This window comes from Dinghuibacter sp., from assembly GCF_035492835.1.
Classification (GTDB): Bacteria; Bacteroidota; Bacteroidia; order Chitinophagales; family Chitinophagaceae; genus Dinghuibacter.
Genome location: NZ_DATJIY010000223.1, coordinates 1 through 50,795 on the forward strand (window position 1 = coordinate 1; position 50,795 = coordinate 50,795).

Below are 50,795 nucleotides of genomic sequence, written 5' to 3' on the forward strand. Positions count from 1 at the left end.
TACCAGGCGGCGGGGAGCCGGCTGGAGTGGCCGGAGCTGGGGTATACCGAAGGGTTTGGGGCCTCGTTCAAATCGCAGCTGGTGCGGCCGGGGCCGTGGCATATGTGGATGGGTGTGTGGGGAGAGACCCTGCCCTACTTCGAGAACCGCGTGGCGTTGTCCTCGTCGCTGGACGCCTGGGGGCTGCCGCTGGTTAGTATCAACTACGCTTATCACGATAACGAAGAAAAAATGCGGCGCGACGCCGAAGCCTGCGCGGTCGATATGCTGACGAAGACCGGCGCCACCGGCATACATTCCTATGGACACCTTGCGCCCGGCGGGTCGGCCGTCCATGAGATGGGGACCGCGCGGATGGGGCGCGACCCGCGGACGTCCGTGCTGAACGGGTTTAACCAGATGCACGACGTGCCGAATGTGTTTATTACCGATGGGAGCTGTATGACGTCGTCGGCGTCGCAGAATCCGTCGCTGACGTATATGGCGCTGACGGCGCGGGCTTGCGATTTTGCGGTGAAGGAGATGAAGGCGGGGCGGCTATAATAGCGTTGCTTCGATTTCGTCGAGGATCGTGGCATCGACGTCCGTGTCGAATTTGCGGGCGAACCATTTGCTAGAGCGTTTCAGATTGTCGAAGTCTTCCGCTTTCAGCGTTTTGGGGCTGGCCTTGCCTTCGGACCAGTCGATGTACAGGAGGTGGTCCTGGATTTTCCCTTTAAATGGCGAGTTATAGAGGACGGTGGAGGCGACGAACTCGTCGGCGCCCCAGACGTATTTGAAGAATTTGACTACTTCCGGGTGGGTGTCGAGGAAATCGAGCATGTACTTTGTCGCGCCGGCGGTGAGGGTGTACCATTGGGACCAGCCGGCGATTTCCCATCCCCCTATCGGGAACTTTCTTTTTGGCAGCAGCGCGTTGGCGAGCTTTTCCAGGCGGTATTTGCCGGGGATCGTCCAGTTATGGAAATTATAGCGCCAGACGTGGAGGGCGGCGTCTTTCCACCAATCGACGCCGGAGCGGGCGGTGTAGCAGGTGATATACTCGGCGTTGTCGCCGGCTTCCAGGAACTCGTGGAATCCGGCGGCGCTTCGTAACGGAAAATCCTGACCGGAAATATGATTTATGTAATCGTATGTGCCGCGTTTGAGGGCTTCGCGCAGGCTTTCGAGGCTGGCGGTGACGAGGCTGTAGCTGCCCCATTGGACGTCGATGCGCGTGTGCAGCAAATAGACGTTCGGTTGTGTCTCGAGCGCCTTGAAGGCCGCGATGTCGGCCTTGCGGTCGACGTGTATGTAACAGTCTGCGTCGGGATGCGCCAGGGCCGCGGTGAGGCGGGCGACCTGGGCGGGGTTTTTATGGGTAAGTATAACGTGGGCGATGCGCATATGTTGCTACGAAGTTAAGGATCGCGGCCTGTTTAAAAAAAGTGGTACATTCGCGAAACGGCTCTCGTTGAAAAAGTATTTCTCTTCATACTGGGTCAGGTCCGCCTTCTTTGCTATCTCACAACGCTTCTCCATTACCCTTTTCGGGGTTATCAATTTCATGATACTGGTACACGCCATGACACCCGCCCGGTACGGGGTGTGGGCCCTTTTCCTGGTGGTGACGACCTTTTTCGAGATGACCAAGAGCGGGCTGCTCAAAAACGCGCACGTCCTCTATGTGAGCGGCACCGCGGCCGATAACCCGGAGAAAACGACGATCGCCTCCTCCTCCCTGATCATCAACACCGGGATCACGATCCTGTTCATCGCCTTTATCTACCTGTGGGGAGACGGCCTGTCGCGCTGGGTGGGCGGGGGTCCGGAATTGGCCACGACGCTTCGCTGGTTTGTACCGGGGCTGGTGGTGATGGTATTTTTTTCCCACCTGGAGGCGGTTCAACAAAGTCACCTGGACTTCAAAGGCGTCTTCGCGGGGTATTTTGCACGACAACTGTCGTTCCTTATCGTGATCGCCTCGCTTAGGCTCACGCACCAGCCGATACGGCTGGAACACCTGTCGCTCTACTGGTCGGGTTGCGTTTTCATCGGAACGGTGGTGATCTATTTTTACAGCCGGCGTTACCTGTTGAACCGCTTCGACCCCACGATGGCCTGGGTCAAAAAGATCACGGGCTACGGCGGGTATATCTTTACGTCCGGGATCGTGGCCAACCTGTTTTCCAACCTCGATCAGCTCATGACCGGCGCGGTGATCAAAAGCACCGCGGACGTCGCGATGTACAACTCGGCGTCGCGGCTCAACCAGTTCATCGACACCCCGAGCTACGCCGCGGCGGACGTCATCTTCCCGAAGATATCCAAGGCCTCCGTCGAGGAGGGGGAAAACAAGGTGCTCTATCTCTACGAACGGATGGTGGCGGTGCTGATGTGCTTCACCACGCCGCTCGTCATCTTTATCATCATCTTCGCCTGGCCCATCACGACGATCATCGCGGGGAACGCCTACCAGCGGGCGGCGCTGATCCTCCAGCTCTACATGGTGGCCGGGTTCCTGCGACCCTTCCAGAACCAGTCCGCGAACCTGTTGAACTCGCTCGGCAAGGCGCGGCTGTGTTTTATCATCAACCTCATCTCCCTCGGTGTGAACCTGATCGTCAACTGGACGTGTCTCCACACCATCGGTTTCTACGGCGCCGCCACCGGCACGGTGATCACTTGTCTGCTGGGGACCACCGCCTGGTACTTCGTGATGCGCCGCCAGGTCGGCGTTGAGATGCGCTCGATCATCCGCTACATGGGAGAGTTCTACGGCGTCTTTTACCGCGAGGCGCTGGCGATCCTGCGGCGCGTGCGCGGCGGGGCGGGGGCTTAGTGCGCGGGGCGCCGGCTTAGTGCGCGGGGCGCGGGCGGACGGCGGTGGTTCGCGAGCCCGAAGGCGTTTGACGCCGTCCCCCCACCCCGGGGGTTTTCCTCTCTTATATTTTGGGCAAGCTAAAGCTTTGTAAATCGAACGAATTACTGCGCTTGCCCAAGGTATGGCTTGCCCGAATACCCCTGGGTACCCTTACCTGTAAATTGGGCAAGGTATAGCTTTAAAAACCGCCCGATTTACTGCGATTAGCCAAGATATAGCTTGCCCAAAATCTAAAGAGAGGAAAACCCCTGGGTGGGAGGCGCGGAGCAATGCCGTCATGCGGTCGGGGCGGGGGGCAAAGGCGCGGGGCAAAAGCGAGGGGCAAAGGCGGGGGGCAGAGGCGCGGGGCGCACAGCGTGGCCTTAGCGGCGCAGGAACTGCGGCGACATTTCGGTGAAATCTTCGGTCCAGCGGTCCCAGGTGAGGGACTGTTCGTAACGGCGGCGGCTGGATGCGATCAAGGCGTGGTAGCGCTCGGGGGTACCGTATATTTCGGCGATGAGGGTGGCGTAGGCGGAGCCGGGGGCGTCGTAGGGGAGACAGTATCCATTGACGCCGTCGCGGACGAGGTCGGGGATGCCGCCGGTTTGGGCGGTGATCGCGGGCATACCGTAGGCGTTGGATTCGCAGGCGACGATGAGGGAGCAGTCGGCGCGGGAGGGGAGCACGAGGAAGTGCGACGTGGACAGCAGCTCGACGAATGTGGAGTGGTCGGTCTGGAGGTTTTTATTCAAAAAAGGGATGACCTCGACGGCCGGGTGCCCGAAACCGGGCGGGGGGGTGCAGCCGCAGATGATGAGCTTGCAGGGGATGCCCATGACGTCGTGCAGGTGTACCAGCGCGTCGTAGGCGATGGCGCCGCCCTTGCGTTCCCATTCGACGGCAAGGTAGAGCATGGTGAGCACGGGCGTGTGGACCTTATCGAAGATCATGTCCGCCGTCGGGGTGTCGTCCATGTTGGCGCCAAAGGGGCGGATAAACACGCGGTCGGCGGGGAAGCCGTAATCCTTGATCGCCGAGTCGGAGGCCCAATGGGAGGTATAAAAGATAAAATCCGCCCGAGCCAGGGAGCGGCGTTCGAGCCATTCGCCGGTCAGGCGGGAGAGACGGCTCATCTTCCGGAACTCGGGATAGGCCTCCGTGTAGCAACGGAAGGTGGAATCCTGGAGGTGGACGACGGGGAGGTCGGTGCGGAGCCAGGCGCAGGCCGGGCTGGAGGCGGGCGCTACGAGGACGTCGTATTGTTTGCCGCGCATGCGGCGTTTGAGGGCGCGGGCGCCGTACCAGCTGACAAGGAGGCTGTACTTCGAATAGAATTCGCGGCCAAAAAGGACGCGGTGGAGTTTGGCGGTGGCGCGGAGGAGCTTGTCCATCCAGCGGGGATGCGGGACGGGACCCAGAAAGTCGACGTCGCCGACGTTGCGCCCGAGGGCCTGGCCGAGGTAATAGGTGATGCCGGACCAGGAGCGCTTGTCCAGCGGGTCGTTGACACAGTAATACGCGATACGTAGAGGCTTCATTGAAATCATTTTAGCCGGCGAGCTCGGGGAGCGCGGCGCTGGCGGCCTCCTGGAAGCTTTCGGCCCAGCTGTCCCAGTTGAGGCGCTCTTCGAAGCGCATCCGGCTGGTCTGGACGAGCTGCTCGTAGCGCTCCTGGTCCTTGAACAGCTCGGAGATCAGGAGGGCGTAGAGGCGTCCGTCGGCGTGGTAAGGTAGGCAATATCCGTTAACTCCGTCCTGGACGACGTCTGGAATTCCGCCGGTTTCGGTGGTGATGGCGGGGACGCCGTAGGCGTTTGCTTCGCAGGCGACGATGAGGGAGGCGTCGGCGCGGGTGGGCAGGAGCAGGAAGTGGACGGTGGACAGGAGGTCGCGGAGACGGTCGCCGTCGACGTTCCGGTTCAACACCGGGATGACTTCCATGTCGGGGTGCTCGATGCCGTCGGGGGGGGTGCAGCCGCAGACGATGAGGCGGGCGTCTTCGCCGTGTACTTCGCGTAATTCACGGAGGGCCTGGAAGGCGAGGTCGCCACCCTTCAGGGTCCAGTCGCTGGCCATGAACAGGACGGTCAGCCGCGGGTTGGCGAACTTGCGGAGGATGATGTCGGCGTCGGGGCGGCCGTCCATGTTGGCACCGGGTGGGATGATCGCGACTTTACGCGCGTCGACCTTATAGTCCTTGATGGCGGAGTCGGCGGCCCATTCGCTGGAGAAAACGGAGAGCCGGCTCCGCTTCAGCGAGCGCCGCTCGAGTATATTGCCTTCCCAGCGGGAGAGCCGGGACATCTTCTTAAACTCGGTCAGGTAGTAGTGGGTGATCAGCTGGAAGGTGGTGTCGGAGATCAGCACCACCGGGAGGTTGGTCTTTATAAAGGCCAGCTCCACGCTGGACGCGGGAGCGCAGATGATGTCGTAGGCGTTGCCGCGCATACGGCGGCGGAGCGCTCCGGCATAGTACAGGCTCATGGGAATGCTGAACTGGGCAAAGTATTCCGTCCCGAACACGGCGCGGATCAGCCGCGCGGCGCTGCGGAAAAAACGGTCGATCCACATGGGTATCTTGATGGGCCCAAGCAGGTCCACCTCTCCCACGTGCTGCTGCAACGCCTGGGCGATGTAGTAGGTGGAGCCGGACCAGGTCCGTTTGTCCCTGGGATCATTTCCCGTCAGATATGCAATCTTCAGTTTACGCAAAGCAGGTAAAGGATTAACGATTTGGAATAACTAACTGAGGGGAGCCTTTACCTTTTTTCCCACACCGTAAAAAAGCCACCGGACATTTCCACGGGGAGCCTGTCCGCCAGGGCGCAGTCCATGCGCTGGAGGAGGGGCACCCGTTTGGCCAGGAACGAGAACGGGAAAACGTCTTCTACAAAATTGGCGCTGCCAAAACGCGTGATCCGGAACTTGTGTGCCGCGGATAACGCCTCGAGGTCGCGCCTGGAAAAAAACTGAACGTGGTCCAGGTTGTCCGCGTCGGACTGGACCGTGGTACCGGAATAGCCAAACATCTTCTTGGCGCCGACGATCGTCCGCCACAGCCAGTTGTTCCGGCGACGCGCGCGGAGTACCGGCTTGGTGACGAAGCTCTCGCGGGGTCCGTGGCCGTTGGGTACCGTGACGATCAGCGTCCCGGTTTCCTTGAGGCTGGCGTAAAGGACGTCCAGCAGGCTGCCGGGGTTGTCGAGGTGCTCGAGGACCTCGCTGCAGATCACGGCGTCGTACCGGGAGCCTTCGGCGACCAGGTCTTCGGCGCTCTTGGTGATGAATTCCACGTTGGGCAGGGGGTGGATGCTGCGGGCTTTCTCGATGGTCCTTTCGCTCACGTCTATACCCGTCACCCGAAAGCCGAGCCGGCCGAGGTGGCGGCTGATGACCCCGTTGCCACAGCCTACGTCCAGGACCTGCGCACCCGCCGGGAGGTTGGCGCCCAACACCCCGGCGATGAAGTCCACGCGTTTGCGGTCGGCAATACGGTCGTACTCATACATGATTTTATCTTTTTTGGTCATTTATTGTCAAGCGTTTCCAAATACAATGATTCGATCTTCCGGGTCATGCCGGTGACGTCGAAGCCGCCTTCGATCGTGGCGCGGGCGGAGGCTCCGAGCCGGTCGCGGAGCGCGGCGTCCGTCGCCAGCGTGACGAGCGCGGCGGACAGCGCGCCAGGGTCGGCGGGCGGGACGATCATCCCGTTGGTCCCCTGGAGAATCAATTCCCGCGAGCCGTCCACGTCGGTGGCCAGGCAGGCTTTTTCCATCGCCATCGCCTCCATGAGCCCTATCGGCAACCCTTCCCACAACGACGGCAGGCAGAATATATCCATCGCGTTCAGCACATCGGGTACGTCGGTGCGGAACTTTTCAAACACAACCTTGTTCTCGATACCCAGGGCGGCGGCGCGCTGACGGGCATCTTCCTTCAGCTCCCCCTCCCCTACCAGCACGAGTACGGCGCGGGGGTTGGCCTTTAGCACGGCGGGGAAGGCTTCCACCAGGGCGACGGGCGCTTTCTGGTGGGTCATCCGGCCGACAAAGCCGACGACCAGCGCGTCGGGATGTAGGCCCCATTCGCGCCGTAGGTCGCTGAACGAGCGCCCGGGGTTGAACTGGGTCAGGCTGATACCGTTTGGAATCACGACGGATTCGAAACGGGGTATGTATTTCGACCCGGTCTGCTGGTTGCTCCCGGAGACGGAGATGGTCTTGTTGACGCCGCGGGTGATCCATTTTTCTACGAAGATCCGGGCCCGCTTTACCCACCAGGACTGGTCGTCGTGAAAGGACCAGCCGTGGACGGTATAGATGATGGGCAGCCGCAGCATGCGGGCGGCCCAAAAGATGTTGGTGTTGGCGCGGGTCCCGTGGACGTGTACGAGGTCGATCTTTTCGCGGACCATCAACCGGCGGACGGCATTCCAGGTGGACAGGTCGAAGGCGCGTTCGGACGGGATGACGTGATGGTTGACGCCCATGCGGTCGAGGGTATCCATCATCTTGCCGTGGGTGAAGGCGAGGACCACCGGCTCGAAGCGCGAATTGTCCATGTGCTCGACGAGGTTCAGGATGTGCGTCTCGCCGCCGCCCACCTTTCCCTGGCGGATGGCCTCGAGGACGCGGATCTTGCGGCCGGCCGCGGCGGCATCGGCGGTCACGGCGTTGGCGGTAAAGGCGGCGGCGGTCATGCGAGCGCGCCCTCCACCGGCGTGGTTACGGGGTTCTTCATCCAGCGCTCGTACCACAGCTGGAAGACCAGCAGGTTCCAGAGCTTCTGGTAGTTGACCTGCTCGCCGGCGAGGTACTGGCGGCTCAGCTCGGCGATGGGCGTGGCGTTGAACAGGCCGCTCTCCTTGAGCTTGCGTTCGCCGAGGTAGTCGTGCATCTTTTCGGCCAGCTCGTCCCGGAACCACACCTTCAGCGGCGCGATAAAAGGCATCTTCGGCCGGTCCATGAGACCCTTGGGGATGTATTTGTGTACGATCTGCTTGAGTAAATACTTATTCACGCCGTCGCGGATCTTCAGGTCGGCGGGGAGCTGGGCGACGAACTCGATGACGCGGTGGTCGAGCATCGGCTCGCGGCCTTCCAGACCGACGGCCATGGTGGCGCGGTCGACCTTGACGAGGTTGTTGTCCACGAGGAAGGTCTTGTAATCCACGGCGAGCATCCGGTTGAGGTTGTCGAGGTGGGGACCGGGATAGTGGCCGGCGTCGAAGTTCGTTTCGTAGGCGGAGAAAGCCGGACGGATGAACGAGCGCACCTCGTGCTCGGGAATGTAGTGGCTGATGAGGCGCAGCGCTTCCATCGGGCTGCGGGAGGCCCATATGCCCTGCATCTTCCGGTAGCGGGTGCCGAAGTTGTATTGTTTGGAGAAATAAGGGATCTGGTCGGGGTTGAACAGGCCCATCGTCCCGCTCAGCACGGTTTGCAACGGCGCGGGCATGGCGGTGTAGCGCAGGGCCTGGTTGAACTTGTTGTAGCCGCCGAATATCTCGTCGCCCCCGTCCGCGGAGAGGGACACCTTTACGTGCTTGATGGCCAGCTGCGCCACCAGCGCCGTCGGGACGACGGAATTGTCCGCGAACGGCTCGTCATAGATCTCCGGAAGGTGGTGAAAAACGCCTGCCGCGTCGGCCGCGGTGACGTACCATTCGTGGTGGTCGGTGCCGAGGTAGTCGGCGATCTTCCTGGCTTCGCGGGCTTCGTTGAAACCGGCCTCGTGGAAGCCGATGGTAAAGGTCTTGATCCGGTCGGTGCGGCCCTTCTGGAGGAGCGCGGCGACGCTGCTGGAGTCGTACCCGCCGCTCAGGAACACGCCCACGGGCACGTCCGCCACCATCCGGTAGTTGTAGGCGGAGAGCAGGAGGCGCTCGGTTTCCTCGATGGCTTCCTGGTCGGTGATCTTGAGCCGGGGCTTGTCGTAGGCCTCGGTCACGTCCCAGTAGGGGCTTTCGATCAACCGGCGCTCCCGCAGCGAAACCGTCAGGCTGTGGCCCGGACGGAGCTTCCAGGTATTCTTGAATATCGAGTACGGGGCGGGGATATAGCTGTATTGGAGGTAGAGCGCCAGCGAGTTGACGTCTATATCGCGGACGAAGGAACGGTGCTGGTGGAGCGACTTGAGCTCGCTGCCGAACAGGAAGGTGTGCCCGTCCCAATAGTAATAGAAGGGTTTTACACCGGCGCGGTCACGCGTCACCGTTACCTCGTTCTTGTCGCGGTCGAGGATGACGTAGGCGAACATGCCGATGAAACGGTGGACCACCGAAGGTCCCCAGCAGTGAAAACCCTTCAGGATGACCTCGGTGTCGGAGGTGGAGTCGAAGCTGTAACCCTTTTGCTCGAGCTCCCGGCGGATCTCCATGAAGTTGTAGACCTCGCCGTTGAAGATCATGCTCAGGTGCCTGAAGTGCATCGGCTGGTGACCGCCGGCGGACAGGTCCAGGATCGACAGGCGGCGCTGTCCGAGCCCGACGGAGGCCTGGGGTTGCTCGAGGACTTCATAGCCGGCGTCGTTGGGTCCCCGATGGGCGAGAACGTCGGTCATGCGGACCAGCGTGTCTTTGCCCGTCTGGCGTGTAAAATCGATAAAACCGGCTATACCACACATACGTTTCCAGAGTTTAAGGTTGGGAAGAGTCCTAGTGTTTAAGGTTGGACAAATCCCAGTTAGACAAATTCCAAGCGAGACCCTGCCAGAACGCCCTCAGGTGTTTGGATTCCCGTTTGGCGATATATTTAAGCGTGTTCTTCGGGACGGTGCACAGGGCGTAATAGGTGGTGAAAACGACCAGCGGCCAGCCCTTTACGTTCCGCCGCATAAACAGGATGCGGTTGCGGTTCTGGTAAAAGGTCTTGAGCGTGCTGACCTTGCCCACCGTCATCGACTCCTTGTGGTAGATCAGGCTTTTGGGCTGGTAGTATATCTGGTAGCCCTTGCGCTTGATCGACTCGCACCAGTCGAATTCCTCGTAATAGAGGAAGTAAACCTCCGGCATGAGGCCTACTTCCCTTATCACCCAGGCGGGGACCATCATTCCGCCCCCATGAGCGTAGTTGGTTACCCCCGCCTTATCGTATTGCCCGTAATCTTTCTTTTTGCAGCCGACCATGGCGTTCCGCCCGCTGAAGATGTTCACCTCTTCGTACCCGGCGAACTCGATCGTGCCGGGCGCGTCGTAGTAGTGGAACTTCGGGCTGACGGCCCCGGCGTCGGGGTAGGTGTCGAATATCTCCACCAGGCCTTCCAGGATGGTCGGCGTCAGGACGGTGTCGTTGTTGACAAAAAAGAGGTACTCCCCTTTGGCCGCCTTGATGCCGAGGTTGTTCCCCCCGGCAAAGCCGAGGTTCTTGGGGCTCATGATGAGCCGGACGTCGGGATAGGCCTTTTGCAGGGCCTCCACCGGGCTTTCACGGGAGGCGTTGTCCACTACGATCACTTCCACGTTGGGGTACGTGAGGTAGTGGATGGACTCCAGGAGGTCCACCGTGACGGCCGTCTGATTATAGTTGATGGTGATGATGCTCACCAAAGGCTTCTGTGCTGCCATATTACCGGTTCACGATGTTGTTTGAAATACTCGTACGGGTATGCAGGGTGTGGATAAACGTCTTGTTGGCGCTCCGTAGCGACAGGAGGTTGATGGCCATCCGCCCGATAGCGCCCGGGAGCCGCACCAGCGCGCGGGCCAGGTCGCGGCTGTAGTAAGCCCGCGGCAGCGCGAGGGCGAGCGTCAGCAAGTAGGTCACCCAGAGACCTAGCCCGGCATAGCCCAGCACGGGGTCCACGAAGAAAGCGCCCACGGCGACCAGCGGCAGCGCGCCCAGGAGCAGGGCCCGGGGCAGGACGACGTTGTTCAGCACCGCGAGGTTGAAGTACGACAGGTTCCCGCGGAACAGGTAGCCGCAACCCCGGATAAAGTACTTGCGCAGGTACACCCACTGGCTCGATATCCAGCGGCGGCGCTGGTTCCCAAAGGCCTCGCCGGACTCGATCTTTTCGTCGTAGACGAGGGCGTCCTCGAGATAACGGATCTTCACGCCCTTGGCGACCACCTTCAGCTGGAGGGGTTTGTCAAAACCGCCCACAGCGTCGATGGAGGTCAGGATGTCGCGGAGCATGTTGTACTCGAAGGCCATCCCCGAGCCGATCACGGCGGAGGACAACCCGAGGGCGCTGGTTCCTTTGCGGAAAATATGGTTGTTGATGGCTTCGCTACAGGCGTCGAGGAAGGCGTAGGCGGTGTCCATGTTCTTGGCCACCCGGCGTCCCTGCACGGCCCGCGCGCCGAGGTCGAAGGCGCGGTTGATCTTCTGCAGGAAATCGCTATCCACCATGTTGTCGGCGTCGCATACCAGGACGATGTCGTAGGGCTGTTTGTTGCGCGCGAAAAAGGCGTTCAGCGAGCGCGTCTTGGTGCTCTGCTTAAAGGCCACCTCCCAAACGGTAAGGGGCAGGTTGCGGAGCTGGAGCACGGTGGCCGGTTGTAAGGAGTCCGCCATCACGTGCACGTCAAAACAGATCGCCGGGTAATCCTGGTCCAGGAGGTTCTGGGCGGTCGATACGATAATGCCGTCTTCTTTATAGGCAGGCACTACGACAGCGATCCTCCGGTAAAAACCCGGCTGGGTGCTGCCCAGCGTCCAGGGGTTCCGATAACGGGAACGGCCGGCGAGGGTAAGGATCAGGAGGTAAGCCACGGAGCATCCGAAGTAGATCAGCAGGATCAGCACCGTGAGCCAAAGGGTCGTCATGGCTTAAACGTCGGCTTTTTGTATCAGGACCTTTGGCGTGTTGAGCAGTATCCTAAGATCGTAAAAGAAGTTGTGCTGGTTGGCGTAGTCGATGTCGAGGTTGATCCTTTCCTGTACGGACATGTTGGGATTCCCGCGCTTTTTGATCTGCCAGAGACCGGTCATGCCCGCGGGCGCCAGGAAGCGCTGGACGCTGTCGTCGCCGGTCAGGGTCATGGCCTCGTACAACGGCAGGGGACGGTTGCCCACCAGGGACATGTCCCCGAGCAGGACGTTGAGCAGCTGCGGCAGCTCGTCCAGGCTGGTGTTGCGAAGGAAACGGCCGAGCCGCGTGACGCGGGGGTCCTTGTCGATCTTCAGGAACATAGGCTTGCCGCTGGCGCCGGCCACATCGTACTGATTCAAATGTTTGATCTTGTCTATCTCTTTGTCCGCGCCTTGTTTCATGGTGCGGAACTTATAGAATTTGAAGATGCGGTACCCGCGGCCGGCGCGGGGGGACGCGTACAGCACGGGTCCACGGGAGTCCAGCTTGATGAGCAGGGCCACGATCGCCATGACCGGGGCCAGCAGAACCAGCGCTATGCCGGAGAGCAGGATGTCCATGGTCCGCTGGGCCACGCGACGGGGGCGGGTGAACAGTGGCGCCGCCTCTTCCCGCGTATAGTACGGCAAGGTCTGACGGAGGTGCTTGTATTTTTTCAGGACGTCGATCTTGGCGCAGAGGTCGTCTTCGTTCCCCGCACCGTCGAATACGTCGTCCACGTTGCTCAGCGCAAAGGGATCGTAGGGTGTTTCGGGCCCGTTGTCCCCGCCTTCGTCACCCGGTAACAGGACGATAAAGGGGATGCGGGCGTATTCCTTGGTCACGGAAAGGAACCCGGCGAAGTGGCTGATCAGGGACTCGTCCATGCGGATGTCGCAGAGGATCGCTTCCGGGAGGCTGCGGCCTTCCTGGTAGTATTCCAGCAGGAGGGTGTTGCGGGCCTCGTGGATGCTCGAGGCGGTAAAGCAGAGGTAACCCTTCCGGTTTAGTCCTTCGGCGCAATCGCCGGCGGCTTCACCGATCAAAAGGACGTTGCGGTCCGCGCTCTCCAGCGGGGAGACGGGGTGGGAATGCCACCGCCATTCTACCGTGTTCTTTTTGGTCTCGTAGGGGCGTAACGTTTCGATCATACCGGCGGTTAGGATTTAGAAATGGTGAACAAAGAGCCTTTGGAAAACAGAGCGGCCTTGCGGGCCTCGGTTGCCACCGGGGATTCCGCCAGGACGCCATTGGCCGTTTCCAGGAGGTGTAGGGGATCGAACGGTTTCTGCAGGATGCGGGCGACGTTTGCCGAGGGCCTGGCGTCGTCCGTGGATGGGGCGTCCGTCAGCAAAATGACGGGTATGTCGCGGTACAAACGGCTGGTGGCCAGGTGGGCGACCAGCTCGTGACCATCGATATTTTGCATATTGAGGTCGCAAAGGACCAGCCTGGGGCGTATGCCCCGGGACAGGATGTGTATGGCTTCCACCCCGTCGGAGGCGGTGAAAACCGTATACTGCTTGTCGAATATCGACTTCAGCAGTCTCAACAGTGGTTCGTTGTCGTCCACGATCAACAAGGTAGGCTTCATCATCATACGGATAGGGGGTTAGTGTTGGGATACTGCCGTATGACCTGGCCGTCGCGTAGGGAGTAGGTCCTGCTTCCGGAGGCAGGCGATGAGCGCCGTACACCTCCGGAAGAGTAAGCTGAGGACCCGTGGACTACACTTATGCGTTCAAGCATAAAAACAATATCTGATTTAAGAGGAAGCAAAAAAAGAAACCGTACTTGGACCTATTTTGGTAGGTAGTTCCAGGATACGGTTTCTAAAAGCTAAAGTATAACGGGATTTTTTCCCGCACCGGGCCATTCCCGTGAACGCTCGGAAAATCCTCGTGAACGCTGGTAAAAATGTATCTTGGGGACATGCTTCTCTGGAAAATACTCCTGTTCGGCTCTTGGTTCATCGTTGCTTATAACTACTTCGGATATGCGCTAATCGCTTTGATTATCAATAAGATGAACCGTCGGCGGGCGACCGTGGAAGGCTTTTTGGGGGATTCCGGGGCGCTGCCGGGGGTGACTTTCATTGTGGCCGCATATAACGAAGCGGCCTGTATCCGTGATAAAATCGCCAATTGCCGTTCCCTGGACTATCCCGCGGACCGGGTGGAATGGTTATTCGTGACCGACGGGTCGACGGACGAGACGCCTTCTATCGTAGGGGCCGCCGCCGGGTTCCGGCTGTTGCACGATCCCGCGCGCGGGGGAAAGTCGGCGGCGCTCAACCGGGCGGTCGCGGCGGCGAGCCACGATATTATTATATGTAGCGACGCGAATACGGTTTTGAATGTGGACGCCCTGCGGTTGATCGCCCGGCACTATGCGGACCCGAAGGTAGGGGGTGTCGCGGGGGAGAAAAAAGTCGTGTCGGTGACCGATGCGGCGGTGGGAAAGGGCGAAGGGGCATATTGGAAGTATGAGTCCGCGCTCAAGCGGATCGACTCCGGCTTCTATTCGGTCGTGGGCGCCGCCGGGGAGCTGTTTTCCTTTAGGAAAAGCCTATACGAGCCCGTCGATAAGTCCATCATATTAGACGATTTCGTCATATCCATGCGGATCGCGGCGAAGGGGTACCGTATACTATATGAACCTGGGGCGATAGCGGCGGAGACGCCCTCGTTTTCGATGGAGGATGAAAGTAAGCGGAAGGTACGGATCGCGGCGGGCGGGTTTCAGTCGGTGGCGCTGCTGAGGGGGACCATCCATATATTTAAATACCCGCGGCTCTATTATTTATATATATCCCATCGGGTGCTCCGGTGGGTGGCGAGTCCTTTTTGCCTGATAATAGCCCTGATCGCGGGGGCGGTCCTCTGGTGGAACGACCCCGACCCGGTGTATACCTGGCTCTTCGGGGCCCAGGCGGCGTTTTATGCGCTCGCGGTAATCCCCATGAAGGCGGGACGCCTGCCCAAATACTTCGTTTTTATGAATCTCTCTGTCATTCAAGGATTTGTGCGCTGGATGAGGGGCGGACAGTCCGGGGCGTGGGAAAAATCACGGCGCGCGTAATGCGCGTTCCCCCGTAAAAACACGCGTTTACGAACAAAATAACTGACTTCACCCAATTGTAAAAATTTGGTGGAAGGGGGCATCTAATTTTACCGTGCCGAATAGTATCGGCAATGGTTTTTGCTTACTTAAATCACCACAAACACAATTAGATGCCAAAGCTCTACGCCGCGTTTGTTGTCCTTCTGTCCCTCATTTGCTTGCGAATGGACGTGAATGGCCAATCCATCATTAACCCTGGCGACACCGTGAAGACGTTTCCTACGTCGGGCACGCAACCTGCGATCCCTGCTTATGGGACCGTCGCCAAGTGGTACCGGGCGCAACGCCTCAGCTGGAACACGACCGAATGGAAGTGTTACATCTACAACGGGCAGCCCTTCCGGGTCCACTTCCCTAAATCGTACAACCCGACCGCCAACGACGGGAAGGTGTACCCGGTTTTCCTCTTCCTACACGGCGTAGGCGAGGCGGGTACCGCTTATGACAACGAATATCAGCTCTACCACGGCGGGCAGATATTCCAGAACCAGATCGACAATGGCAGTTTCGACGGCTATTGCATCGTTCCGCAAAGCCAGGGTGGTTGGGGTCCGGCCAACTACACCAACATCATCCCTGTCCTCAACTACATGATCGCCAACAACAAGGTCGACTTCACGCGGATCATCGTGAACGGCCTGTCCGGTGGCGGCGCGGGTTGCTGGGAGATCGCGGACGACTACCCCCAGTATTTCGCGGGGGTTATGCCCATGTCGGCGATGTGCTCCTGCTACAGCACCTCCGCCTGGGTCAATAACATGAAGTACACGGCGTACTGGGACTTCCAGGGCGGCCAGGACGGTTCTCCCGATCCCTATACGGCCAGCCTGGTGAACCCTTACTTCTATAACGCAGGCGCTAATTACACCTATACCGAATTCATCACCCAAGGTCACGACACCTGGGACTCCGCTTGGCAGGTGCCGAGCTTTTTTCCGTTTGTCAACGCACAACACAGCAATAACCCCTGGCCTCTTTTCAACCACACGGGCTTCTGTCCCGGCGCGCCGATCAGCGTAACCATGGGGGTCGCCCCCGGGTACCAGGCGTACCGCTGGCGGTTGAACGGCGGGACGCCCAACCCGGCCTGGACCACCAACCAGATCACGGTCACCGCTGTGGGGACCTATGACTGCCAGGTGGAACTGAACGGCGTTTGGTCGCCCTGGTCCCCCACCCCGGTCACCGTCTTTGTACAGGGCGCGACGCAAACGCCCAACATCACGCTGGTCAACAAACAGTCGGTCACGATCCCCTCCACGGACCTGAACGACTCGGTGACCATGTTCCTGCCGGCGGGCGACTCGTTGTACTCCTGGTACAAGGTCGGTAACGCGGGCGTCGTCGGCTCTTCCAACACCCTGACCGTAGGCGGTCTCGGCGGCCCCGGCGACTACTACGCCACGGTGATCCCGAAATTCGGCTGTAGCGCCATCCCCTCCCCGGTCTTCCAGGTGGTCAACGCCGGCGGCCCCAACGCGCCCCTGGCGGCGACGAACCCCGTGGCCAACGGCCTGGGCTTCACCAAGACGCAACTGACCTGGGCCAGCCAGCCTAGCCAGAAGAACCCGCCCACTGCCTTCGAGATCTATCGCGCGACAAAATCGGGAGGCCCCTACATCTACCTGGGCCAGACCGGGCCAAGCGTGCTTCAGTATGTAGATTCGGCCAATGTCCTGGCGGGCAAGACCTACTACTACGTCATCCGCGCCATCGATACGACCGGCGCCGCGCCGCTCTCTCCCGAAGTGTTCGCAACGACCAGCTCGGATAAGACGGCGCCCACCGGACCGACCGGTCTGATGAGCACGATCACGACGTCGAGCACGATCGCCATCAAATGGAACAGCTCCACGGACAACGTGTCGGTGGACCACTATAACGTATATGTCAACGGCACGCTGACCAACGTCACGCACGACACCTCGTTCGTGCTGAACAGCCTCACCAGCGGCGCCTGGTATTCGATCTACGTCACGGCGGTGGACCCCTCCGGTAACGAAAGCGTGCACAGCCCGCAGCTCGTTTCCGAGGCCATCAACGGCGGTCTGATCTACAACTACTATACGTCGACCACGAACCTGACCTCCGTGCAGAACCTGGTGTCGATGACGCCGGTCGCCAGCGGCCAGGAAGCCAACGTGGGTATCGGTATCTTCCCCGGCACCACGACCAACTTCGGGTACATCTGGCACGGGTACATCACGATTCCGGTGAGCGGCACGTATAACTTCGCTACGGCATCCGACGACGCCAGCGCCCTTTGGTTCAATACCCTGACGCCCGGCACCGACGCCGCGGCTACGGTGAACAACGACTATATCCAAGGCACCACCCAGCGGAACAGCGCAGCGCTGAACCTGACGGCCGGCACCTACCCGATCTGTATCGCCTTCGTCCAACAAGGCGGCGGTTCGGCCATGTCGGTGCTGTGGAGCTCGCAGAAGCTGAATGGCAACACCACCTATGTCGCCATCCCGAACCAGTATTTCGCTGGCACGGTCACGTCGCCCGGTAGTGTTCCCAAACAACCGACCACCGTCAGGGCTACGGCCACGGCCTACAACCAGACGCAGGTTACCTGGACGGACAACAGCAACAACGAAACCGGGTTTGAAGTCTATCGCGCCACGTCCGCCAGCGGTCCCTTCGCGATCGCCGGCACCGCCCCCGCGGGCTCCACGTCCTTTACCGACGCAGGGCTGACGGGTGGTACGACCTACTTCTACAAGGTGCAAGCCATCAATAACTCCGGTGCTTCCGGCTTCGACAGCCTGTCGATGAGCGGTCTGACGTATAAGGTCTACTCCGGCGCCTTTGGCAGCCCGATGCCGAACTTCAACACGCTGACGCCCGTCGCCACCGGCAACATCAACAACGTGAACATCGCCGTCGCCGGCAGCCTGACCACCAACTTCGGTCTGTTGTTCACGGGTGTGCTGAGGGCGCCCGCCACCGGTACCTATACCTTCCAGACGTCTTCGGACGACGCCAGCGCCCTGTATATCGGCGGTTACCCGAACGGCACGAAGGTGGTCAACAACGACGCCCAGCAAGGCACGACCACCAAGACCGGGACCATCACCCTGACCAAGGGCCAGACCTACGCCTTTGCCGTGCCCTACGACCAGGGTACCGGCTCGTATGTGCTGACCGCGGCCTGGAAGACGCCCGGTTCCACCACCGCCGTAGCGATCCCCGATTCGGTCTTCGCGTACGCCGGCTGGACCTGCACCACGCCCGCCGCACCCGCGGCCCCGGCTACCCCCGTCGTAACGGCGTCGGCTACCTCCAGCTCGAAGATCACGCTGAACTGGACCGAAACGTCCCCCGTGGTCAGCGGCTACGTGCTGAACCGTTCGGCTAACGACCAAAGCCACTTCCAGCTCCTGGCCAACATCACGGGCAACCCGTCCTCTTACCTGGACAGCTCGCTCTTCGGCCACACGCAATACTACTACCAGCTCCAGGCCGTCAACGCCTCGGGCAGCTCCGCGTTCAGCGCGATCGCCGGCACCACGACGCTGGATAACTTCCCGGTCGTGACCGCCGTGCCCAGCCAAACGGCCCGCTATGGCGTCACCACCACGATCAACCTGCAGGCCACCGACCCCGACGGGGACGCGCTGACCTTCACCGGTCTGAACCTGCCGGCCTTCGCCAGCCTGCAAGACAACGGCAACGGCACCGCGGTGCTGACGCTGAACCCGACCCAGGCACAGTCCGGCTCGTATAACGGTATCGGCGCCACGGTGAGCGACGGCAAAGGCGGCTCCACCAACATCGCCTTCAACCTCACGGTCAACGGTAACTACGCACCCGTCCTGACGGCGGTGTCGCCCGTACAGGTGAACACCAACGCAACGGTGAAGATACCGCTGACGGCTACCGACCAGAACGGCGACAACCTGACCTTTACGGTCAGCGGCGTACCGGGCAACAACAGCCTGGTCCTTGGCCCCAACGGCTCCGACACCCTCGTGGTAACGCCCGGTCTGGCAACCACCGGCACGTATACGGTCACCGTCACCGTCAACGACGGCAACGGCGGTATCACCACGACGACGTTCCCGCTGACGGTGAGCTTCGTGACCCCGACCAAGGTGGTCTACATCCGCGCCAACGACGGCGACCCCGTCGGCGCCCCGTGGAACAACTTCACGTCGCAGATCACGAGCAACCTGCTCGACATCAACGGAGTCAACACCGGTTGGACCTTCAACCTGAACACCGGCTGGTGGGGTGGTTCCGCCCTCGGGCCCACCACGGGTAACAACAGCGGCGTCTACCCCGACAACGTCATGAAGGACTTCTGGTTCTTCGCGTATGCCGGCGGCCCCGCCACCGTCGACCCGATCATCTCCGGCCTGGATACCACGCAGCTGTATAACATCACGCTGTTCGGCTCCTCCGTCTTCAACTGGGTACCCGACAACGGTACGACGGTCTACTCCGCCCAGGGTCAGACGCAGTCGCTCTACGTCCAGAACAATACCAAGAACACCGTCACGCTGACGAACCTCAAACCGGACGCCACCGGCTCCATCACGTTCCACATGGCCGTGACCCCCGGTACGCCCGTAGGGTATCTGAACGCCCTGGTGATCAACCAGCTCTTCGACGACGGCACCCTGCCGCTCAGCCCGCACAACCTGACGACCGCCCTCAGCGGCAGCAGCGTGGTGCTGAGCTGGTCCGATTCCGCGTACAACGAGCAAGGGTACGAAGTATGGAGGGCGACCAACGCCGCCGGTCCGTTCACCCTGCTGACGAACCAGATCCCGCCCAAGACGGTCAGCTATACGGATAGCACCGCCTTTGGTTTCACGACCTATTACTACGAGGTCCGCGCCTACAACCAGCACGGCTACTCCTACTATACCAACGTCGCCAGCGCGACGACGCCCGACAAGGTGCCGACGCTGAACCCGATCGGTAACCTGAGCCTCGGCTGGGATACCGACACGGTAATCAACATCACCACGACCAACGCCGCCGGTAACACGGTCACGCTGACGGGTTCCAACCTGCCGTCGTGGGCCGTCCTGACGGACAACGGCAACGGTACCGGCACCCTGGCGATGAACGTGCCCGACAGCACCTCCGGCAGCTTCTCGAACCTGACGATCACCATGACCGACAGGGCCGATTCGGTCCGCACGACGTCCTTCAACCTCACGGTGAAGAACCCGCTGGTGACCACGACGTATATCCACTTCTCGGACGGCATCAACAACGGCGCCGCCCCCTGGAACAACATCAACATCTGGCCCGGCAGCGGTTTCTCGCAAACCAACCTGCTCAACGACAACGGCGTCAACTCCGGTATCACGCTCACCTACCAGAGCAACTTCCAGGGCTTCAACAACTCGGGCGACATCACCGGCAACAACTCCGGTATCTTCCCCGACGGTGTGATGGGCTCCTGTCTGTTCGACGCCGGTTCGCAAACCGACTCCATCCTGCTCAGCGGTCTGACCCCCGGCGCGCGGTATACCTTCGGGGTATTCAGCAGCTCCAACTGGCAGGTCGCCGGCAATACCAACTTCACCCTCCTGGGCACGACCCAATCCGTCTTCCCGGCGTACAACACGAACAACCTGCTGCAATGGCGGAACGTGACGCCGAGGGCCAACGGTACGGTTTCCCTGGGTGTGCAGAAGGCATCCGCCGCTCAGTACTCGTTCCTGAACGACATCATCGTACAACAATACGATACCTCCAAGCTGAAGATCCTCGGGCCTTCTTACCTGCAGGCTACGCAAATCACGCGTAACTCGGTAAGCCTGCACTGGACCGACAATTCCTGGAATGAGACCAACGAAGAAGTATGGCGCGCCACCGACGGCCAGCCGTACAAGAAGATCGCTACCCTGTCGCCCAACGTGGTAACCTACAAGGACTCCGCGCTGGCTTCCAACAGCACCTACTACTACTCGGTTCGCGCGGTGAAGGGCACGCTCCCGTCCACCTATTCGAACCCTGTCAAGGCAACGACCACCTCGTACGCCGTGTACATGGAGTTCAACGAACCCGGCACCAACCTGGCGCCGCTCCCCTGGAACCCGATGAACCAGGCGCCGACCAACGGTACGGTTTGGAAGAACCTCTGGGATGACCAGGGTAACCCGACCTCCACCGGCGCGGTCATCAACGGTCTGTTCGACGTCACCAACCTGGGTACGGTCACCGGCAACAACAGCGGTGTAGTCCCCGACGCGGTCATGGTCGACAACTACCTGGTGTTCTCCGGCGGTTCCGCGGCCATCATCATCAACGGTCTCAATATCAACGGCCTCTATGACGTGACGTTCTTCAACAGCTTCTTCCAGTCCGACGTGGTCACCCGGTTTATGGTGAACGGCCAGCCGGTCATCCTGGATGCTTCGCTGAATACGTCCGCCACGATCACGGCCTATGGTATCAAACCCGATGCCTTCGGTCAGATCACGGTCACCATCCAACCCAACCTGCAAACGACGGCCTACGCCACGTTGAACGCGATCATCCTGAGAGGGTACTCGCCGGACAACAACCCCGTACCCGCCACGCCGGTTACGACCAGCCAGGTGGTCACGCAGACCCAATCGGTCAGCCACTCCACCCAGGACGCCTCGGTTACGCCCAGCGTACTGGCCGGCGGGGACACGGTGATCGCCGCCTACCCGAACCCCTTCAAGACGAGCTTCACCCTCCAGGTGCCGGCCGTCAGCGAAGACAAGGCCCTGGTAGAGATGTACTCGACTGATGGTCAACAGGTTTACGCCAACGAGTTCAAGAACCTCGTGGCCGGGACCAACTACCTCACGATCCAGCCCGCCTTCTCCCTGAACACGGGCGTGTACATCGTGAAGGTCCGGACCAAGGAAGGAAATATGACTAAGACGATTAAAGTGCTGAAACAGTAACTTTAGGTTACTGTCTCTAATAGGATCGATCGCCGGTCCGCTGAAAGGCAGACCGGCGATCTTTTTTTTAAAACCTTGTACTACTATGGATTTTGCGTATCTATTACGGGTCCTGCTGAAACGGAAGTGGATCATCATCGGCGCCACCCTCCTGGCCGCGGTTGTCGCTTACTTCGCGACCAAGGGTGAAAAGAAGCTGTATCGTTCCAATACCCAGTTCTCCACCGGCTATACCACGTCCGACGTGGCGACCATCGGTTCGGAAAACGTCAACTTCATGGAAGCGGACACGAAGTTCAACAACGTGATCGTGACCGCGGGATCTCCCACAGTGGTAAGTCTGCTCGGCTATAAGCTGCTACTCCACGACCTCGCCAGCCCCCGGCCCTTCCGCCGCCTGAGCGAAACCGATATGCAAAATCCCCTGGTCAAGAGCGTCGACATGGAAAAAGCCACACAGGTCCTGGAGACCAAGTGGGAAACCATGAGCCTGCTGACCAGCTACCTGCCCGACGAGAAGAAGCTCCTCGAGCTCCTGAACCTCTATCATTACGATTATAACTCCCTCGCCAAATACCTCTCGATCAACCGTCTCCAGCACACCGACTATATCGAGATCGACTACTACTCCGAAAACCCGGAGCTATCGGCCTATACGGTCAACCAACTTTTCCAGGAATTTATCCGGTACTACCAGAGCATCAAAAGCGAGCGCTCCTCCGAGTCGATCGACACGCTCCGCAGCCTGGTCGAACGGAAAAAGGCGGACCTGGACGCCAAGAACGACGCCCTCCGCAGGGCCGGCCTCACCGACGTGGGCGCCGAAAGCTCGGCCAAGTTCGACATGATCTCCAACATGCAGACGAACCTGGAAACCGAAAAAGCCAAGCGCAACCAGATCACCTACAAGCTGCAGTCGATCAACAACCGCATCTCCAACATGGGTAACGCCCAGGGCGGCACCCTCGAGGGCGACGACCCCAATTATAACGCCGCGCTGGTTCAAGCCAAGCAAAAACGGGACGACGCCTTCCGCGCCTACCAGGCCAGCGGCAACAACGACCAGGACCTCTACGCCGCCTATATCAAGGCGCGTGATGCCTATAACAATTTATACTCCTCTTCACAGGGCCCCGCCCACCAGGTAGCCACCACGGGTCCCACCCGCAGCGACCTGGAAAACGACAAAAGCGACCTCCAGGTCCAGCTGCAGGCGGAAAACGCGACCATCAACTCCGCGCAGCACACGATCGATTCGCTCAAGCAAAGCGTGATCGCGTCTTCGTCCAAGAGCGCCGAAGTGGAAAGCATGCTCAAGGACCAGGACCTGGCCAACAAGGAATACCTGGACGCCAAGACCCGCTACAACAACGCGATGGACGCGAACAGCTCCGCCGTGAACAATTTCCGGCAGATCCTCCTGGGTCAGCCCGCGATATACCCCGAACCGAGCAAGCGCATCATCTATGTCGCGGCGGCCGGTCTGGGCGCGTTCTTCGTTACCGTGCTGGTCTTCGTGGGGCTGACCTACGTCGACGCCTCGGTCAAGACGCCCATCATCTTCGAAAAAACCGTTGGGCTCAAGCTGATCTCGATGATCAACCTGATGAACTTCAAACATAAGACGCTGAACGACCTGGTCACCGGCAACAAGGCGGGAACGCACTACTCGGAGGACGACCGGCACAACCGGGAAAACGTTTTCCGGGAGCTCCTCCGGAAGCTGCGTTTCGAGATCGAAAGCAGCGGTAAAAAGGTGTTCCTGTTCACCAGCACCCGGAAGGGCCAGGGCAAGACCACGATCATCCAGGCGCTGAGCTATAGCATGTCGCTGAGCAAAAAGCGCATCCTGATCCTGGATACCAACTTCTGTAACAATGACCTAACCCAGCAGCTGGGCGCCAAGCCCACCCTGGAAAAACTGGGCGGGTACGCCGGCGACGACAAGCTGCTGACCACGATCCAGGACGCCGCGAGCGACGTGATACCGGGGAGCGTGTACGCGATCGGTTGCGAGGGCGGGGACTATACGCCGTCGGAAGTGCTGCCGCGGGAAAACCTCCTCCAGCACCTCAAGACGCTGACCAAGATGTTCGACTATGTTTTCCTGGAAGGGCCGCCCCTCAACGACTTCTCGGACTCCAAGGAACTGGCGCAGCACGTAGAGGGCATCATCGCGATCTTCTCCGCGCAGCACATCATCAAGCAGATCGATAAGGACTCCATCGATTTCTTCAAGGGACTCAACGGCAAGTTCACGGGGGCGGTATTGAACATGGTGGACCTGGAAAACGTGAATGTAGTGTAGTATGAAGCAGGTTTCGTTACATCAGAAAGTCGTCGTGACCATTTCGGCGGCGATGTTCATCTATTTCTTCTTAAAAGTCGTTTTTCTTTGAGGGCCGCCGCTCATAAGCAACCGTACATGGCGTACCTGCTGATCCTGGGCCTGGCCCTGGGGCTGGGGTATGCGACCGCGCACGACTTCATGATCGGGTTCGGGGCGGGGGGCGCGGTCATTGGCGCGGTGCTCGTGGTGGCGTGTCTGGCGGACCCGTTTACGGGGCTCGTGATCAACCTTTTTTATTCGTTTACCGCGTGGCACTTTTCGCGGTGGCTGATGCACGATCAGTTCCCGGTGGGGGTGCTGAGCGACATACTGATCTTTTCGCTGCTGCTGGGGTATTTTGTCCGGCGGGTGTCGCTGAAGGCGACGTTCCAGCAGTTCAACCGGTCGGCGGCGGTGATTTGTTTCTGGATCTTCTTCGTGTATAGCGTGATGCAGATCTGCAACATCAACGCGCATTCGGTCGTGGGCTGGTTCCTGGGGCTGCGCAAGATGATCTCGATCGCGATCCTGTTCTTCGTGTCGTACGACGTGTTTAGGGACAAGGCCAAGATCAACCGCTTTGTCGACGTGGCCTTCTGGGGGCTGCTGCTGCTAGGGGTCTATGGGTGTATCCAGCAGGCGGTGGGGCTTTTCCCGTTCGAGCGGCAGTGGATCCTGGAGGACGAGATGCGGACGGCGCTCACGTTTATCAACGGGGAGTTCCGGAAGTTCTCGCTGGTGTCGGGTCCGACCGAGTTCGGGATGGTGATGGCGTGCGGGTCGGTCTTTTACCTGATCCTGTCGATGCGCGAAAAGGGCCGCAAGGCCTGGCGTTACCGGCTCGGGATCATCCCGATGCTGCTGGGGATGTCGTTTTCAGGCACCCGTACAGCGAATGTGATGGTCGTGGCTGGACTGGGTTTCTTCATCCTGCTGACGTTCAATCGCCGTGGTTCCAGGGTGCTGGCCGTTGTCGCGGCCGCGGTATTTTTGGCGCTGCTATACGTCCCGGTCTATACGAACAACACGCTGAACCGCTTCCGGACGTCGTTCCAGGGGGCGCAAGACGCCAGCTACCAGGTCCGTGAGGACAACCGGCACTATATACAGCCGTATATCTGGACGCACCCCATCGGGGGCGGGCTGTGCACCACGGGGGCGATCGGGTCGATCTACAACCCGGGGCACTACCTGGCGGGCTTCCCTACCGATGACGACTACCTGCAAAAGGCGCTGGAGATCGGGTGGATCGGGCTGACGCTTTTTTGCCTGCTGTACTTCCTTTGTCTGCGGACAGGAATCCGTGCGTTCTTTAAGGCGACGTCGGAGCGCGACAAAATGCTGGCGGCGGCGTGTACCTGTTTTATTTTCCCCTACTACGTGGCCTCCTTTACCCAAATTGCATTGGGGTCCTTAGTGGATATTGTATTATATTACCCTTTTATTTCGATCCTGATCCGGATGAACGAACCGGAATGGGCATCCGCTTCTTCTTAAACTGTCTAAGATGAGAATTTTTGTTCCAACCCTCCTTTTGCTCTGCGTGGCGCTCGCCAGCCAGGCGCAGACTTCCCTCACCGCCAGCCAGAAGATCACGGGCATGGACACGGCCGGGGTCGAGCAAAAGCTGATCCGGGTCGCGCTGACGCGCCCCAGCTATGACGCGACCTACCGGGCGATCCGGGCCGCGAATCACAACCTCAGCCTGGCCAAGAACGCCTGGCTGAACCTGCTGACGATCACGCTCAATTTCAACGACCAGGAATTCTATCACCAAAAGACCATCCCGGGTCAACAGACCTACGTATACCCCAAATACTACTTCGGGGTGACGATACCCGTGGGGGTGATATTCAGCCGCTCGAGCGAAATCCGCAACGCCCGCGAGCAGCAGGCCATCGCCAAGGACAACCGTGAAGAGGCGGAAAGGACGATCGTCGCGGACGTGAAGTCGAAATACCGCACCTACCTCAATTACCAGAACATCCTGGCGGTCGAGAACATCATGGTGAACGATCAACAGGCCGTTTTTCTGCAAGTGGAAAAGAACTTCCGCGACGGTAAGGTCACCCTCGACGAATACACCATCGCGAGCCGGAACTTCAACTCTTCCGTGCTCCAGCAGATACAGTATAAGCTCACGGCGGACCAGACCAAGGTGGAATTGGAACAGATCCTGGGGATGAGCCTGGAGGACGCTATTCATAGCAAATGAGCTCGTCGTCCGGTCACATTCGCAGCCTCGACGGCGTTCGGGGGCTCGCGATCCTTTTGGTGTTGTTGTTTCATGCGGGGCTCGTGGGGTTTGGATGGATGGGGGTGCAGCTGTTTTTTGTGCTCTCGGGGTTCCTGATCACGCGTATCCTTTGGAAGGAACGGCTTGCGGCTTCCCCGTTGGGGTATAAGTTCGGGAAGTTCTGGACGCGGCGCTCCCTGCGTATATTCCCGCTGTACTTCACGTATCTGATCGCGGTGGGGGTGCTTTTTTTGCTTACCCATTTTCCGTCGAGCTATCCGCGGTTTGCGCCGTATCTGTTTACCTATACGTATAACTATACGCGGACGTTGCCGTTTTATGACGGGCAGCCGTTGTTTTCGCAGTTGTGGTCGTTGTGCGTGGAGGAGCAGTTTTATATCGTATGGCCGTTGGTGGTGCTGGTTTGCCCTGCGAAGGTGGTTCGGGTTGTAATGGTCTTTGGTGTGCTGGCGGCCCCTTTGGTGCGGTATCTGCTCGTGCGGCATTACTCATTCGCGGGTTTGCCCCCGGTTACGGTTGGGGATGCGGTGTATAGGCATACGTTGAGTCATATGGATGCGTTTTTCCTCGGAGGGATTATTCCGGTGTTGTCGCTGCCGGCTCGCGTGCGTCGCGCTTCTGTCTGGTTTGTTTCTTTGCTGGTTGTCGCGGTGGCTTTGGGTCTTCTGACCTGGACGATGCCGTATGAGACCGTTGACGGGCAACCGTTACAGGGGTTTTATGCGCAGGGGGTGCTCGACTATGGGATGCCGGTTTGGTGTTATACGGTGATTGACCTTGTGTTTGCGTCGCTGCTGCTTTTGGTGGTTACGTCCGGTTCGCGATTTTTTTCGATGGGCTGGCTCGTGCGGATCGGGCAGGTGTCGTATGGGATCTATGTGTTTCACCTGGCGATCTGGTGGTATGTGGGGGAGCGGTTTGTGGTGACCCACCACGGAGGGATGCTGCTGCGTCTGGCGCTGTTTGTGCCCTACCTGCTAGTGGTCTGGGGGGTGGCGGAGGTCAGCTTCCGGTTCTATGAAAGTAAATTTACACGCTTAAAAGATAAATGGTTCCCGGCATGACGGCTCCTGCTTGGATTTCGAAGGGTTTTAACCTGCCGGCGCTACAACGGAGCCGGTTACACTGGGTGGATTACCTCAAGGGGATCGCGATCATCCTGGTGGTGTACCGGCACATCCTGATCGGGATGGATAGGAGCGCGGGGTTTGAGATACCGACGTACCTGTTTAACGCCAACAACATCTTCTTTTCCTTCCGGATGCCGCTGTTCTTTATCCTGTCGGGGGTCTTCCTGGCGGGGAGCCTGAAGAAGCGGGCGCCAGGGACGCTGCTCCTGCAGAAGTTCGAGAACCTGTTCTACCCTTACCTGATCTGGGCGACGATACAGATCACGCTCCAGATCGTGATGGAGCATTTCCACCTGACGAACGCGGACCGCGGGTGGCGGGACTACCTGTATATCTTTTATCAGCCCCGGAACCTGGACCAGTTCTGGTACCTGCCGGCGTTGTTCAATACCACGATGGTATACATCTTCACGAAAGCGAAGCTTCGTTTACCGATCTGGACACAATTGTTTTTAGGGGTCTTGTTGTATTTCACGTCGAAGCTGCCGGGGGCCGACCGGTATAGCATGTTGTCGGACTGGATGGAGTTCTATATCTTTTTTGCCCTGGGCGATGCGCTGCACAAGGCGTTTTTTGACGTGCGCTTTACTTCCGTATTCCGGAATCCCTGGACGCTGGTCGCGATAACGCCGGTATTCGTGCTGACGCAGGTGTATTACCTGTACTGGTTGCTGCCGACGGACCAGACGTTGCTGGAGCCGCGGATGCTCGCGTCGGCCGAGTTCCTCGGGATCTCGCTGACGGGTTGTGCGACGATGCTGTGCGTGGCGTTCCTGCTGGAGCGGTTCAACGTGGCGAACTGGCTCCGCATCTTTGGGTACCATTCGCTGTATATCTATGTGATCCACGTGATGGTGGCGGCATTTATACGGGCGATCATGGTACACGTGCTGCACGTTCACCAGGTACACGTGATGTTGTTCACGGGGATATGCTGCGGGATCACGATTCCCGTGTTGTTCTATAACTATTTTGTCCTGGACGGCCCGCTTTGGTGGTTGTTTTACTTCCGGAAATCGTCCATGTACGAGAAGGAGAAGAAATCACCGCAAACGCCACCGCCCGTCGGGGTCACGGCCGGTTAACGGCAACACCGCCCATACCGACAGCAGGATAAGGAAGGGCTCTACCGGGTACGTGTACCGCGGGAGGGCTACCAGCATCGAGTGCAGGACGGTGAGGATGACGAAGGGGATGATCATGATGGAGACGGGGTAGTACTTTCGTTGGCGCCACCAGCCCCATAGGCCGAATACGATCAGGTACAGGTTGCCCAATCCTAACAGGAGTCTCGCCCCTAAGCCCCGGCCACCGTTGGCCTCGGTGCTGTAAAAGCCCCAATACACCCAAAGGTTGTCCGCGCGTTGTTTGATGAATCGTACGGGGTGATCCTTCGCCGAGTCGACGTAGACCTTCATGGCCTGGCCCGTCGTCTGCGCCTCGGGGTGCTTGTCGCCCATGGTAAAGTCCACGTCGGTGCCGTCGGCGGAAGCGGCGAAAAGGATGTTGATGCGGCTGTTGCCGGCGGTGGAGAACTTGCCGGTTTTTATTTTGCAATAGGAGCCAAGGGCTATTAACGGGATCGCGGTCGCGACGATGAGGGCCCAGGGGATCCGTTTGCTGTGAATGATATGGATTACAAACAGGACTAAGAATATCGGCTGTATGTTGTTACGGATCATGGTGGCTATGCCAAAGAAGAGGCCGGCGGCGATCCATTGTTTCCTATAATAAAAGAAAAACGCGCCCACCAGGAAAAACCCCGCGGGCATCTCGGAGTAGACCCAGCGGACGTAGTTGATCTGGGTGGGGAAAAACGCGAGTATCGCGGCGGCAAGCACGCCGTAGGTGTATTTATTGCTGAGCCGGTGGGCGATGTCGAAGACGAACCAGAGGGTGGCCAGGGACATGAGGATGTTGAGCCAGAGGAGGGCCGGTATCAGGTATTGCGCGCCGGTTATCAGTTTTATCAGCGCGATGATGATCGGGTAGCCGTTCGGGAAGTAGTCGGTGTAGCCGCCTTGTAACAGGGTGTCGGCCTGGCTGAGGTAGCCGTAGGAGTCTACTTCGGTGTGGGGGAGGTGGGTGAAGAAGCAGAGGTAGATGCGCGCGGCCAGGGCGAGGGCCATGATGGCCCAGATGGCGCGCTTGGCGGTTTCGGGCCGTTCGAGGTTGGTCATGTTTTGGCGATTACGTCGTACAAGGTTTGCATACAATTTTCCCACGTGTGGCTTTTGGCGAAACGGATGCGGGCTTCGTCGTGGGGGTGTGTCAGGGCCTTTTCGATCAGCTTTGGATAGTCTTCGGGCGTATCGGCGAGCCAGGTGTAGTCCTGGAACAGCTCCATGGTCTTGGTGCGGGTGGCGACGACGGGTTTGCCCATCGCCAGGTATTCGTCTATCTTGAGCGGGTAGTTGCCCTTGGTGATGATGTTGATGAGCTGCGGGTTGATACAGACGTCGAAATTGGCCACGTAGCCGGGGAGCGCCTGGAGGGGGCGCCGGCCGAGGAAGTGGACGTTTTCCAGGCGGTGGAGGTCGCTGGACTCGAAGGTGGGGTCTTCGGGGCCGACGATGACGACGGACCAGTCTTTATTTTTTGCTATTTCCGCTATGATTTTGGGGTCGAGCCGGGCGGAGTCGACGGCGCCGACGTAACCGATGATGGGACGCCTCAGGCTTTTGAGGTCTTCCGGTGTCTCGTGGGGCTTGTCGGTATTGAACAGGTCGAAGTTGCAACCCTGGCCCATATAGTAGGACCTTGGGTTGTGCTCCTTACAATATTCGGCGTAGAACAGGGAATTGGCGACGGCGATGTCGGCCTTGGCGATCAGGCGGGGCTCCAGGATGGAGACGTGCTTTTTCCAATAGTCGTAGCCCTGGAGGAAGTCGCGGCAATAATAGATATAGAGCGAAGGCTTCAGGAGCGCCTTCAGGTAGTAGCCGTTGTAGATGTCGTTGTCGTTAAAGAGGATGACGTCCTTGAAGTTGACGCTTCTTATGGCCTCTTTGATGTCCTTGGCATAGCGCCGGTTGTTGATATAGTTAATCGCGTTAAAGGCCCGGTTGGAGGGCAGGCCGTTGATCGACTCGACGATGCTGGTGGGATAGTACTGCCACAGGTTTTCCCGGACCGGGCGGAGCCGTTCGCCCTGGCCCTTTATCACGTTGCAGTGCTCCTGGATGCCGGGGTTCTTTTCCTTTGAGTAAAAGGTCTTCCGATTGACAGGAAGGTTGACGTATAAGACCCGGTTGTGTTGGGCCAGGTATGTAGCAATCGTCTTACAATTGCTGCCAATTTCATAATACCAGGGCTGGAGCCCGATGATGACGATGTCCCTTCCGGTTAGTTCCATAAATTTTCGCTGGCCCAAGATACAAAAAGCCAGCGATTGCCTGGGCAAATGCGTATCTTAATAACATCATGTTTACCTTCTCGACCCGCTACCAACAAGCACTCATGGCCCTCGTCGCGCTCATGTCCGCGGCGGCTTTAATTTTCCAGGGACACCTCGTTCTCGTCCATAGTCCCCTACCGCCCGGCGTGGCCTTGTTCAATTTCCTCAGTTACTTCACCATCCTCACGAGCGCGATCGCCTCGGCGAGCCTTTGGGTGGGTTTGTTCGCGTCGACATCGGGGCAAGGGCCTGCCTCGCGGCTAAATCGATTTTTCAGGCGGCCTTCGGTGGAAACGTCGATCGCGGGGTGTCTGCTGAACACATGCCTCGTCTACCACGTCGCTTTGGCGCCCCTGATGCTTCACCACGGCGTCCACCAATGGTGGGGCGTGCTGCACGACGCGCTACCGGCGGCGTATATCCTCTACTGGTTCCTGTTCGTCCCCAAGGGTCAGCTGCACTGGGGGCTCCCGGTGATCTGGATGGCCTATCCCCTCGGCTACTGGCTGGTCACGCTGTGGCGCGGCGCGGCTACGGGATTTTACCCGTACCCCTATCTGGATGTGGTGGGCATCGGGACCACCCGGGTGCTCCTCAACCTCTTCTGTTTCATGGGTTCGCTGGCCGTGGTATTTTATACACTGGTGGCTGTGGATAAGTGGATGGGCAAGCATTTCGACAGAATTTTTCTTAGGAAATAACGGGGTAAATCGTATATTTGTAACGAGGTGGAAAACTCGCCTATACAGGGGAGCTCCCCCCAGGTCCGGCCGTTGCTGACCTGCTGTTTCAAATCCAATTTTATCCGAAGTAAAGGCAGGCTCTTCAGTGTCTTCAGATAGGACCCGGTCTGGTATCCGCTACGGCGGGCCATGTCAGGCCAAGCGCCTTAACCCATTCGGAAAAAAGCGGACCCCTGAGATAGGAACCTAACCACGATCCGTCCCACAAGATGTCAACTGAAACCGGAAGTGCACCGGCGTCCCGGCTTTGCCGCGGTTGAATGCCACAGCACGTCCATCTTATTGCCATCCCGGCGGATCGCACGACGTCCTTGGTTTCCAGGGTTGATTGTCGGGCCCCTTGCCGGGATTGTGCATTTTTAGGCGCCACAGGGCGCCTTTCGTGTTTTGGGGCGCCGCCCCGGGGGCTTGGCGCTTGGAGGTGCTTGCGGCGGCGGGGCTTCGGGGTGATCGCGGCGGCGGGGCGGTGGCGGCGGGGCCGCGGCGATTTTTTGTATCTTCAGCGCATGTCACCGCTTCCTGTTGTACGAAACCACGATGGTGTTCCTATGAAACTGTTTGCGTTATTTTATTACGCTACGCTGGTGTTTATAGCCAGCGTGTTTGTCCAGCCGGCGGCGGTTTATTTCGGGCTGGATGGCAACGTCTTTGTACGGTATGAGTTCCTGTTGGATTATATCCTGATGAGCCTGATCCTGACGGGGCCGATCGTGATGCTCCGGCGGCTGGGGACGGCACTCTGGGTGCGGCTGCTTTTTTTGCCGTTTTGCGTGGCGTCGTGGTTCCTGGTGCTGCTGTCCTTTGCACAGCTGGTGGACCTACGGTTGGTGGAGAAGGTGGGCACCGTGCCGATGCAGGTCCTGTTCTTTGGCGGATGTGTGCTCTTTGTGGGCGGGTGCTGGTGCGTGCGCGCGCCGATGGTCCGGAACCTTTTCAGGGTCCAGGGGGTGGCGATAGTCGTGGTGGTAGCGTTCTGCTTTTGGATACTATCCTTTAAAGGACTTTCGGATGGGCGGACCGGGTGGTTGCTGACGATAACGGGGCTGTGCGTGTCGGTGGCGCTGGGGGTCGCGCCGCTCCTGGTATTGTACTATAGGTATTGGAGGCGTGGGGGGGAGGAGAAGCATATCGTGGCGGCGGTGGAGGCGCTGGGGGTATGAAACCGTTTGCCGTCCTGTGCGGGGCGCAGCTGCTGCTGTTGGGGATGACGGTCCGGGCGTTGCTGCTTCCGCATGCCTGGGGGTCGGGGTATGTCCACGAGCCGTGGTTGTTGATCGTGCATTCGATACTGACGGGGGTGTGGGTGTACTCGAATCTGTATATGGTCCGGCTGCTCAGGGAACCGCGTTGGATCGTGGCGGCGCTGCAGCTCAACCTGTCGGTCTGGGCCATCAGCATCGCGGAGTGGCTGCTGACGCTCCTGTACCGGCGTTTCCACGAGATTGGCTATCTCCTGCGGTACTACCCGGCGCGGTGGATATTCTGGGTGACCCTCGGGGTCGCGATCTTTGAAACGGTGGCGTTCCTACGGGTGAGCGCGCCCGACATCCGGAGGCCGTTCAGGCAGATGGGGTGGAACTTTGCGGTATCCATCACCGTTGGGCTCATCTGGCGGCTTTTTGCCCTGGAGCATTGGCCGCACCCCAATTATTATAGTCTTATCTGGACGATACACTTGCCGGCGCTGTTGATCAGCATCCGGCTGACGTATCGTTTTTGGCGGGGGGACCTGGCCCGGACGGCGGGGTGGGAACGGGAGGTGGAGACGCTGGGGTCATGAGGACATCGCCTGTGGCAATTCGCCCTGGCGGATCGCGGCGCCGAGGGCCTGGACAAAGGCGGTGGACGCGCCCGATGATTCTTCTATCCACGTATCGCCCCGGTAACGGAGGTTGAAGACGACCTTCCCTTCGCGGAGGATATGGTAAATCGTGTCCAGGCTAAATGTTTCAGGTAAGACTTCAAAATGATAGTTGGCTCCCTGAAAAGGCATATGGATTTTCACGGCTGAGGTTTTAATAAGAGAAAGGGCCCTTTGCGGGACCCTTTCCGTGGGTGCTTGACATAGGTTAGCATAACCGGTGTAATGTATCTGTGTTTTACACTGACAATTTCATACCAAAGTTGGGGCTTTCTATGGAAGGAGGCGACAAAGACATGTTAAAAGATTGACAGCAAATATTTTACTTTTCCCTCTGGCGGATGCGCGTCGTTTCATGCTAAATCAAGCCTGGACTGGATAGCGGAAAGAATTCCACAGCGCAGGCGCTACATTTTTTCCGAGATTTAACTTAACATTGTGTTCATGTCGACGCGCTCGGATACGTTTATAAGACCAATGCTTGCCAAGGAAGTCCGCGAACCATTTTCAGACGAACACTGGATATACGAAGTTAAATGGGACGGATACCGCGCCATCGCCGAGCTCCACGGCCTCCAGGTGCGGTTGTATTCCCGGAGCGGCGCCGACTTTGCTCCCCTCTTTCCGAACCTGGTGACGGCGCTGGCGCAGTTGAACCTGGACACCGTCCTCGATGGGGAAATCATCGCGGTGGACGCCGACGGGCGCTCGTGTATCGAATACCTGGAGCAATACCCCCACCGGCCGGGTCTGGCGCTGCGGTACCAGGTGTTTGACCTGTTATATAAGGACGGTCACCGGTTGGAGGACCAGCCGCTCCTGTGGCGTAAGCAGCTGCTCCGCGATGTGATTTTGAAGGCCTCGGAGCTCATCCGGTTTAGCGAGCACGTCCGGGGCGACGGGGTCGGGTTCTTCCGCGAAGCCGTTGCGGGCGGGCTCGAGGGTGTGATGGGTAAGCGCCTGGACAGCGCCTATGCGGAGGGGCACCGCTCCCCGGACTGGCTCAAGATTAAAACCCGTCAGGAAGACGAAGCCATTATCGTTGGGTATACGCCGTCGGGGTTGGTGCTGGGGCGGTACCTGGAGCTGCGGTTGCGCTTTGCGGGGTTTGTTGCGGTGACGCCGCCGGACGAGGTGGTGGCGCTGCCGGTGGCTGAGGCGTCTTTTTCTTTGGAGGATATTCCTGCGGACGTTCGGTGGGTCTCCCCTACCCTTGTCTGTGGGATACGGTATACGGAATTGGATTCTTTTGGTCGGTTCCTGGGCGCCCGGTTTGCGGGGCTGCGGCGGGACAAGGAGCCGCATGAGGTGCGGGGGCACGACTAGACATGGGCCCGGCGCCAGCCGCGGGGCCGCGACTGTTTAGGCGCCTTGTATATCGCAGGTGCTGTCGATCCTCATCCGGACGGACTTACCGCCGGCCTCGAGGACTCCTTCGGCTTTTAACAGGGTTTGACCGTCCAGGACCATGCCGGTGCGCTCGTCGACGTGGAGCATGCCGTGCTGGCGGCCCTTTAGCGTGAGGTTGCCGGGATGGGATTCGCCCCGGAGGTCGACGCGGATCAGGTCGACGTCTGACTCGGTTTGGATATATAATATACCCGCCCGGCGTTTGGTCAGGGTAAAACGGGTGGTGATCGGGATGTGCGGATCGGCGTTCAGGGTATCGAGCCCCGTCCAGGAGTCGCCGATGGCGACGGGGTGATTGGGGAAGATGCGCCAGCTTTTTTCGAGCAGGTGCCCGACGTATTCCTGGTCTTGCCGGGGCAGGCCGGCGAGGTCCATGACACGGCCCTGGGGGTCGAGGCGGCAGTCGAGGGGGGGTGCCTTTTCGGATCGGTTCGTTTCTTTGCCGTTAGCGGCCTGCGTGTGCGTATCGAGGCCGTCTATGGATATTTGCAGGCCGTTTTGCTTTGCTTCAGAATGATAACTGAGCGCTACGTTATGCTCGCGGAAAACCTTCGCTCCTCCTTCGGTGGACATCGACCGGGTCCGTTCGGATACCAGGTAGTGATAGACCGCGCCGGGCTGGGGGTTGAAATACATCGTCAGACGGGCGTCCGGCGTACAGCTCCATAAAACCATGCCCGCGCCAAAAACGAGTATCGACCATTCTGCCTTCATGGATGATTTGTTTGTTGGGTGAATTTACGTATTCTTGGTGAGGTATGGAGGTTCGCATTCTTACGGTGGGATTCTGGATGATCGTCGTGGCGTTGTTGCTGCGGGTGACGCTGCTGGCGGGGACGTTCCTGTTTCCTTTTTTTGACCTTACCCGGTTGGGCTGGGTAGTGGTGTCGTGGATGGTCTTTGCCTATACGGCGGTGATCGGGTATGTGGCGTGGTTGTTCCGGGAGCAGCAGTGGATCGTGGTTTGTTCTTTTTTATATATCCTTACGCGGGCGTTCGATCTGCTGGTGTTGGGAGGCGTGCCGCACGATACCCTCCGGTTCGCTCTATTGGCCATCGTGGGGGATGTCCCGTGTATCGTGTCGGGAATCGCCTGGATGCGCGTGTCGCGGCAACCGATCGCGCCGTATTTCTGGACGCTGGGCGGGTTGTATGTGGGGTGGCTGGTGCTGCTGGCGGGGAACCGGGTGCTTTTCGTGGCGACGCACGCGATACAGCTGGCGTTCGTGGATGTGGGGGTGAGCTTGTTGATACCGGTGCCTACGTTGTTCCTGATTGCGCGGGCGCGGCGGTGGGTGCGGGAGGAAAGGGCGTTGGAGGAGGAGGTGTCGAAGTTGTCGTGAGTTTTCCGGGTTTTGTAAGGAAAAAACTTCTTGGAGGTTTTGTGTTGGGGCTCTAGCTTTGTTGTACGATCAAGGTACACGCTCATGGCCAAAAAATTTATCAAATTGTACGACACGTTAAAAGCCCACTTTGGGCAGGCGGATGCAGAAGCCATCGTGGATGGCATCGAGGAAATCGTAGACACCAGGAATGAGGTGCTGCGAAACGAGCTCGCGTCGAAAAGGGAATTATATGGGGTTAGAGATGAGTTGAAGAGCGAGATCGCCGATCTGCGACTGGATATGACGCGAGAATTTGCGACCGTCAGGGGTGAGATCGCTACGATTAAGGTAGGGTTGACAAAAACGATTTGGATAACGTCTCTTGTTCAATTCCTTGCTGTTGTGGGCGCGCTGTTGGCAATTATACAATCGTTGAAAAAATAATTCCACCCACGTGCAGCGAATCGCGCGAATCTTGTGAAATGCCCGCCCAGCGGGCGTTTTGCGTTTGATAACTAGCTGCTAACAAAGGAAGGCTTGCGGGGTGGCGGAGGGCGGCTTAGCTTTGTATCGACAATTACCTCTCGTTTACCACAAATAATCCGTATGACAGAAAATTTCTACGCTGAGCCTCATGAGTCCAAACTTTACCACAGCGAATCTATTCTTCTTGCTACATTTTTTGGGGGCCCTCTGGTGGGGGGTTATATGACCGCCGAAAATTTCAAATTGATGGGGGAACCGGAAAAAGCCAAGCAGACCTGGGTGTTTTCATTCATCGGTATTGCGCTGCTGGTCGCCTTCATCCAATTCGTACAGTTCTCCAAAGTTCCCTGGTTCGTATTGCCGCTGGTGTACACGGCGCTGACCTATATCCCGATGAAGTGGATGCAGGGCCGGAAAATCCAGAGCCACCTGCTGTCGGGTGGTCAGCTGTACAAGGGCGACCGGGTGTTTGTAGTCAGTTTTGTAGGGGCGGTGGCGACCTATCTGGTGCTGCTGATCGCTAACATGTTCTTCCAGGCGGTGACCACAGGTGTGGTTTCCTAAGGAGACGGCGGAGCCGGCCGCAAAGGGCGGGGACCGCGCCGCAAAATCGGTCCGCTAGGATATATGGCATCTATGTTTGGACATATGAACACCCGGCTTCCCCGCCGGGTGTTTCCTTTTTATGACAACATTTAGTTAACAACGGGGTGTTTATAAATCATTGATCTTCGGTTCAGAATTTACCTCCAAACATCATAAGCGGGGCGTGCTGTAAGGCATGACACGCATACCACTGAACTCACCATGAACACGGGTCCCACTCCACGGAGTGGGATTTTTTTTTGTGGGGTCGGGGGGAGGATCGTACATTAAATGTATGGAACGCAGCGAGCGCGGCTTTTTTTATGGCGATACCACGGAAATCATCCGGATGGACGGGATCACGCTGACGGATACGGCGTATACGCTGGACCGGGTGGGGTGGCATTTTCATAAGGACGATTATTTCACGTTTTTGCTGGAGGGAGGCGTGGTGGAGGGGAATAAGAAGGAGGTATATGAGTGCGTGGCGGGGGACCTCCTTTTCCATAACTGGCAGGATGCGCATTATAATATAGCGTCCGGGCGGCCGACGCGGGGGTTTCATGTGGAATTGCAGGACGGCTGGTATGAACGGCTGGACGTTCCCGCGGACCTGACGGAAGGGAGCATCCGGGTTTTTAGCCCGATGATAAAGAAGATGATGTACAATATCGTCAGGGAAGCTAAGCTGGCGGGGACCGGAGGGCAGCTGGGAGTCGACGCCCTGCTGGTTCGGATCCTTGGGATCCTGGGGAAGGTCAGGGCGGAACGGGATGGCGTACGGCCGGCTTGGGTGGGCCGGGTGCGGGAGATCCTGCGGGACGAGGTCTCTTTTGCGTGGACGCTGGCAGGGATGGCCCGGGAGCTGAATATCCACCCGGTGCATTTATCGCGGGAGTTTTCCAAACATTTTCATACGAACCTCGGGGACTATCTGCGGATGGTCAAGGTACAGCGGGCGATGGCGCTTTTGACGGAACGGGGGCGGTCGCTGACGGATATCGCGCTGGAGTGCGGGTTCGCGGATCAGAGTCACTTTATACGGTCGTTCAAGGGGTATCAGGGGGTGACGCCGGCGGAGTACCGGAGGTTGTTGCGGCGCGGCCGATGTTAAAATCATTCTATTTCGGGCGGCGGTGGTACCCTAGCTTAGCGCTAAATATTCGAATATGCGTTTCCTGCTCCTGCTGGCTGCCGTGCAGCTCTGGATGTCATCCGTTTCAGCCCAGGCGCCAGGCGACCTGGTGAAGACCCATGGTATCCACTCCCCTATCCACAAAGCCAATATCGGGCGGATCGTTTTTACCGACCGGGAAATTCCGCCGGCGGACCTGACGGCGGGGGACTTCCTGCGTCATTATGTACTGACCAATAAGAGCGAGCTGTTTATCACGGCTTTTATGGGGAACTCGCTGACGAATGAGCTCCACCGGATGGCCCCGGGTTGGACGGCGGATAGTCTGACGAAAAACGGGGGGTACCAGCTCGCCCTGTTTGTCGACGGTAAGCTGGTGTATAAAAGCAATATCCAGGGGGCGCCGTATCCCATCGTCAAGGATACGGAGACGGCGCTTAGCAAGCCGCTGATCCGGAACGAAGGGGGATGGTGGAGTCAATACTTCTGGCTGCGGTTTATGAATAATGGCGGGGATAGCGCGCTGACGGAGGGGGAGCACCTGCTGCGGTTGGAGATCAGGCCGTATTTACGGGAGAAAACGGTTGCGCCCGAAACGGAAGGCGCGTTGCTGGCGGCGGGGGACCTGCCGATGATGGTGTATCGAAAACCGGTGATCGATGTCTCCCGGATCACGCTGAGCGCCGTCCAGCCCTACAACGGTTTGGAGGTATCCAACAGCCCTTACGATACGAACAAGATGAAGATGTTGAGGGGCCTGATCGAAGCGGGTGTTTTTAAACAGATCAGTAGTATCGTGGTGATAAAAAACGGGAAAATCCTGGTCGAAGAATACTTCAACGGCGAAACACGGAACACCCTGCACGATCCGCGGTCGGCGGGGAAGTCGATCGCTTCGTCCGTGACGGGGATGGCGATAAGGGATGGGTATTTGAAGAGCGAGGACCAGACGCTGAAGGAGTTTTATCATTTGCAGGATTATGCGCATTACGACCCGGAGAAGGAAAATGTGCGGTTGAAGGATTTGCTGACCATGTGCTCGGCCTTTGACGGGGATGACGGCGATGGCGGCTCGCCGGGGAACGAGGACAACATGTATCCCACGGATAATTGGGTGAAGTTCACGCTGGACCTGCCCCTCAGCCAAACGCGGCCGAGGGGCCGGTGGCATTATTTCACGGCGGGGGCGATGCTGATGGGCGACATCCTGAATAAAAGCGTACAGGGCGGGTTGGATGCGTACGCGGACCTGAAGCTTTTTGCGCCGCTGGGCATCCGGGAGTACCAATGGCAGTATACGCCGAACCACGTGGCCAACACGGCGGGGGGCATCCAGCTCAAGGCGCTGGACTTTGCGAAATACGGGTTGTTGTATAAGAATGGAGGGGTGTGGAACGGTCAGCAGGTGTTGCCGGCGGCCTGGATTGCCAAAACCTTTACGAAGTACCACGCGATTCCCGGGCGGGTTAACGAATATTATGGGTATCTCTTCTGGAACAAGACCTACCACGTCGGTTTGACTGCTTATGAGACGTGGTATGCAGCGGGCAACGGGGGGAATAAGATATTTATTTTCCCATCGGCGCCGCTGGTGGTGGTGCTGACGGCGACAGCGTATGGGCAGCCGTATGCGCATACGCAGGAGGACAGGATGATGGAGGAGTATATCCTGCCGGCGGTGCTTCAATAGAAAAAGCCGCCCCTTCCCAGCCCGCTGCGCGGGGCGCGATGCGGGGAGGGAAAGGGCGGCGAAAAAAGCTAGTACAGCGTGAACTCTACGCGGCGGTTCTTCTGGCGGCCCGCGGCGGTCTTATTGGAGGCGATGGGCTGCGTCATCCCGTAGCCGGTGGCCTCGATGCGCGAGGGGTTGGCCCCGCGGGAAACCAAATAGGACTTGACGGACTCGGCGCGGTCCTTGGACAGCTGCATGTTGCGGTCGGCGGAGCCGACGTTGTCGGTGTGGCCGGCGAGCTTGAGGCTGAAGTTTTTGCGGACCAATATGTCGGCGACGCGGTCGAGCGACGGGAAGGACGAGGGGCGGATGGACGCCTTGGCGAAGTCGAATTCGAGGTTGGCGATGGCTTCGCGGACGATGCGGCGGTCTTCTTCGGTGACTTCGAAGTGTTGCTGGATGACACGGGGGGTGGTGTCGAGGGGGCAGCCGGAGCCGTCGACCTTGACGCCGGGCTTGGTGTTGGGGCATTTGTCAAAATAGTCGGAGACGCCGTCGCCGTCGGCGTCGGCTTTCATTTTATCGACTTCTTCCTGGAGGGCGGCTACCTGGGCGAGCTTGGCGCGGTTGGCGTCTTCGGCGGCCTGGGTTTCGGCCATGATGCGCTGGCGGAGCTCTTCGTTTTCGGCGCGGAGGGTGCGGTGGAGGTCATAGACGGGGTTGTCGACGAGGAGCTGGGGCTTGCTGCGCGAACCCAGGGAGAACTCCAGGCCGGCGAAGCCGTAGCTGAACCGGTCCTTGTGGAGGGGAAAGCGTTCGGTGCCGTCCAGGTTGTCGGCGTCCATAAAATACATTTTATAGCCCAGGTCTATGTTAATGCCCGGGGCGACGTTGAATTTCAAACCGGCGCCGACGGGGATGGTGAGCTCGTGGATATCACCGGAGGGTTTGCTGTGGATGGTGGTACCCGAGGCGTCGGTCATCGTGGGGTCGTATCCGGCCAAACCGGCGCCGAGCGATACCCAGGGGATGACGATGTTCCGGCGGTTGAGCCAGTTGATATTAGTAAAGGAGTAAACCGCCGACAGCGTACCCGCGTAGTGGAGCGATGTCTTAAAGGAGGCGTAGGGGCCGGTGCGCATGGTGCCGTCGGACAGGGCTTTGGAGTTGTTGCCCTCGAGCGTGCCCCCTACATAATCCAGCTGGAAACCAAGGTGGTGGGTCGCCTGGTACTTCAGGTAGGCGCCATAGCCCAGGGTGGCCATCCATTTGGTGTAGTCGTTGCTACCGCCGATGCCGGCGACGGGGGCCAGTACGCCGCCATTGATCCCGATGGACCAGGTCCGGAAGCCCGATGCGCCGGTAAGCGGGGGGACGACAGTTATGGAATGCGACGTATCCTGTGCAAATACGGATAAATTCAGCAGCACGAGTGCCGTGATAGCGGTGAGGTGTTTTTTCATAATCCTATGGTTATTAAGGTATACTCATGATAGGCTAAAACTGTGCCATTACCCGCTTAACAATTCCTTAATATTCTGGTAACATAGCCGTTAAAGTGCGCAGCGTCCTTTGCCGGAACAAATTACATCTTGTTATGAGAAAAATCCAGACGCTCACCTTCGTCTCTCTTTTCATCTCTTTATTGTCTTTCTCGCTATCCACCCAAGCTCAAAACACTCCCTTCGGTAAAGTTGACTCCCTGATCCAACCGGGCAAGTACAACGTGTGGGGGTATGCTTTCATGGACTTTTATTACAAGTCTCATGCTGATACAGCGGGTTCCTGGGGCGGCGGCGCTTACCATGGCCGCGGCGGTTCCAACCAATACACCGGCGTTCCCAACCAGCACAGCTCCTTCCAGAGCCGTCGTATCTACCTGGGCTTCGACTACACGCTGAGCAAGCACTTCCAGACCGAGTTCCTGCTCGCCGACGAAGACAACTTCAACACCGCCACCGGCAGCCCCGCCGTTCCGAACGGCGACCTGCTGGCCAACGGCAAGTCTTCCTTCTACCTGAAGCTCGCCAACGTCCGCTGGCACAACATCTGGAACGGTACGGACCTCGTCTTCGGACAACAGGCCACCCCGTCCTTCCCGCTGCTGACGGAAGTTGTCTGGGGCTATCGCTCCATCGAACGGACCGTGTCCGATATCCGTCGTACCCCCTCCTATGACTTTGGCGTGGGTCTGAACGGTATCTTCGATCCCAAAACGCGCAACTTCGGTTATGACCTGCTGGTCGCCAACGGTTCTTCCGCCAAGCCCGTTGCCTACACCAACAACTTCAAATGGTTCTACGGCGACATCTGGGCCAAGCTGCTGAACAAGCACCTGTTGCTCGACCTGTATGCCGACTACTACCGCTACAACTGGACCCCGACCTGGCACCATAGCCGCCAGATGATCAAGGGTTATGTAGCCTACACCACGCCCAAGCTGACCGTTGGCGTCGAAGGCTTTATCAACACCCTGAAGGCTGACGCCATCCAGACCCCGACCGCCGGCGCCGTCGACACGGCCAACGCCGTCGCCCAGGCCCTGTCCGTCTACGTTCGTGGCTCGATCTACAAGGACAAGCTCGGTTTCTTCGTCCGTATGGATAGCTATAATCCCAACAAGAACCTGACGTCCTCCAACGTTACCAACTACACTAAATCCGTTGGGAATACCAGCAACTATTACGAGCAAGCCAACGGCAACCAGGACAACGTACACGAAACCTTCGTTACCGCCGGTATCGACTTTACGCCGATCAAGCAGGTACACATCATGCCGAACGTATGGTATGACCACTACCATACGATGGGTAACCCCACCCCCGACAATCATGACCTTGTCTGGCGTATGACTTTCTACTACATTTACGGCAAATAATACCTAATCACGATGCGTATACGTTCCATTACCACCTTGCTTTGCTCCGGCGCGCTGTTGGCCGGGATGAGCCTGACGACCAGCTGTAACAGCGGCGGGTCCGGCTCCGGCTCCGACACCACGAATAAATCTTCGGACGACAACACGCTGCTCGGCGCGGGCAGCACATTTGTCTACCCGCTTTTCTCTAAAATGTTCGCGGAGTACAATACCCAAACCCAGCTGAAGGTGAACTACCAGTCGATCGGTTCGGGCGGCGGCATCCTGCAGCTGACCAACAAGACCGTCGACTTCGGTGACTCCGACGCTCCCCTGAACGACGAACAGGCTACCAAGATCGGCGTCCCCGTCCTGCACATCCCGATGTGCTCCGGCGCGGTAGCGATCTCCTACAACCTGCCCGACCTGAAGGACACGCTGAAGCTCACGCCCGTTGTGCTGACGCAGATCTTCGCAGGCGACATCAAGACCTGGAACGACAAGGCGATCGCCGCCGTCAACCCCGGCGTAAAGCTCCCCAACCTGCCGATCGTGGTCGCCCACCGTTCCGACGGTAGCGGTACCACGAACATCTTCACCACTTACCTGATGAAGGTCGACAGCGCGGATTGGGGCAAGATCGGCAAAGGTTCCGCCGTCAACTGGCCGGGTAGCACGATCGGCGGCAAAGGTACCGAAGGCGTAGCCGGCACGATCAAGCAAACCCCCGGCGCCATCGGGTACATCGAGCTGGCTTACGCCGTTCAAAACAAGATGGCCTTCGCCAAGCTGCAGAACAAGAGCGGGAACTACATTACGCCTTCCGTAGCCAGCACCACCGCTGCCGGGAACGTCACCATCCCCGCGGATTCCAAGGTGTCCCTGTCCAATACCGAAGCAGCCGATGGTTACCCCATCTCCGGCTTTACCTGGGCCATCATCTACAAAGAACAAAACTACAACGGCCGTTCGCTGGACCGGGCCACCAAGCTGGTTAAGCTGCTGTGGTGGAACATCCACGACGGGCAGAAGTTCGCCGAGCCCCTGACGTATGCTCCGCTCCCCGCCAACGCCGTGACCGTAGCCGAAGCCATCCTGAAATCCGCTACGTATGATGGAAAGCCTATCCTTCAATAAAGAAGCGATCGTATCTTCGCCCGAAATTACCCGTAAGAGCTGGCTGCAACGCTGGCTCTTGCGGGTAATTCCTTATGCAATGAACAACGAGAAATCAGCGACCGTGACGAAGACCAAAGCCAAGACGACGAATAGATCCTCCAAGCAAATCCGATGGGAGAACTTCTTCCGGAATGCCCTCGTCTGGATTGCCGTGGCGATGGTGGTCCTGATGCTCGGCGTGTTCGTCACCCTTTGCATCCAGTCCATCCCGTCGTTCAAGGCCCTCGGCCTCAAGTACCTCTGGGGCCGCACCTGGGACCCGGTCAACGAAGTCTATGGGGCCTGGCCGTTCCTGATCGGCACGCTCCTCACCTCTTTTACCGCGCTGATCATCAGCATACCGTTTTCGTTCGCGGTAGCCATCTTCCTCGGGGAATACTACCCGAACGGGTGGCTGTCGAACTTCCTGAGGAATGCGGTTGAACTGATCGCAGCGGTACCTTCGGTGATCTACGGGTTCTGGGGGCTGTTCGTCCTCGTCCCGATCGTCCGCAAGCTCGAGTCGGGCATCGGCGCCCCGCCGTTTGGCGTGGGTATCTTTTCGGCCTCCCTGGTGCTGGCCATCATGGTCATCCCATATGCCGCCTCGCTGTCGCGGGAACTGATCCGGCTGGTACCCTCCCACCTCAAGGAAGGCGCCTACGCGCTCGGCGCGACGCGGTACGAGGTCATCATGAAGGTGATCCTGCCGTATACCAAGTCCGGGCTGCTGGCCGGCGTCCTGCTGAGCCTCGGCCGCGCGCTGGGTGAAACGATGGCCGTGACCATGGTCATCGGGAACAGCAGCGCCATCCCGTCGGGCAAGTTCTTCCTGTTCGGCCCGGGGAACACCATGGCTTCCGTCATCGCCAACGAATTTACCGAGGCGGCCACGACGACCTACCTCAGCGCGCTCATCGAGCTGGGCCTGGTCCTCTTCCTGGTCACCGTCGTCATCAACATGATCGGTAAACGCATCATCTCCAGATTCACGAACGAATAAGCCATGAACAAGAAGCCTACATCCCCGATCAACTACCGGCTCGCCAAGAGCAGGGCTTACCAGGTACTGATCATCATCTTCGCCATGGCGATCACCATCCCCCTGTTCTTTATCATCGGCTATATCTTTGTCCAGGGTGTCCAGAAGATCAACTGGACCTTCCTCACGCACATCCCCAAACCGGTCGGCGAAAGCGGCGGCGGTATCGCCAACGCGCTCGTGGGCAGCCTGATCATCGTGGCCGTGGCCGCGGTCATCGCCATCCCGATCGGCATCATGTGCGGTATTTATCTCAGTGAAAACAAGCGCTCCAAGCTCGCTTACTGGTCTCGTCTCTCCGTGGACATCCTCCAGGGCGTCCCTTCGATCGTCATCGGTATCGTGGTCTATTTCTGGATCGTCAAGCCCGCCGGCGGGTTCTCCGCGTTCTCGGGGAGCATCGCCCTGGCGATCATGATGCTCCCGATCGTGGTCCGCTCGACCGAGGAAACGCTCAAGCTGCTCCCCGATTCGCTCAAGGAAGCGGCGCTCGCCCTGGGTATCCCCTACCACCGGGTGATCCTGAGCGTAATCGTGCCCTGCGGCATCTCGGGTATCCTCTCCGGGGTCATCCTGTCGGTGGCGCGTATCGCCGGGGAAACCGCCCCCCTGCTCTTCACCGCTTTCGGTAACCCTTATCTCAGCGGCGACATCCGCAAACCGATGCAGAGCCTGCCGTTACTGATCTTCAACTACGCCACCAGCCCATACGACGACTGGCGCGACCTGGCCTGGGGCGCCTCCCTTATCCTGCTGTTGTGGGTATTATTATTAAACATTTTTACAAAAGTGATAACCAGAAGATGGAAGATACAATTGTAAGAGCCCAGAATTTCAACGCTTACTTCGGGACCAACCACGTCGTCAAGAACGTAAACATAGACTTACCCCGGAACAACGCGATAGCCGTGATGGGCCCCTCGGGCTGCGGCAAAACGACGTTCCTGCGTTGTATCAACCGTATGCACGAGCTCATCGCCGGCGCCCACGTCGACGGTAAGATGTACCTCCACCAGGAAGACATCTACGACATGCACCCCATCTTCGTCCGGTTGAAGATCGGGATGGTGTTCCAGCGGCCCAACCCGTTCCCGAACCTGAGCATCTACGACAACGTGATCGCCGGGTACAAGCTGGTGGGGATGAAGCTCCCGAAGGCCGAACGCGACCAGAAGGTCGAGGAATCCCTCACCAAGGCCGCCCTCTGGAACGAGGTCAAGGACTCCCTCCACAAAAAAGGCACCTTCCTGTCGGGCGGCCAGCAACAGCGGCTGTGTATCGCCCGCGCGATCGCCATGGAGCCGGAAGTGATGCTCTTCGACGAACCGACCAGCGCGCTGGACCCCATTTCCACGGCGTCGATCGAAGAACTTTTCTTCGAGCTCAAAAAGAGCTATACGCTCATCATCGTCACCCACAATATGCAACAGGCGGCCCGCGTGAGCGACCGCACCGCGTTCTTCTACCTGGGGGAACTGGTGGAGTTCGACGACACCAAGCAGATGTTCACCAACCCCAAGGATTTACGGACGCAGAACTATATTACCGGCCGATTTAGCTAAATTTATACTTATGACCCAACTCGAACTAGAACTCAACGAGGTAAAGACCGAGGTCGGCAATATGTGGGCCCTCGTCACGTCCCAATTGAACAAAGCCCGGGAAGCCATCCTCCATTTCGACAAGGACCTCGCCCGCGAAGTCATGCAGCGCGAAAAGCGGGTCAACGCCTTTGAGTTGAAGATTGACCGCGATTGCGAAAATATCTTTGCCTTGTATTGCCCGGTCGCCATCGACCTCCGGTTCCTGCTGGCGGCGTTGAAGATCAACAACAACCTGGAGCGGATCGGCGACATCGCCGACGGCATCGCCCGGTATGTGATCGACGCCCCGGCGCCGTTCCCCGCGCCGCTGATGGAGGCCACGCAACTGCTCCGGATGTTCCAGGATTCCATCAACGTGATGCAGGACGCCAAGACGGCCTTCGAGACCGAAGACACGGTCCTGGCCAGGACCATCTTTGAAAAGGACGAGGTCCTCGACCGGTTCAACCTGGCGGCCAACCGGCAGATCGCCGAGGTCATCAAGAAGGACATTAACCTCACGACGGAAGCCATGTACGTGCTGTCGATCATCCGGAAGCTGGAGCGCGTGGGCGACCAGTGTACGAATATCGCGGAGGAGATTATCTTCTATATCGAGGCGAAGGTGCTGAAGCACCTGCAGCAGAAGCAATAAATTGTTAGCGCCCCGGGGTTCCCCGGGGCGTTTTTTTTGAGGGCGGCCCTTTTTTTGTTATATTGTGTTCAAATCCAATATCTACTGTCATGAAACCGTATTTCGTGGCCGCCTTGCTATCGGCCATATGCTTAACCTCCGCTTCGCTAAGCGCCATCGCGCAAAAAGATTCCACATCCGCTGTTCCAAAAACGGAAGAGGAACCGGAAGGCCGGTACCACTGGAACCCATTGGACGTCATCCCGCTGACGGATTCGATCGCCTTGTACCGGATCAATTACCATGAAAACGAGGAAGGGCTCGCCATGGTCAACCGGTCGGGGAACCTGGTCGGCCAGGAAGTCCCGCTCCCCAAGGGGATGTTCGATATCGCGTTGTTCCATGGGAAGGCGCTGGCCTTTTACACCATGGATGCCGCCAAAGGCAACCGGGAGGTGCGGTTCCGGCCGGTCAACCTGGTCACCGGGGAAGTCGGGCCGGAGCAGACGATCTTTTCGATGCATTCCCCGTTCGTCATCCACTATACCGTGGAGCGCGACGCGGCCAAGCGTTTCCTGGGGCTGCTGGTCACGATGACCGGTTACCAGAACCTCAAGGGCGAAGAGAATGCCTCCAAGGCGGTGGACATCGCGAACCTGGGGAGCATCCAGAAGGCGACGCTCATCACGCTGAACGCCGCGCTGGAGCAGGAAGAGCACGAGCTGTCCGGGGCCTATGAAGGGAAGGCCTTTATCGGGGCCGGCATGTCCCCCAAGGGCGACCTGTTCTATACGTACACCCACAACGGGGAATTGACGACCGAAAAATACACCCCCGCGGGCGAGCTGGCGGCCACGCTGAGCTGCCCCTGGCAGGTCGAGGGCTTTGCGATCGGCGGTCATGCCTGCGGCGAGGTCGACCCCGCTACCGGGAACGCGTATACGCTGCAGCTCCAGTTCGTCATGCACAAGGACATCCACCACGCCTGCGCGTACCGGTTCGACTTTGGCGCGAGCCAGGTCTATGTGGGCAAAGAAGAAACGCTCGACAAGGAATACCTCAAAAATTTCAAGCACGACGCCAGCGGGAATAAAATGCGCGGCTACCAATCCGTGTACGGTCTCGACGGCGCCGTCATGCAACCCGTGCAGATCGTCGAAACCCGGGATTTCGTGATCGTTTCGCAGGAAATCCAATACCTGATCTCCGGCCGCAGCTTCACCGACTTCAACTACGGCATCGGGTCGCTGATGATCTACGACAAACAGCTCCACTTCCTCCGCCAGGTCCTCCTGGACAAACACTCCGTCACGCCCTACAGCATGGGCCAGGGGCGGCAAATGCTCCACCTCGACGGCGATAAGATCGACATCCTGACGGTCGGCTCGTTTGGGGAAGACCGGCACTCCAACATCGGCTACTATACCCTGGACCCCGCCACCGGCGCCCTGTCGGCCCGGTTCATCGTGCGGAACCGGGAGTGCAGGGGGCTGGAGCCCATGCCCGCCACCGCTTTTTGGAGCGGCAAGGCGCCGGTCATTCCGTACTTCTGGTTCAGGCTGGCGGGATGGAATACGACGAAGGAACGCGCGCGGGTCGAGCCGGCGGTGTTTGAGTGACTTCCTTAGGGGCAGCCTTCGCCCAGGTAGTAGTCGTATTCGTAGGTGCCGTAGCCGCCGCTGGTGATGCTCCAGGATAGGGTGTTGCTGCCCGTTGCGGACGTGTGGCAGCCGCCGCCGTTGGGATAGCTCATGTAAAAGCTGCACTCGTGCGCGGGGGAATCGGACCATTTGATGCTGATCTGCGGGTTGGCGTCGGAGAGGCTTATCGTGCCGCTCGAGAAGCTCGTGGGCGCGCCCGTGACGGGGTTGGCATTCGCCAGTGTGAACACGTCGTCATAGTAGACGGTGCCGCTGGTGCCGTCGTAGACTTTTACTTCGTAGTTGAAGGAGGCGGAGGTGGCGTAGTTGTAGACGAGGACGTTGATGTTGCCGGGTTTGCGCTTGTTGGGCTTCGGCGCCGCGCCGCCCAGGAGGACGGCGAGCGCGGTCAAAAGTAAGGTAGATCTCATGTCATATGATTTTTTAGAATATACGCCGGATTCCTTACTTGTGGTATCCGTTTAAAGGCGGATTTTGGCGCCCTGGACGTCAATGGCGGCGATGGCGTCTTCCATTTTAGGGTATTTCCAGGTAAAACCGGCTGTTTCCAGCCGCGCGGGGAGGACCCAGCGGCTCTTCAGGATGAGCTCGGGTTCGGTGCCGATTATTATGGCGCCGAGTTTGAGCAGCCACGTTGGCATGGGGAGACCGGGTTTTCGCTTTCTGATGATCCGCATCTGCTGCGCGTTGGTTACGGCGTAGGGGGCGGTGCAGTTGACGACGCCGTTCTCTTGTGGGTGGTTGAGGAGCCATTCGGTAACGCGGGCGGCGTCTTCTTCGTGTATCCAGCTGACCATCTGGCGGCCGTTGCCCTGGGGGCCGCCGAGGCCGGCTTTGACGAGGTTGTGGAGGCGGGGGTAGACACCGTCGTTTTTTCCAAATACGATACCCATGCGGAGGGCAACCTGGCGGGTGCGGGGATCGGCGGCGGCGAAAAAAACGCGTTCCCATCTTTTACATATGTCGACGGAGAAGCCTTTGCCAATTTCGCCGGTGGTCTCGTCCTGGGGGCGGTCTTCGGCGTGGCGGTAGATGGTGGCGGAGGTGATGTTGATCCAGAGCTTGGGCGGGTGCGCCAGCTTTTGGATGACGCGGCCCAGGAGGGCGGTGGGTTTGGTGCGGGAGCGGAGGATGGCCTGGCGGTTCTTTTTGGTGTAGCGGCAGTTGACGTTTTTGCCGCAGCAGTTGATGAGGAGGTCGGCGTGCTCGAGGGAGGAGGTCCAGGGGCCTTCGGTGGAGGCGTCCCAAAGGGTGGCGCCGGGCGCGGCGTGGCGGCTGAGCAGGATGACCTCCTGGGCTTTGGTGGCGTAATACTCTTTTAGGACCTGGCCGAGGTAGCCGCTACCACCGGCGATGACGATCTTACGATATTGCATATAGTACGATTAAACGGTAAAGGATCCAGGTTATGGTCGGGAGGTAGTTTAGTTGTAACAGGCGCGTGCGGCGGAGGTGCTCGAGGAACATGAGCATCACCACGCATACGAACCAGGGTTTCGCGGGAAAGGGGAGTAAGAGTAATAACGCGCCAACCAGCGAGATGGTCATCATGTTCCCCAGGTAGTCCCAGTATTTGTCGGGGCGGTAGAGCGCGATGACGACGCCCTGGAAGACGATCTGGCCGCCGCAGATCAGGAATTCGCGGTAGGGACCGCCGCCGGGCATGAGCGCGGGGGCGCATCGGGTCAGGATGGCGCTGACGGTCAGCCAGGTGAACAACAGGTAAAGCACCCGGTAGCGGATATTCAGCGCCGGGCCTTCCGTTCCGGAGGGCATGATTACGCGGCGGTTGTAGGAGATGAAGAAATACGCCTTGCGCATGAGCCAGGCGAAGGGCTTGTTGTGGAAGACCGGTTTG

At 58.9% G+C, this 50,795-nt stretch carries 43 protein-coding genes; 25 read left to right on the forward strand and 18 right to left on the reverse strand.

From position 1 onward, the window contains the following. On the forward strand, positions 1 to 543 hold a 543-nt coding region (locus VL547_RS20720; protein WP_325581548.1), incomplete at its 5' end, for a GMC family oxidoreductase. On the opposite strand, the gene VL547_RS20725 is transcribed toward VL547_RS20720, so the two are convergent. Next, positions 538 to 1,386 (reverse strand): beta-1,6-N-acetylglucosaminyltransferase, encoded by an 849-nt coding sequence (locus VL547_RS20725; RefSeq protein ID WP_325581550.1) that lies wholly within the window; start codon positions 1,384 to 1,386, stop codon positions 538 to 540. The genes VL547_RS20720 and VL547_RS20725 overlap by 6 nt on opposite strands. A gap of 160 nt (positions 1,387 to 1,546) precedes the next feature. On the opposite strand from VL547_RS20725, the gene VL547_RS20730 reads away from it, so the two are divergent. Then, the gene (locus VL547_RS20730) at positions 1,547 to 2,821 is read left to right on the forward strand and encodes an oligosaccharide flippase family protein (RefSeq protein ID WP_325581552.1); all 1,275 of its coding nucleotides are present in this window, start codon (positions 1,547 to 1,549) and stop codon (positions 2,819 to 2,821) included. Between the two features lie 404 nt (positions 2,822 to 3,225). Here the strand turns inward: VL547_RS20730 and VL547_RS20735 are convergent, their stop codons facing one another. The 9 genes from VL547_RS20735 to VL547_RS20775 are packed head-to-tail and all read right to left on the reverse strand — an operon-like array spanning position 3,226 to position 13,241. Next, the gene (locus VL547_RS20735) at positions 3,226 to 4,383 is read right to left on the reverse strand and encodes a glycosyltransferase family 4 protein (RefSeq protein ID WP_325581554.1); all 1,158 of its coding nucleotides are present in this window, start codon (positions 4,381 to 4,383) and stop codon (positions 3,226 to 3,228) included. 10 nt (positions 4,384 to 4,393) lie between these two features. Then, complete coding sequence (locus VL547_RS20740) at positions 4,394 to 5,557, reverse strand: glycosyltransferase family 4 protein (RefSeq protein WP_325581556.1); 1,164 nt, start codon at positions 5,555 to 5,557, stop codon at positions 4,394 to 4,396. A gap of 47 nt (positions 5,558 to 5,604) precedes the next feature. Then, positions 5,605 to 6,375 (reverse strand): class I SAM-dependent methyltransferase, encoded by a 771-nt coding sequence (locus VL547_RS20745; RefSeq protein ID WP_325581558.1) that lies wholly within the window; start codon positions 6,373 to 6,375, stop codon positions 5,605 to 5,607. Beyond that, positions 6,372 to 7,604, reverse strand: coding sequence for a glycosyltransferase family 4 protein (locus VL547_RS20750; protein ID WP_325581560.1), 1,233 nt, complete (start codon positions 7,602 to 7,604; stop codon positions 6,372 to 6,374). The genes VL547_RS20745 and VL547_RS20750 overlap by 4 nt, the downstream gene beginning before the upstream one ends. After that, positions 7,544 to 9,472: an asparagine synthase (glutamine-hydrolyzing) gene (gene asnB / locus VL547_RS20755; protein ID WP_325581562.1), complete on the reverse strand. Its 1,929-nt coding sequence runs from the start codon at positions 9,470 to 9,472 to the stop codon at positions 7,544 to 7,546. The genes VL547_RS20750 and asnB overlap by 61 nt, the downstream gene beginning before the upstream one ends. 31 nt (positions 9,473 to 9,503) lie before the next feature. Then, complete coding sequence (locus VL547_RS20760) at positions 9,504 to 10,412, reverse strand: glycosyltransferase family 2 protein (RefSeq protein ID WP_325581564.1); 909 nt, start codon at positions 10,410 to 10,412, stop codon at positions 9,504 to 9,506. A gap of 1 nt (position 10,413) precedes the next feature. Then, entirely contained in the window at positions 10,414 to 11,616 is a 1,203-nt protein-coding gene (locus VL547_RS20765) for a glycosyltransferase family 2 protein (protein ID WP_325581566.1), read from the reverse strand. A 3-nt stretch (positions 11,617 to 11,619) separates the two neighbouring features. Beyond that, positions 11,620 to 12,792, reverse strand: coding sequence for a sugar transferase (locus tag VL547_RS20770; RefSeq protein WP_325581568.1), 1,173 nt, complete (start codon positions 12,790 to 12,792; stop codon positions 11,620 to 11,622). Between the two features lie 8 nt (positions 12,793 to 12,800). Further along, entirely contained in the window at positions 12,801 to 13,241 is a 441-nt protein-coding gene (locus tag VL547_RS20775) for a response regulator (protein WP_325581570.1), read from the reverse strand. A 332-nt stretch (positions 13,242 to 13,573) separates the two neighbouring features. On the opposite strand from VL547_RS20775, the gene VL547_RS20780 reads away from it, so the two are divergent. The 7 genes from VL547_RS20780 (at position 13,574) to VL547_RS20810 (ending at position 28,473) form a co-directional block, all read left to right on the forward strand. Next, complete coding sequence (locus tag VL547_RS20780; protein ID WP_325581572.1) at positions 13,574 to 14,722, forward strand: glycosyltransferase family 2 protein; 1,149 nt, start codon at positions 13,574 to 13,576, stop codon at positions 14,720 to 14,722. Positions 14,723 to 14,970: 248 nt separating this feature from the next. Next, the gene (locus VL547_RS20785) at positions 14,971 to 21,672 is read left to right on the forward strand and encodes a fibronectin type III domain-containing protein (RefSeq protein WP_325581574.1); all 6,702 of its coding nucleotides are present in this window, start codon (positions 14,971 to 14,973) and stop codon (positions 21,670 to 21,672) included. An 85-nt stretch (positions 21,673 to 21,757) separates the two neighbouring features. Next, positions 21,758 to 23,980: a hypothetical protein gene (locus VL547_RS20790; RefSeq protein WP_325581576.1), complete on the forward strand. Its 2,223-nt coding sequence runs from the start codon at positions 21,758 to 21,760 to the stop codon at positions 23,978 to 23,980. A 117-nt stretch (positions 23,981 to 24,097) separates the two neighbouring features. Further along, positions 24,098 to 25,498 carry an O-antigen ligase family protein gene (locus tag VL547_RS20795; RefSeq protein ID WP_325581578.1) on the forward strand — a complete coding sequence of 467 codons (1,401 nt, stop codon included), beginning with the start codon at positions 24,098 to 24,100 and terminating at the stop codon, positions 25,496 to 25,498. A 10-nt stretch (positions 25,499 to 25,508) separates the two neighbouring features. Then, complete coding sequence (locus VL547_RS20800) at positions 25,509 to 26,216, forward strand: TolC family protein (RefSeq protein ID WP_325581580.1); 708 nt, start codon at positions 25,509 to 25,511, stop codon at positions 26,214 to 26,216. After that, positions 26,213 to 27,322, forward strand: coding sequence for an acyltransferase (locus VL547_RS20805; protein ID WP_325581582.1), 1,110 nt, complete (start codon positions 26,213 to 26,215; stop codon positions 27,320 to 27,322). Before VL547_RS20800 ends, VL547_RS20805 begins: the two co-directional genes overlap by 4 nt. Then, positions 27,319 to 28,473, forward strand: coding sequence for an acyltransferase (locus VL547_RS20810; RefSeq protein WP_325581584.1), 1,155 nt, complete (start codon positions 27,319 to 27,321; stop codon positions 28,471 to 28,473). The genes VL547_RS20805 and VL547_RS20810 overlap by 4 nt, the downstream gene beginning before the upstream one ends. On the opposite strand, the gene VL547_RS20815 is transcribed toward VL547_RS20810, so the two are convergent. Both VL547_RS20815 and VL547_RS20820 read right to left on the reverse strand, forming a co-directional pair. Beyond that, complete coding sequence (locus VL547_RS20815) at positions 28,432 to 29,568, reverse strand: hypothetical protein (RefSeq protein ID WP_325581586.1); 1,137 nt, start codon at positions 29,566 to 29,568, stop codon at positions 28,432 to 28,434. The genes VL547_RS20810 and VL547_RS20815 overlap by 42 nt on opposite strands. Next, a complete protein-coding gene (locus VL547_RS20820; protein ID WP_325581588.1) occupies positions 29,565 to 30,743 on the reverse strand; it encodes a glycosyltransferase in 1,179 nt (392 codons plus the stop codon). Before VL547_RS20820 ends, VL547_RS20815 begins: the two co-directional genes overlap by 4 nt. Before the next feature lie 68 nt (positions 30,744 to 30,811). Here VL547_RS20820 and VL547_RS20825 point away from each other — a divergent pair, with 68 nt between their 5' ends. The 3 genes from VL547_RS20825 (at position 30,812) to VL547_RS20835 (ending at position 33,308) form a co-directional block, all read left to right on the forward strand. Continuing rightward, entirely contained in the window at positions 30,812 to 31,486 is a 675-nt protein-coding gene (locus VL547_RS20825) for a Pr6Pr family membrane protein (protein ID WP_325581590.1), read from the forward strand. Positions 31,487 to 32,076: 590 nt separating this feature from the next. Then, positions 32,077 to 32,688: a hypothetical protein gene (locus VL547_RS20830; protein ID WP_325581592.1), complete on the forward strand. Its 612-nt coding sequence runs from the start codon at positions 32,077 to 32,079 to the stop codon at positions 32,686 to 32,688. Next, complete coding sequence (locus VL547_RS20835; protein WP_325581594.1) at positions 32,685 to 33,308, forward strand: hypothetical protein; 624 nt, start codon at positions 32,685 to 32,687, stop codon at positions 33,306 to 33,308. Before VL547_RS20830 ends, VL547_RS20835 begins: the two co-directional genes overlap by 4 nt. On the opposite strand, the gene VL547_RS20840 is transcribed toward VL547_RS20835, so the two are convergent. Continuing rightward, positions 33,303 to 33,521 carry a hypothetical protein gene (locus VL547_RS20840; protein WP_325581596.1) on the reverse strand — a complete coding sequence of 73 codons (219 nt, stop codon included), beginning with the start codon at positions 33,519 to 33,521 and terminating at the stop codon, positions 33,303 to 33,305. The two genes, VL547_RS20835 and VL547_RS20840, sit on opposite strands and share 6 nt — an antisense overlap. A 312-nt stretch (positions 33,522 to 33,833) precedes the next feature. On the opposite strand from VL547_RS20840, the gene VL547_RS20845 reads away from it, so the two are divergent. Next, complete coding sequence (locus VL547_RS20845; protein WP_325581598.1) at positions 33,834 to 34,715, forward strand: hypothetical protein; 882 nt, start codon at positions 33,834 to 33,836, stop codon at positions 34,713 to 34,715. Between the two features lie 36 nt (positions 34,716 to 34,751). On the opposite strand, the gene VL547_RS20850 is transcribed toward VL547_RS20845, so the two are convergent. Further along, a complete protein-coding gene (locus tag VL547_RS20850) occupies positions 34,752 to 35,513 on the reverse strand; it encodes a DUF6263 family protein (RefSeq protein WP_325581600.1) in 762 nt (253 codons plus the stop codon). Positions 35,514 to 35,557: 44 nt separating this feature from the next. On the opposite strand from VL547_RS20850, the gene VL547_RS20855 reads away from it, so the two are divergent. The 5 genes from VL547_RS20855 (at position 35,558) to VL547_RS20875 (ending at position 40,020) form a co-directional block, all read left to right on the forward strand. Further along, positions 35,558 to 36,142 carry a hypothetical protein gene (locus tag VL547_RS20855; protein WP_325581602.1) on the forward strand — a complete coding sequence of 195 codons (585 nt, stop codon included), beginning with the start codon at positions 35,558 to 35,560 and terminating at the stop codon, positions 36,140 to 36,142. Between the two features lie 105 nt (positions 36,143 to 36,247). Then, entirely contained in the window at positions 36,248 to 36,568 is a 321-nt protein-coding gene (locus VL547_RS20860; RefSeq protein WP_325581604.1) for a hypothetical protein, read from the forward strand. 288 nt (positions 36,569 to 36,856) lie between these two features. Continuing rightward, positions 36,857 to 37,174, forward strand: coding sequence for a hypothetical protein (locus VL547_RS20865; RefSeq protein ID WP_325581606.1), 318 nt, complete (start codon positions 36,857 to 36,859; stop codon positions 37,172 to 37,174). A 316-nt stretch (positions 37,175 to 37,490) separates the two neighbouring features. Continuing rightward, positions 37,491 to 38,309 (forward strand): AraC family transcriptional regulator, encoded by an 819-nt coding sequence (locus VL547_RS20870; protein ID WP_325581608.1) that lies wholly within the window; start codon positions 37,491 to 37,493, stop codon positions 38,307 to 38,309. 55 nt (positions 38,310 to 38,364) lie between these two features. Next, a complete protein-coding gene (locus tag VL547_RS20875; protein WP_325581610.1) occupies positions 38,365 to 40,020 on the forward strand; it encodes a serine hydrolase domain-containing protein in 1,656 nt (551 codons plus the stop codon). Between the two features lie 68 nt (positions 40,021 to 40,088). Here the strand turns inward: VL547_RS20875 and VL547_RS20880 are convergent, their stop codons facing one another. Next, entirely contained in the window at positions 40,089 to 41,465 is a 1,377-nt protein-coding gene (locus VL547_RS20880) for an OmpA family protein (protein ID WP_325581612.1), read from the reverse strand. Between the two features lie 134 nt (positions 41,466 to 41,599). On the opposite strand from VL547_RS20880, the gene VL547_RS20885 reads away from it, so the two are divergent. The 7 genes from VL547_RS20885 (at position 41,600) to VL547_RS20915 (ending at position 48,895) form a co-directional block, all read left to right on the forward strand. Further along, complete coding sequence (locus VL547_RS20885) at positions 41,600 to 42,880, forward strand: hypothetical protein (RefSeq protein WP_325581614.1); 1,281 nt, start codon at positions 41,600 to 41,602, stop codon at positions 42,878 to 42,880. A gap of 12 nt (positions 42,881 to 42,892) precedes the next feature. Next, positions 42,893 to 43,996, forward strand: a complete 1,104-nt coding sequence (gene pstS, locus VL547_RS20890) for a phosphate ABC transporter substrate-binding protein PstS (RefSeq protein WP_325581616.1) — start codon at positions 42,893 to 42,895, stop codon at positions 43,994 to 43,996. Further along, the gene (pstC, locus tag VL547_RS20895) at positions 43,971 to 45,020 is read left to right on the forward strand and encodes a phosphate ABC transporter permease subunit PstC (RefSeq protein ID WP_325581618.1); all 1,050 of its coding nucleotides are present in this window, start codon (positions 43,971 to 43,973) and stop codon (positions 45,018 to 45,020) included. The genes pstS and pstC overlap by 26 nt, the downstream gene beginning before the upstream one ends. Positions 45,021 to 45,023: 3 nt before the next feature. Further along, positions 45,024 to 45,881, forward strand: coding sequence for a phosphate ABC transporter permease PstA (pstA, locus tag VL547_RS20900; RefSeq protein ID WP_325581620.1), 858 nt, complete (start codon positions 45,024 to 45,026; stop codon positions 45,879 to 45,881). After that, positions 45,863 to 46,621, forward strand: coding sequence for a phosphate ABC transporter ATP-binding protein PstB (gene pstB / locus VL547_RS20905; protein ID WP_325581622.1), 759 nt, complete (start codon positions 45,863 to 45,865; stop codon positions 46,619 to 46,621). The genes pstA and pstB overlap by 19 nt, the downstream gene beginning before the upstream one ends. A gap of 10 nt (positions 46,622 to 46,631) precedes the next feature. Then, the gene (gene phoU, locus VL547_RS20910; RefSeq protein ID WP_325581624.1) at positions 46,632 to 47,297 is read left to right on the forward strand and encodes a phosphate signaling complex protein PhoU; all 666 of its coding nucleotides are present in this window, start codon (positions 46,632 to 46,634) and stop codon (positions 47,295 to 47,297) included. Positions 47,298 to 47,386: 89 nt separating this feature from the next. Beyond that, positions 47,387 to 48,895 (forward strand): hypothetical protein, encoded by a 1,509-nt coding sequence (locus tag VL547_RS20915; RefSeq protein ID WP_325581626.1) that lies wholly within the window; start codon positions 47,387 to 47,389, stop codon positions 48,893 to 48,895. A 5-nt stretch (positions 48,896 to 48,900) separates the two neighbouring features. Here the strand turns inward: VL547_RS20915 and VL547_RS20920 are convergent, their stop codons facing one another. The 3 genes from VL547_RS20920 to VL547_RS20930 form a co-directional block, all read right to left on the reverse strand. Then, on the reverse strand, positions 48,901 to 49,347 hold the full coding sequence (locus VL547_RS20920) for a hypothetical protein (RefSeq protein ID WP_325581628.1): 447 nt from the start codon (positions 49,345 to 49,347) through the stop codon (positions 48,901 to 48,903). Positions 49,348 to 49,398: 51 nt separating this feature from the next. After that, a complete protein-coding gene (locus VL547_RS20925) occupies positions 49,399 to 50,313 on the reverse strand; it encodes a TIGR01777 family oxidoreductase (protein ID WP_325581630.1) in 915 nt (304 codons plus the stop codon). Continuing rightward, positions 50,300 to 50,795, reverse strand: a 496-nt coding sequence (locus VL547_RS20930; RefSeq protein WP_325581632.1) for a hypothetical protein, incomplete at its 5' end; no start/stop codon positions are given. The genes VL547_RS20930 and VL547_RS20925, both read right to left, overlap by 14 nt.

Coding starts and splice junctions, on each gene's coding strand:
- VL547_RS20725 (WP_325581550.1), bottom strand. CDS start 1,386: ATGCGCATCGCCCACGTTATACTTACCCATAAAAACCCCGCCCAGGTC.
- VL547_RS20730 (WP_325581552.1), top strand. CDS start 1,547: ATGATACTGGTACACGCCATGACACCCGCCCGGTACGGGGTGTGGGCC.
- VL547_RS20735 (WP_325581554.1), bottom strand. CDS start 4,383: ATGAAGCCTCTACGTATCGCGTATTACTGTGTCAACGACCCGCTGGAC.
- VL547_RS20745 (WP_325581558.1), bottom strand. CDS start 6,375: ATGACCAAAAAAGATAAAATCATGTATGAGTACGACCGTATTGCCGAC.
- asnB (WP_325581562.1), bottom strand. CDS start 9,472: ATGTGTGGTATAGCCGGTTTTATCGATTTTACACGCCAGACGGGCAAA.
- VL547_RS20760 (WP_325581564.1), bottom strand. CDS start 10,412: ATGGCAGCACAGAAGCCTTTGGTGAGCATCATCACCATCAACTATAAT.
- VL547_RS20765 (WP_325581566.1), bottom strand. CDS start 11,616: ATGACGACCCTTTGGCTCACGGTGCTGATCCTGCTGATCTACTTCGGA.
- VL547_RS20770 (WP_325581568.1), bottom strand. CDS start 12,792: ATGATCGAAACGTTACGCCCCTACGAGACCAAAAAGAACACGGTAGAA.
- VL547_RS20775 (WP_325581570.1), bottom strand. CDS start 13,241: ATGATGATGAAGCCTACCTTGTTGATCGTGGACGACAACGAACCACTG.
- VL547_RS20780 (WP_325581572.1), top strand. CDS start 13,574: ATGCTTCTCTGGAAAATACTCCTGTTCGGCTCTTGGTTCATCGTTGCT.
- VL547_RS20790 (WP_325581576.1), top strand. CDS start 21,758: ATGGATTTTGCGTATCTATTACGGGTCCTGCTGAAACGGAAGTGGATC.
- VL547_RS20795 (WP_325581578.1), top strand. CDS start 24,098: ATGGCGTACCTGCTGATCCTGGGCCTGGCCCTGGGGCTGGGGTATGCG.
- VL547_RS20800 (WP_325581580.1), top strand. CDS start 25,509: ATGAGAATTTTTGTTCCAACCCTCCTTTTGCTCTGCGTGGCGCTCGCC.
- VL547_RS20805 (WP_325581582.1), top strand. CDS start 26,213: ATGAGCTCGTCGTCCGGTCACATTCGCAGCCTCGACGGCGTTCGGGGG.
- VL547_RS20810 (WP_325581584.1), top strand. CDS start 27,319: ATGACGGCTCCTGCTTGGATTTCGAAGGGTTTTAACCTGCCGGCGCTA.
- VL547_RS20815 (WP_325581586.1), bottom strand. CDS start 29,568: ATGACCAACCTCGAACGGCCCGAAACCGCCAAGCGCGCCATCTGGGCC.
- VL547_RS20820 (WP_325581588.1), bottom strand. CDS start 30,743: ATGGAACTAACCGGAAGGGACATCGTCATCATCGGGCTCCAGCCCTGG.
- VL547_RS20825 (WP_325581590.1), top strand. CDS start 30,812: ATGTTTACCTTCTCGACCCGCTACCAACAAGCACTCATGGCCCTCGTC.
- VL547_RS20830 (WP_325581592.1), top strand. CDS start 32,077: ATGAAACTGTTTGCGTTATTTTATTACGCTACGCTGGTGTTTATAGCC.
- VL547_RS20835 (WP_325581594.1), top strand. CDS start 32,685: ATGAAACCGTTTGCCGTCCTGTGCGGGGCGCAGCTGCTGCTGTTGGGG.
- VL547_RS20840 (WP_325581596.1), bottom strand. CDS start 33,521: ATGCCTTTTCAGGGAGCCAACTATCATTTTGAAGTCTTACCTGAAACA.
- VL547_RS20845 (WP_325581598.1), top strand. CDS start 33,834: ATGTCGACGCGCTCGGATACGTTTATAAGACCAATGCTTGCCAAGGAA.
- VL547_RS20850 (WP_325581600.1), bottom strand. CDS start 35,513: ATGAAGGCAGAATGGTCGATACTCGTTTTTGGCGCGGGCATGGTTTTA.
- VL547_RS20855 (WP_325581602.1), top strand. CDS start 35,558: ATGGAGGTTCGCATTCTTACGGTGGGATTCTGGATGATCGTCGTGGCG.
- VL547_RS20865 (WP_325581606.1), top strand. CDS start 36,857: ATGGGGGAACCGGAAAAAGCCAAGCAGACCTGGGTGTTTTCATTCATC.
- VL547_RS20870 (WP_325581608.1), top strand. CDS start 37,491: ATGGAACGCAGCGAGCGCGGCTTTTTTTATGGCGATACCACGGAAATC.
- VL547_RS20875 (WP_325581610.1), top strand. CDS start 38,365: ATGCGTTTCCTGCTCCTGCTGGCTGCCGTGCAGCTCTGGATGTCATCC.
- VL547_RS20880 (WP_325581612.1), bottom strand. CDS start 41,465: ATGAAAAAACACCTCACCGCTATCACGGCACTCGTGCTGCTGAATTTA.
- VL547_RS20885 (WP_325581614.1), top strand. CDS start 41,600: ATGAGAAAAATCCAGACGCTCACCTTCGTCTCTCTTTTCATCTCTTTA.
- pstS (WP_325581616.1), top strand. CDS start 42,893: ATGCGTATACGTTCCATTACCACCTTGCTTTGCTCCGGCGCGCTGTTG.
- pstC (WP_325581618.1), top strand. CDS start 43,971: ATGATGGAAAGCCTATCCTTCAATAAAGAAGCGATCGTATCTTCGCCC.
- pstA (WP_325581620.1), top strand. CDS start 45,024: ATGAACAAGAAGCCTACATCCCCGATCAACTACCGGCTCGCCAAGAGC.
- pstB (WP_325581622.1), top strand. CDS start 45,863: ATGGAAGATACAATTGTAAGAGCCCAGAATTTCAACGCTTACTTCGGG.
- phoU (WP_325581624.1), top strand. CDS start 46,632: ATGACCCAACTCGAACTAGAACTCAACGAGGTAAAGACCGAGGTCGGC.
- VL547_RS20915 (WP_325581626.1), top strand. CDS start 47,387: ATGAAACCGTATTTCGTGGCCGCCTTGCTATCGGCCATATGCTTAACC.
- VL547_RS20920 (WP_325581628.1), bottom strand. CDS start 49,347: ATGAGATCTACCTTACTTTTGACCGCGCTCGCCGTCCTCCTGGGCGGC.
- VL547_RS20925 (WP_325581630.1), bottom strand. CDS start 50,313: ATGCAATATCGTAAGATCGTCATCGCCGGTGGTAGCGGCTACCTCGGC.